The sequence below is a fragment of the Mycobacterium aquaticum genome (genome assembly GCF_002086485.1).
Taxonomy (GTDB): domain Bacteria; phylum Actinomycetota; class Actinomycetes; order Mycobacteriales; family Mycobacteriaceae; genus Mycobacterium; species Mycobacterium aquaticum.
Genome location: NZ_MVHF01000015.1, coordinates 1 through 56,706, shown reverse-complemented (window position 1 = coordinate 56,706; position 56,706 = coordinate 1). Strand labels below are relative to the sequence as shown.

At 67.1% G+C, this 56,706-nt stretch carries 54 protein-coding genes and 1 pseudogene (1 of these 55 only partly in view); 32 read left to right on the top strand and 23 right to left on the bottom strand.

Annotated elements, in window-relative coordinates:
* Positions 1–305 carry the 5' end (the start) of a type 1 glutamine amidotransferase gene (locus BST13_RS16405; RefSeq protein WP_083165087.1) on the bottom strand. 412 nt of this gene lie to the left of the window's left edge, so 305 of the gene's 717 nt are visible here — the first part of the coding sequence; the start codon lies at positions 303–305; its stop codon lies off the left edge, out of view.
* Complete coding sequence (locus tag BST13_RS16400; protein ID WP_083165086.1) at positions 302–1,522, bottom strand: Mur ligase family protein; 1,221 nt, start codon at positions 1,520–1,522, stop codon at positions 302–304. The genes BST13_RS16405 and BST13_RS16400 overlap by 4 nt, the downstream gene beginning before the upstream one ends.
* A gap of 74 nt (positions 1,523–1,596) precedes the next feature.
* Between BST13_RS16400 and BST13_RS16395 the strand changes: the two genes are divergently transcribed.
* A complete protein-coding gene (locus BST13_RS16395; protein WP_083165085.1) occupies positions 1,597–2,610 on the top strand; it encodes a DEDDh family exonuclease in 1,014 nt (337 codons plus the stop codon).
* Here BST13_RS16395 and BST13_RS16390 read toward each other — a convergent pair.
* Together BST13_RS16390 and leuA are read right to left on the bottom strand one after the other, a co-directional pair.
* Positions 2,607–2,993, bottom strand: a complete 387-nt coding sequence (locus tag BST13_RS16390) for an SHOCT domain-containing protein (protein WP_083165084.1) — start codon at positions 2,991–2,993, stop codon at positions 2,607–2,609. The genes BST13_RS16395 and BST13_RS16390 overlap by 4 nt on opposite strands.
* A 52-nt stretch (positions 2,994–3,045) precedes the next feature.
* Entirely contained in the window at positions 3,046–4,854 is a 1,809-nt protein-coding gene (leuA, locus tag BST13_RS16385) for a 2-isopropylmalate synthase (protein WP_083165083.1), read from the bottom strand.
* A gap of 325 nt (positions 4,855–5,179) precedes the next feature.
* Here leuA and BST13_RS16380 point away from each other — a divergent pair, with 325 nt between their 5' ends.
* Complete coding sequence (locus tag BST13_RS16380) at positions 5,180–5,407, top strand: hypothetical protein (RefSeq protein ID WP_083165082.1); 228 nt, start codon at positions 5,180–5,182, stop codon at positions 5,405–5,407.
* Positions 5,408–5,454: 47 nt separating this feature from the next.
* On the opposite strand, the gene BST13_RS16375 is transcribed toward BST13_RS16380, so the two are convergent.
* The 5 genes from BST13_RS16375 to BST13_RS16355 all read right to left on the bottom strand — a co-directional run bounded on the left by BST13_RS16375 (position 5,455) and on the right by BST13_RS16355 (position 9,502).
* The gene (locus BST13_RS16375; protein WP_083165159.1) at positions 5,455–5,796 is read right to left on the bottom strand and encodes a thiocyanate hydrolase; all 342 of its coding nucleotides are present in this window, start codon (positions 5,794–5,796) and stop codon (positions 5,455–5,457) included.
* A 4-nt stretch (positions 5,797–5,800) separates the two neighbouring features.
* Complete coding sequence (gene scnC / locus BST13_RS16370; RefSeq protein ID WP_083165081.1) at positions 5,801–6,511, bottom strand: thiocyanate hydrolase subunit gamma; 711 nt, start codon at positions 6,509–6,511, stop codon at positions 5,801–5,803.
* Positions 6,511–7,347: a nitrile hydratase subunit beta gene (locus tag BST13_RS16365; protein ID WP_083165080.1), complete on the bottom strand. Its 837-nt coding sequence runs from the start codon at positions 7,345–7,347 to the stop codon at positions 6,511–6,513. The genes scnC and BST13_RS16365 overlap by 1 nt, the downstream gene beginning before the upstream one ends.
* Before the next feature lie 123 nt (positions 7,348–7,470).
* Positions 7,471–8,118: a helix-turn-helix domain-containing protein gene (locus BST13_RS16360; RefSeq protein WP_083165079.1), complete on the bottom strand. Its 648-nt coding sequence runs from the start codon at positions 8,116–8,118 to the stop codon at positions 7,471–7,473.
* A gap of 130 nt (positions 8,119–8,248) precedes the next feature.
* Positions 8,249–9,502: an ammonium transporter gene (locus BST13_RS16355; RefSeq protein ID WP_083165078.1), complete on the bottom strand. Its 1,254-nt coding sequence runs from the start codon at positions 9,500–9,502 to the stop codon at positions 8,249–8,251.
* 135 nt (positions 9,503–9,637) lie between these two features.
* On the opposite strand from BST13_RS16355, the gene BST13_RS16350 reads away from it, so the two are divergent.
* The 13 genes from BST13_RS16350 to egtE all read left to right on the top strand — a co-directional run bounded on the left by BST13_RS16350 (position 9,638) and on the right by egtE (position 21,843).
* Complete coding sequence (locus BST13_RS16350) at positions 9,638–10,621, top strand: linear amide C-N hydrolase (protein ID WP_083165077.1); 984 nt, start codon at positions 9,638–9,640, stop codon at positions 10,619–10,621.
* 76 nt (positions 10,622–10,697) lie between these two features.
* On the top strand, positions 10,698–11,963 hold the full coding sequence (locus tag BST13_RS16345) for an aspartate kinase (protein ID WP_083165076.1): 1,266 nt from the start codon (positions 10,698–10,700) through the stop codon (positions 11,961–11,963).
* Positions 11,964–11,968: 5 nt separating this feature from the next.
* Positions 11,969–13,003, top strand: coding sequence for an aspartate-semialdehyde dehydrogenase (locus BST13_RS16340; protein WP_083165075.1), 1,035 nt, complete (start codon positions 11,969–11,971; stop codon positions 13,001–13,003).
* Between the two features lie 7 nt (positions 13,004–13,010).
* Entirely contained in the window at positions 13,011–14,153 is a 1,143-nt protein-coding gene (locus tag BST13_RS16335; RefSeq protein ID WP_083165074.1) for a DUF4185 domain-containing protein, read from the top strand.
* 66 nt (positions 14,154–14,219) lie between these two features.
* Complete coding sequence (locus BST13_RS16330) at positions 14,220–14,627, top strand: hypothetical protein (protein WP_083165073.1); 408 nt, start codon at positions 14,220–14,222, stop codon at positions 14,625–14,627.
* A 55-nt stretch (positions 14,628–14,682) separates the two neighbouring features.
* Entirely contained in the window at positions 14,683–15,117 is a 435-nt protein-coding gene (locus tag BST13_RS16325; protein ID WP_281254755.1) for a Fur family transcriptional regulator, read from the top strand.
* 102 nt (positions 15,118–15,219) lie between these two features.
* The gene (locus tag BST13_RS16320) at positions 15,220–15,738 is read left to right on the top strand and encodes an LppU/SCO3897 family protein (protein ID WP_083165071.1); all 519 of its coding nucleotides are present in this window, start codon (positions 15,220–15,222) and stop codon (positions 15,736–15,738) included.
* A 17-nt stretch (positions 15,739–15,755) separates the two neighbouring features.
* Positions 15,756–16,397, top strand: coding sequence for a sensor domain-containing protein (locus BST13_RS16315; protein ID WP_083165070.1), 642 nt, complete (start codon positions 15,756–15,758; stop codon positions 16,395–16,397).
* A 131-nt stretch (positions 16,398–16,528) separates the two neighbouring features.
* Complete coding sequence (gene egtA, locus BST13_RS16310; protein WP_083165069.1) at positions 16,529–17,803, top strand: ergothioneine biosynthesis glutamate--cysteine ligase EgtA; 1,275 nt, start codon at positions 16,529–16,531, stop codon at positions 17,801–17,803.
* Positions 17,800–19,077 carry an ergothioneine biosynthesis protein EgtB gene (gene egtB, locus BST13_RS16305; protein WP_083165068.1) on the top strand — a complete coding sequence of 426 codons (1,278 nt, stop codon included), beginning with the start codon at positions 17,800–17,802 and terminating at the stop codon, positions 19,075–19,077. Before egtA ends, egtB begins: the two co-directional genes overlap by 4 nt.
* Complete coding sequence (gene egtC / locus BST13_RS16300) at positions 19,077–19,769, top strand: ergothioneine biosynthesis protein EgtC (RefSeq protein ID WP_083165067.1); 693 nt, start codon at positions 19,077–19,079, stop codon at positions 19,767–19,769. Before egtB ends, egtC begins: the two co-directional genes overlap by 1 nt.
* Positions 19,766–20,731, top strand: coding sequence for an L-histidine N(alpha)-methyltransferase (egtD, locus tag BST13_RS16295; RefSeq protein WP_083165066.1), 966 nt, complete (start codon positions 19,766–19,768; stop codon positions 20,729–20,731). Before egtC ends, egtD begins: the two co-directional genes overlap by 4 nt.
* A complete protein-coding gene (gene egtE / locus BST13_RS16290; protein ID WP_083165065.1) occupies positions 20,728–21,843 on the top strand; it encodes an ergothioneine biosynthesis PLP-dependent enzyme EgtE in 1,116 nt (371 codons plus the stop codon). Before egtD ends, egtE begins: the two co-directional genes overlap by 4 nt.
* Before the next feature lie 565 nt (positions 21,844–22,408).
* Here egtE and BST13_RS16285 read toward each other — a convergent pair.
* Both BST13_RS16285 and BST13_RS16280 read right to left on the bottom strand, forming a co-directional pair.
* Positions 22,409–24,025, bottom strand: a complete 1,617-nt coding sequence (locus BST13_RS16285; protein WP_083165064.1) for a GMC oxidoreductase — start codon at positions 24,023–24,025, stop codon at positions 22,409–22,411.
* A pseudogene (locus BST13_RS16280) lies at positions 24,022–25,222 on the bottom strand (alkane 1-monooxygenase). The gene BST13_RS16285 and the pseudogene BST13_RS16280 overlap by 4 nt, the downstream one beginning before the upstream one ends.
* Before the next feature lie 427 nt (positions 25,223–25,649).
* Here BST13_RS16280 and mdo point away from each other — a divergent pair.
* The 6 genes from mdo (at position 25,650) to BST13_RS16250 (ending at position 32,702) form a co-directional block, all read left to right on the top strand.
* Positions 25,650–26,921 (top strand): NDMA-dependent methanol dehydrogenase, encoded by a 1,272-nt coding sequence (gene mdo, locus BST13_RS16275; RefSeq protein ID WP_062831316.1) that lies wholly within the window; start codon positions 25,650–25,652, stop codon positions 26,919–26,921.
* A complete protein-coding gene (locus BST13_RS16270; protein WP_245839659.1) occupies positions 26,908–27,885 on the top strand; it encodes an AAA family ATPase in 978 nt (325 codons plus the stop codon). Before mdo ends, BST13_RS16270 begins: the two co-directional genes overlap by 14 nt.
* A 56-nt stretch (positions 27,886–27,941) precedes the next feature.
* Complete coding sequence (gene madC, locus BST13_RS16265; RefSeq protein ID WP_083165158.1) at positions 27,942–29,396, top strand: MadC family VWA domain-containing protein; 1,455 nt, start codon at positions 27,942–27,944, stop codon at positions 29,394–29,396.
* A 141-nt stretch (positions 29,397–29,537) separates the two neighbouring features.
* Positions 29,538–30,722: an iron-containing alcohol dehydrogenase gene (locus BST13_RS16260; RefSeq protein ID WP_083165062.1), complete on the top strand. Its 1,185-nt coding sequence runs from the start codon at positions 29,538–29,540 to the stop codon at positions 30,720–30,722.
* Complete coding sequence (locus tag BST13_RS16255) at positions 30,719–32,056, top strand: MadS family sensor histidine kinase (protein ID WP_083165061.1); 1,338 nt, start codon at positions 30,719–30,721, stop codon at positions 32,054–32,056. Before BST13_RS16260 ends, BST13_RS16255 begins: the two co-directional genes overlap by 4 nt.
* A complete protein-coding gene (locus BST13_RS16250) occupies positions 32,046–32,702 on the top strand; it encodes a MadR family response regulator transcription factor (RefSeq protein WP_064943212.1) in 657 nt (218 codons plus the stop codon). Before BST13_RS16255 ends, BST13_RS16250 begins: the two co-directional genes overlap by 11 nt.
* Positions 32,703–32,866: 164 nt before the next feature.
* Here BST13_RS16250 and mftM read toward each other — a convergent pair whose 3' ends face one another.
* From mftM to BST13_RS16235, 3 genes are all read right to left on the bottom strand, one after another.
* Positions 32,867–33,748, bottom strand: coding sequence for a mycofactocin oligosaccharide methyltransferase MftM (gene mftM, locus BST13_RS16245; protein WP_083165060.1), 882 nt, complete (start codon positions 33,746–33,748; stop codon positions 32,867–32,869).
* Positions 33,749–33,980: 232 nt separating this feature from the next.
* Entirely contained in the window at positions 33,981–34,658 is a 678-nt protein-coding gene (locus tag BST13_RS16240) for a class I SAM-dependent methyltransferase (RefSeq protein ID WP_083165059.1), read from the bottom strand.
* Between the two features lie 19 nt (positions 34,659–34,677).
* On the bottom strand, positions 34,678–36,147 hold the full coding sequence (locus tag BST13_RS16235) for a glutamate-cysteine ligase family protein (protein ID WP_083165058.1): 1,470 nt from the start codon (positions 36,145–36,147) through the stop codon (positions 34,678–34,680).
* A gap of 61 nt (positions 36,148–36,208) precedes the next feature.
* Between BST13_RS16235 and BST13_RS16230 the strand changes: the two genes are divergently transcribed.
* The gene (locus BST13_RS16230; RefSeq protein ID WP_083165057.1) at positions 36,209–37,348 is read left to right on the top strand and encodes an acyltransferase family protein; all 1,140 of its coding nucleotides are present in this window, start codon (positions 36,209–36,211) and stop codon (positions 37,346–37,348) included.
* Here BST13_RS16230 and BST13_RS16225 read toward each other — a convergent pair.
* Positions 37,345–38,067: a class I SAM-dependent methyltransferase gene (locus BST13_RS16225; RefSeq protein WP_095533572.1), complete on the bottom strand. Its 723-nt coding sequence runs from the start codon at positions 38,065–38,067 to the stop codon at positions 37,345–37,347. The two genes, BST13_RS16230 and BST13_RS16225, sit on opposite strands and share 4 nt — an antisense overlap.
* Positions 38,068–38,240: 173 nt before the next feature.
* On the opposite strand from BST13_RS16225, the gene glpK reads away from it, so the two are divergent.
* Complete coding sequence (gene glpK, locus BST13_RS16220; protein WP_245839670.1) at positions 38,241–39,722, top strand: glycerol kinase GlpK; 1,482 nt, start codon at positions 38,241–38,243, stop codon at positions 39,720–39,722.
* A 1-nt stretch (position 39,723) separates the two neighbouring features.
* Here the strand turns inward: glpK and BST13_RS16215 are convergent, their stop codons facing one another.
* The 4 genes from BST13_RS16215 to BST13_RS16200 form a co-directional block, all read right to left on the bottom strand.
* Positions 39,724–40,404: a hypothetical protein gene (locus BST13_RS16215; protein WP_083165054.1), complete on the bottom strand. Its 681-nt coding sequence runs from the start codon at positions 40,402–40,404 to the stop codon at positions 39,724–39,726.
* Between the two features lie 4 nt (positions 40,405–40,408).
* Positions 40,409–41,287, bottom strand: coding sequence for an oxidoreductase (locus BST13_RS16210; RefSeq protein ID WP_083165053.1), 879 nt, complete (start codon positions 41,285–41,287; stop codon positions 40,409–40,411).
* A 33-nt stretch (positions 41,288–41,320) separates the two neighbouring features.
* A complete protein-coding gene (locus BST13_RS16205; protein ID WP_083165052.1) occupies positions 41,321–42,052 on the bottom strand; it encodes a PadR family transcriptional regulator in 732 nt (243 codons plus the stop codon).
* 89 nt (positions 42,053–42,141) lie between these two features.
* On the bottom strand, positions 42,142–42,657 hold the full coding sequence (locus tag BST13_RS16200; protein ID WP_083165051.1) for a PadR family transcriptional regulator: 516 nt from the start codon (positions 42,655–42,657) through the stop codon (positions 42,142–42,144).
* Positions 42,658–42,715: 58 nt separating this feature from the next.
* Between BST13_RS16200 and BST13_RS16195 the strand changes: the two genes are divergently transcribed.
* Genes BST13_RS16195 through BST13_RS16185 form a run of 3 tightly spaced genes read left to right on the top strand, consistent with a single transcriptional unit; the run spans position 42,716 to position 45,631 of the window.
* Positions 42,716–44,026 carry a carotenoid oxygenase family protein gene (locus BST13_RS16195; RefSeq protein ID WP_083165050.1) on the top strand — a complete coding sequence of 437 codons (1,311 nt, stop codon included), beginning with the start codon at positions 42,716–42,718 and terminating at the stop codon, positions 44,024–44,026.
* Positions 44,027–44,041: 15 nt separating this feature from the next.
* Complete coding sequence (locus BST13_RS16190) at positions 44,042–44,419, top strand: hypothetical protein (protein WP_083165049.1); 378 nt, start codon at positions 44,042–44,044, stop codon at positions 44,417–44,419.
* A gap of 9 nt (positions 44,420–44,428) precedes the next feature.
* Entirely contained in the window at positions 44,429–45,631 is a 1,203-nt protein-coding gene (locus tag BST13_RS16185; RefSeq protein ID WP_083165048.1) for a cation:proton antiporter, read from the top strand.
* A 2-nt stretch (positions 45,632–45,633) separates the two neighbouring features.
* Here BST13_RS16185 and modA read toward each other — a convergent pair whose 3' ends face one another.
* Both modA and BST13_RS16175 read right to left on the bottom strand, forming a co-directional pair.
* Positions 45,634–46,401 carry a molybdate ABC transporter substrate-binding protein gene (gene modA / locus BST13_RS16180; RefSeq protein WP_083165047.1) on the bottom strand — a complete coding sequence of 256 codons (768 nt, stop codon included), beginning with the start codon at positions 46,399–46,401 and terminating at the stop codon, positions 45,634–45,636.
* Positions 46,401–46,805, bottom strand: coding sequence for a TOBE domain-containing protein (locus BST13_RS16175; protein ID WP_083165046.1), 405 nt, complete (start codon positions 46,803–46,805; stop codon positions 46,401–46,403). Before BST13_RS16175 ends, modA begins: the two co-directional genes overlap by 1 nt.
* A 1,066-nt stretch (positions 46,806–47,871) precedes the next feature.
* Between BST13_RS16175 and glnT the strand changes: the two genes are divergently transcribed.
* From glnT to BST13_RS16150, 5 genes are all read left to right on the top strand, one after another.
* Entirely contained in the window at positions 47,872–49,188 is a 1,317-nt protein-coding gene (gene glnT / locus BST13_RS16170; RefSeq protein WP_083165045.1) for a type III glutamate--ammonia ligase, read from the top strand.
* 15 nt (positions 49,189–49,203) lie between these two features.
* Entirely contained in the window at positions 49,204–50,100 is an 897-nt protein-coding gene (locus tag BST13_RS16165) for a class II glutamine amidotransferase domain-containing protein (protein WP_083165044.1), read from the top strand.
* Positions 50,088–50,771: a GltB/FmdC/FwdC-like GXGXG domain-containing protein gene (locus BST13_RS16160; RefSeq protein ID WP_083165043.1), complete on the top strand. Its 684-nt coding sequence runs from the start codon at positions 50,088–50,090 to the stop codon at positions 50,769–50,771. The genes BST13_RS16165 and BST13_RS16160 overlap by 13 nt, the downstream gene beginning before the upstream one ends.
* Positions 50,771–52,108 (top strand): FMN-binding glutamate synthase family protein, encoded by a 1,338-nt coding sequence (locus BST13_RS16155; RefSeq protein WP_029373460.1) that lies wholly within the window; start codon positions 50,771–50,773, stop codon positions 52,106–52,108. The genes BST13_RS16160 and BST13_RS16155 overlap by 1 nt, the downstream gene beginning before the upstream one ends.
* 337 nt (positions 52,109–52,445) lie before the next feature.
* Positions 52,446–53,093, top strand: a complete 648-nt coding sequence (locus BST13_RS16150; protein WP_083165042.1) for a helix-turn-helix domain-containing protein — start codon at positions 52,446–52,448, stop codon at positions 53,091–53,093.
* Here the strand turns inward: BST13_RS16150 and BST13_RS16145 are convergent.
* A complete protein-coding gene (locus BST13_RS16145; protein WP_142282796.1) occupies positions 53,082–53,699 on the bottom strand; it encodes a carbohydrate kinase family protein in 618 nt (205 codons plus the stop codon). The two genes, BST13_RS16150 and BST13_RS16145, sit on opposite strands and share 12 nt — an antisense overlap.
* A 611-nt stretch (positions 53,700–54,310) precedes the next feature.
* Here BST13_RS16145 and BST13_RS16135 point away from each other — a divergent pair.
* Entirely contained in the window at positions 54,311–55,510 is a 1,200-nt protein-coding gene (locus tag BST13_RS16135; RefSeq protein ID WP_083165039.1) for an NAD(P)/FAD-dependent oxidoreductase, read from the top strand.
* Positions 55,511–55,862: 352 nt separating this feature from the next.
* On the opposite strand, the gene BST13_RS16130 is transcribed toward BST13_RS16135, so the two are convergent.
* On the bottom strand, positions 55,863–56,706 hold an 844-nt coding region (locus BST13_RS16130), incomplete at its 5' end, for an NADP(+)-dependent, decarboxylating phosphogluconate dehydrogenase (RefSeq protein WP_483869186.1).

Sequence of the window (56,706 nt, the reverse complement as noted above, 5' to 3'; positions counted from 1 at the left end):
TGGCCCAGGACCTGGATCGCCGCGCAGATCGCGAGCACAGGAGCGCCCCGCGAAACCGCCTGCTGCAGACCGGGATACCGGATCAGGTGCTTGGTGGCGAGGCGTTGGGCGTAGTCCTCGGCGCCGCCGAGGGTGTAGATGTCGCACGAATCGGGCACCGGGTCGGCCAGGGTGATCTCGACGATCTCTGCGTCGATGCCACGCAGCCGAAGCCGCTGCCGCAGCACCACCGCATTGCCGCTGTCGCCGTAGGTGCCCATCACGTCGGGGAGCACCAGGCCGATGCTGATCTTCGAGGTGGTCATGAGATCCGCCGATTCAGTTGCAAGAACGCGGTGTAGTTCGCGATCACCTCGACATGTCCCGGCGGGCATGAGTCGATCGCGGCGACCGTGTCGTGCACAAGCGTATGTTCGACATCCGCGTAGCCCAGCCGCACCGCAAGGTCGGTGCCGCGTTCACCGGCGGCCACCACCTGCGTGTCGCCGAAGTGCTCGAACCGGACATCCCACAACCACGACAGGTCTTCACCGTCGGGCACCTGCCCGTTGACCGCGATCACCACACCCGCGCCGTGCTTGTCCACCATCGACAACGCCTCCTGCCATCCGGCCGGGTTCTTCGCGAGCAGGATCCGTGCGGTGTGCGAGCCCACCTGTACGGTGCGGTACCGGCCGGCCACTTCGTCGACGCCGGACACCGCGGCCACGGCGGCGGCTGGATCGGCGCCGAGCGCGACCGCCGCCGCGACGGCCTGGGTGGCGTTGCCGCGATTGACGGCACCGGGCAGCGCCAGTGTCATGGGCAGGACCAGCCCGTCGGGCCCGTATATGTGGGTGTCGTCGAACCACCACTGCGGGCTCGGACGCTTGAAGTCGCTGCCGGTGGAGTACCAGCTGACGCCGTCGCGCACGATGATCTCGCCGGAGCGCGGGCAGCTGACCGAGTCGCCCGCCCAGCTGCCGCCTGCCGCGACCCATACGACGTTGGGGTTGTCGTAGGCGGCCGAGGTCATCAGGACGTCGTCACAGTTGGCCACGATCACCGCACCGGGGTGCCGGGCCAGGCCGCCGCGCAGCGTGCGTTCGATGTGGTTGATCTCCCCGACGCGGTCCAGTTGGTCGCGAGACAGGTTGAGCAGCACGATCACCGACGGGTCCACGGCGTCCGAGACGTGCGGGACGTGCATCTCGTCGACTTCCAGCGCCGCCAACTGCGCGGACCTCGCCCCGGCCAGCGCGGCCACCAGCCCGGCGTCCATGTTGGCGCCCTCTGAGTTACTGGCCACCGGGCCCACGGTGGCCAGTGCGGCCGCGGTCATCCGGGTGGTGGTCGATTTGCCGTTGGTGCCGGTGACCACCACAGTGCGACGGCCCTGTCCCAGCTGGCGCAGGATCGAAGAGTCCAGCGTCATTGCGACCAGGCCGCCGATCATTGCGCCTGCGCCTCGGCCGGTCACCCGCGACGCCCAGCGTGCGGATGCTCCGGCCGCGAGGGCGGCACGTCCGCGCAGGGTCAGCATTCCGGCGATTTTAGGTGCACGACACGCTGGCCCGCCGAGCGAGGTTGTCGGACTTGCGTGCCATCCTGGCGACTATGAGCACCGCACCGCCGTTGACGGCCCGCCCGTCGTGGGGCCGACCGGCAGCCGAGCCGGGCGCGGGCTGGGCCGTCGTCGATGTCGAGACCTCGGGTTTCCGGCCCGGGCAGGCCCGCATCGTGAGCGTGGCCGCGCTGGCGGTCGGCGACGACGGCAGTGTCGAACGCAGCGTGGCAAGCCTGCTCAATCCGGGCGTCGATCCGGGTCCCACCCACGTGCACGGGCTCACCGCGGAGATGTTGGAGGGCCAGCCCACCTTCGCTGACGTCGTCGATCAGCTCATCGACGTGCTGCGCGGTCGCACGCTGGTGGCCCACAACGTCGGATTCGACTACGGCTTCCTGACCGCCGAGGCCGAGTTGGTCGGAGCCGAGCTGCCCATCGACTCGGTGATGTGCACGGTCGAGCTGGCTCGCCGGCTGGAACTGGGCACCGAGAACCTGCGGCTGGAGACGCTGGCAGCGCACTGGGGCGTCAGCCAGATGCGGCCGCACGATGCGCTCGACGATGCTCAGGTGCTGGCGCAGATCCTCAAGCCCACCCTGGCCAGGGCCCGCGACCGCAAGGTGTGGCTGCCGCTGCGCGAGGTCGGCCGCCGGCGCTGGCCCAACGGCCAGGTCACTCATGACGAGCTGCGGCCGTTGAAGGTGCTGGCATCCCGGCTGCCGTGCCCGTATGCCAACCCGGGAACCTATGTGCCCGGCCGTCCGCTGGTGCAGGGTATGCGGGTCGCGTTGTCGGCGGAGATGACGCGCACGCATGAGGAGGTCATCGAGCGCATCCTCGATGCAGGCCTGGCCTACACCGATGCGGTCGACCAGCAGACCTCGTTGGTGATCTGCAACGAGACCGCCCCGGATCAGGGCAAGGGCTACCAGGCGCGCGAGCTGGGGGTGCCACTGGTCGCCGACGGGGAGTTCATGACCCTCATCGGCCACGTCGTCGGTGGGACCGACGTCGAGGAATTCGTCGACAGCCCGCCCGACGGCGACCAGTTCACGTTGTTCTAGCTCAGCGCCTTGGCCTTGAGGGCCTCGTACTCGGCCTGGGTGATGGTTCCCGCGTCGAGCAGTGCCTTCGCGTCCGCGATCTCCTGAGCCGGGGTGCGGCCAGCTGCCTCCCGGATGTAGGCGTCGGTCTCCTGCTTGGCCGCAGCGGCGGCCGTGGCCGCGCGCTGGGCCATGCCCTTGCCGCGGGCGATCAGGTAGATGAACGCCGTGAGCCAGGGGAACACGATCAGGAAGATCACCCAGACCGCCTTGATCCAGCCGGAGGTCTCATGATCGCGCCAGAACAGGTCCCCCAGGATCTGGAACAGCACCAGCAAATATGCAATCCACGCAAAGATGATCAGGAAGTGCCAGAGAAAGTCCCACGATGATCCCCAGTCCATGGGTGGCTCCTTTGGAATTGTCGGCTGCGTAGCTGATCTACGCTTCCGTCAGTTAACCACGCGCGGCACGGTTTACGGCGGACACGACGGCCCGAAGTGATGCAGTCGTTATCGACGTCGCGATACCGACGCCCCACACGGTCTTCCCGCCGATCGACACCTCCACGTAGGCCGCGGCCTGCGCTTCCTCACCGGAGGACATGGCGTGCTCGGAGTAGTCCAGCACGTTGATGTCGTAGCCCACGGCTCCGAGGGCGTCGACGAACGCCGCCAGCGGACCGTTGCCCGCACCGACGATCTCGCGTTCCACGCCGTCGATCTTCACGATCGCGGTGATGGTGTCGGTGCCGCCGTCGACCTCGGAGGCGACGACCTTCTGCCGCATCCGCTCGAGCGGCGTGATCGGCGCCAGGTACTCGTCGGAGAAGACGTCCCACATCTCCTTGGGCGACACTTCGCCGCCCTCGCCGTCGGTGATCTTCTGGACGGCCTGCGAGAACTCGATCTGCAGCCGACGCGGCAGCACCAGCCCGTGATCGGCCTTCATGATGTAGGCGACGCCGCCCTTGCCGGACTGCGAGTTGACGCGGATGACGGCCTCGTAGGTGCGGCCGACGTCCTTCGGGTCGATCGGCAGGTAGGGCACCTGCCACAGGATGTCGTCGACGTCCTGATCGGCGTCGTCCGCGTCCACCTTCATCTGGTCCAGGCCCTTGTTGATGGCGTCCTGGTGGCTGCCCGAGAACGCGGTGTACACCAGGTCGCCGCCGTAGGGGTGGCGCTCGTGTACGGGCAGCTGGTTGCAGTACTCGACGGTGCGGCGGATCTCGTCGATGTTGGAGAAGTCGATCTGCGGGTCCACGCCGCGGGAGAACATGTTCATGCCCAGCGTCACCAGGCACACGTTGCCGGTGCGCTCACCGTTGCCGAACAGGCAGCCCTCGATGCGGTCGGCGCCGGCCTGATAGCCCAATTCCGCTGCGGCGACGGCGGTTCCGCGGTCGTTGTGCGGGTGCAGGCTCAGGATGATCGAGTCCCGCGGGGCCAGATGGCGGTTCATCCACTCGATCGAATCGGCGTAGACGTTCGGCGTGGCCATCTCGACCGTGGCGGGCAGGTTGACGATCAGCGGCCACTCCGGCGTCGGCTGGACCACTTCGGCGACCGCGTTGCAGACGTCGACGGCGTACTGCAGTTCGGTGCCGGTGTAGGACTCCGGCGAGTACTCGAAGCGCCACAGCGTGCCGGGGTACTTCTTGGCCTCCTCGACGCACATGCGGGCGCCGTCGGTGGCGATCTTCTTGACGGCCTCACGGTCGGCGCGGAACACCACGCGCCGCTGCAGGATCGAGGTGGAGTTGTAGAAGTGCACGATGACGCGCGGCGCGCCGGCGCACGCCTCGAAGGTGCGCTCGATCAGCTCGGGCCGGCACTGCGTCAGCACCTGGATGGTGACGTCGTCGGGAACGGCGCCCTGCTCGATGATCTCGCGGACGAAGTCGTAGTCGGTCTGGCTCGCCGACGGGAAACCGACCTCGATCTCCTTGTAGCCCATGCGGACCAGCAGGTCGAACATCCGGCGCTTGCGCTCGGGGCTCATCGGGTCGATCAGGGCCTGGTTGCCGTCACGCAGGTCGACCGCGCACCACATGGGTGCGTGCTCGATCACCTTGTCCGGCCAGGTGCGGTCGGGCAGCGTGACGGGTTCGACTTCAGCGGCGAATGTCCGGTACCGGCTGACCGGCATCGACGATGCACGCTGGGTGTTCCAGGAGGGTTGGCCGTCGCGGCGCGGACCGGCCGGGGTCTTGATGGCGCGTACCGAACTGTAGGCGTCGACAGAGGTTTCTTGCGTGGTCATGATGGTTGCTCCGGGTCGATGGGGATTCAGACCGGCGCATCGCGAAAACCCGCGACGGGAGGCCAGTCTGGATCAGACCCCGTCGCGGCGTCCGAGAAGGAGCACCCGCTGCACAGTCAACATCACCGCTGACTGTACTCCGCGACCCTGTCCGACCCAAAACCTGAGCGTGTGCAGCCATCCTCCGATCGGGGGACGGCACATTCAGCCGGCCCATCCTCCAGTTGCTCGACAGACCCGGACAGCTTTGCGCGGCATTCTTGTCTCAACGGCGAAACAAGCCGAAGAAACAATCGAAATAGCCACTCACGCAAAGGAATTCGAAATGATCACCACCAAGAGCATCGTCCGGTTCGCCGCATTGCCGGTCCTGTCCGCCGGGGCCATCGGCGCCGCCGCCCTCGGCCTGGCAGGCACCGCGTCCGCTCAAGGCCCCACCGGCCCGGGTCACGTGTACAGCCCCGACACCTACGCCACCCCGGCCCCGGACGTGATGCCCGGCTGGCACAACCACCACGGCGCCTGGCGCATCACCGACCTGCAGAATCAGTAGTGCGGCAGAGGTCATCCCGAAACGGGATGGCCTCACCCGCGTGTGGATCAGGCCTCGAGCCTGGCGCGCACCGCGTCGAGCCGCTGCCGCAGCTCGGTCTCGTCGATAACGCCGCGCACCAACAGTGAGTGCGCCAGCGACACCAATTGGTTCTCGGGGTAGGGCAAGTCCGCATAGAGCGTCGCCGAGAGTTCGTCTTCCTCGTCGCGGCGCTCCTTGAAGCTGAGTCTCCCTGTGCCACAAGCAGAATGGTCAAGGGCGTCGCACAGGCCGTCGAGGCTGGTCTTCCACGGCGGCACGGGGTTCTCGACGCCGTACTTGGCGGCCATCCGGGGCCATACCTGGTTGCGTTCGACGATGTTCTTCAGCGTCGAGATGTCGTCAGTCATCACGTCACTCCGCCGGGTGGACCGCAGGGCGGGTGTCGACGATCACATTGGTGGTGACGCCCGGCTTGGGCAGCGCGACGCCGATGAGGCAGTCCCGCGTGATGATCTCGGCGAGCTGATCCTCGTCCCAGCCCTCGGTGCCCTCGGGGCGCATGGGCATCACCATGAAGCGATGCTTCTGGTTGGAATCCTCGACGCGGACCTCCACGTCGTCGGGAAGGTAGAGGCCGAATTCGGCGAGTACCTGGCGCGGCCAACGCACCAAACGCCTGCGGTAGTTGGGGGTGCGGTACCACTCGGGTGAATTACCCAGGATGGGCCGCGGGTAGCACGAGCACAGCGCACAGACGATGACGTTGTGCAGGGTCGGGGTGTCCTCGAGGATCTTGAACGCGGTGAAATCGCTCGGCGTGCCGAAGCCGGTCGGCTCCAGCCAGTCGACGCCGACGGCTTTGCTCGCTGCCAGCGCGTCGGTCAGCGCGAGCTGCTTGAACTCCGGATCCAGCCAGGCCCGCGCGACCAGGCGGGCGGCCGGCGTCGGGCCGATCTGCTCGGCGAACTCGGTGAACCGGCGGTGCTCCTCGGCGGTGAAGATGCCCTTCTCGATACACAGTTCACGCAGGGCGATCTCGAGCACTTCGAAGTCGGTGATCTCGTCCACCATGGGCTTGACCGTGCGCGCGTGGTCGTGATCGTGGTCGTGGTGATCCGTCATCAGGCCCTCTCCAGCCAACGTTCGGGGATCTCTGTCTGCAAGGTGTCGCTCGCCGTGCCGGTGTAGCCGTGCCACAGCTCGGACTGGTTGAAGCGCACGATGTAGAACCACTCGGGTGTGGCGTCGGCGCGGTCCCACGTCTCGTCCTCGGCCGCCGGGCTCTCGTAGGTGACCTCGGCGATCTCGCCCCGGGCGCCGCGGACGTATTCGGGAGTGCGCGTGTAGAGCAGGATCGGCAGCTCGCGGACCTTCACCGCGTCGCCCACCCGGAACTTGGGCTCGCCCGCCTGCCCGGCATAGACCTGCGGGTCGCCCTTGCCGACCGCACGGATGTGGTGTTCGTTGCGCCTGACGTCCGCGCCGTCACCCTCGGACTTCGGTTGCGCCTCGAGCTTGTGGCCCGCGAGGCCGCCCTCGTAGCGGTCCTTGACCTCGACCATGCGTTGGGTCAGCTCACCGAGGCTGATGTGGTGTTTCTCCACCAACACCCGCGCGACCGCCCACAGCCACCGCCCGTAATAGGGGAAGCCCTGATAGACCGCGCGCCCGACGTCGACGTTGCCGATGCGGCGGCGTTCCTCCGACAGCCAGATCCCGCGCCACGCGAGCACCTCGCAGATGACGTAGGTCATGTGCTCCCAGTACTCGTAATCCTTGTTCTCGTACTTCATCGGAGCGTCCGGCTCACCGCCGACGTCATGGACGGTCTTCATGTACGCCAGGAAGCGCTCGTGATCGAGCAGATCGGGTGGCGGCGCGTCCGGCATCTCCGGATAGGCGGACTTGAGTCGTCCGACCAATTCCAGGTGGGCGGCGCGTTCGGCGGCTGTGCTCATGGGAGTTCCCCTCGGCGGGCACTGTCGAGCAGACGCCTTCGAACTTTAGTGACGCTGCCACTCGCGCATGGTGGAATCCGCGACTTACGCGCGCGAAAATTCAGCTCGCAGCGGTGTTCTCGGTCAGACCTGCGAATCGGGGAAGGCGATGACCGACAAGAACCGGATCGGTAGCTCCACCAGATCGGTCGGGCCGTGGGCGCCCTCGCCGTCGATCTGCAGCGAGTCGCCAGGGTGTAACCGGTACACCGAGCGGCTGTGGCTGTAATCCATCACGCCTTCGAGCATGAAGATGAACTCGGTGCCGGGATGCTGGAACAACGGATATGTCTGACTCTTCTCCGACAGCGTCACATGCAGGCATTCCAGCCGCTTGTGTTCCCCGCGCAACGAGCTGAGCAGCTGGTACTCGTGGCCCTCGCGCGTGCCCTCGCGCACGATGCGCGCTCCGGTGCCCGCCTTGACGAACGCGGCCGGACGTTCCACGTCCGCACCGCGAAACAGGCTGGTCACCGGCACGTCCAAGCCCTTGGCCAACAACGCAAGAGTGGACAGGCTGCACGAGGTCTGCGCGTTCTCGATCTTGGACAGCATGGCCTTGGAGATCCCGACCTGGGCCGCCATGTCGGCGACCGTCAGGCCGTGCTGCTGGCGCAGCTGGCGCACATTGCGCCCGATCGCCGCCTCGAACTCGAGTTCATCGGCCGTGGCAAGCGGATCGCGGTCCCGGGCGGTGCCCGACTTGTTGCGGAGTAGGGGGACTTCACTCATGCGCAATCCGCCTTCGGCTTCTGGCTGGCGCTCACAGTTACCTGTTTAACGTATTTCCCTCCGCATCCTGCCGCATTTCCCCACGCCGACGTGGCGGCGTGGGGCTGCGGAGCCTTCCGTGGGTCGTGAGTCAGACGAGTTCGAGCTCGTAGGCGGCGTCGCGATGGACCTTGGTGTCGATGCCGAGTTCCTCGTCTTCCGGCGAGATGCGGATGCCGATCGTCTTCTTGATCGCCAGCGCGATGAGGTAGGCGATGACGAACGAATAGACCATCACGGCCAGTGCCGCGACGGCCTGGCGCCACAGCTGGTCGAAGCCGCCGCCGTAGAACAGGCCGTTGACCTTGTTGGGCATCGTGTCACTGGCCAGCAAGCCGATGAGCAGCGTGCCGATGACGCCGCCGACGAGGTGCACACCGACCACGTCGAGAGAGTCGTCGTAGCCGAACTTGTCCTTCAGGCCGACGGCCAGCGGGCAGATCGCCCCCGCGACCAGGCCGAGCACGATCGCACCGACGGGCGTGACGGCACCGCAGGCCGGGGTGATGGCCACCAGGCCGGTGATGGCGCCCGCCGCGGCGCCGACGCCCGTGACGTGTCCGTCCTTGAGTTTCTCGACCGCGAGCCAGGCCAGCGTGGCCGCGCAGGTCGCGACGAACGTGGTGACCATGACGATGGCGGCCGAATTGCCCGCGGCCAGCGCCGAGCCGCCGTTGAACGCGTACCAGCCGGCCCACAGCAGCCCCGCTCCCAGCAGGGTCAACGGCACGTTGTGCGGCTTACGCAACCGGCCCCAGTTGACGCCCTTACCGAGCACGATGGCCACGGCCAGCGCGGCGGCGCCTGCGTTGATGTGCACCGCGGTGCCGCCCGCGAAGTCGATGGCGTGCAGCTTGTTGGCGATCCAGCCGCCCACCGAGTCTTTGGTCACGGTGCCGTCGACCGCGAACACCCAGTGTGCGACGGGGAAGTAGACCAACACGGCCCAGATGGTCGCGAAGACCATCCATGCGGCGAACTTCATCCGGTCGGCGGCCGCTCCCGAGATCAGCGCCACGGTGATGGCCGCGAACAATGCCTGGAACAGCGAGAAGAGGCTGACCGGCAGGCCGTTGATGGTGGTCATCGGTTCCAGCAGGTTCTTCATGCCGAGGAACTCGGTGAAGCTCCCGACGAACCCGCCGTACGAGGTGCCGAACGTCATGGAAAACCCGAAGAGGATCCAGAGCACACCGACGACAGCGACCGCACCGAACGTCATCATCATCATGTTGGTCGAGCTCTTCACCGAGACCATGCCGCCGTAGAACAGCGCCAGGCCGGGGATCATCATCGTCAGCCCGATGATGCAACAGAGCATGAACGCCGTGGTTCCTGTGTCCATCAAATATCTCCTGAGGGTGGCGGCCCGTCGGGCCGATCCCCGCCAATAGACGACGCTTGTGTTACGGGAACGGGATTCGCGTGTTGCGGGCGGATTACGCCTGAGCAGGGTCCGAGCTGGCTAGCCTTTGGGCGCATGTGCACCCGCGTCGTCTACCTCGGGACCGGTGATCGCGTCGTCACCGGCCGTTCGATGGACTGGAAACTGGAGATCGGCACCAATCTGTGGGTGTTGCCCCGCGGGGTGGCACGCACCGGGCAGGCCGGACCGGACTCGGTGAAATGGACTGCGAAGTACGGCAGCGTGGTGGCCACCGGCTACGACATCTGCACCACCGACGGGGTCAACGAGGCGGGCCTTGCGGTGAACCTGCTGTGGCTCGCCGAATCGCAGTACCCGGCCGCCGACACCGCAGGCCCTGCGGTGGCCCTGTCGCTGTGGGGCCAGTACGTCCTGGACAACTTCGGTTCCGTCGCCGAGGCCGTCGCGGCATTGACCGCGACTCCGTTACGCGTCGCGACCGCCGATGTACCCGGTGAAGAGCGGATGGCCACGTTGCACCTGGCCATGTCCGACGGTACGGGTGACAGCGCGATCGTCGAGTACGTCGACGGGCGACAGACCATCCACCATGGCCGCCAGTACCAGGTGATGACCAACTCGCCGATCTTCTCCAAGCAACTCGCCATCACCGAGTACTGGGAGGAGATCGGCGGCACCGTCATGCTGCCCGGCACCAACCGCGCGGCGGACCGATTTGTGCGGGCGTCCTTCTACATCAATGCCATACCCAAGTCCGACGATCCCGTGCTGTCGGTGGCCGCGGTGTTCAGCGTCGTGCGCAACGCGTCGACCCCGTACGGCATCGCGACCTCCGACGAACCGAACATCTCCTCGACCCGCTGGCGCACCGTCGTCGACCACAAGGCGCTGCGCTATTTCTTCGAGTCGGCACTGTCCCCGAACACGTTCTGGGTGGAGCTGGCGAACCTGGATTTCAGCGAGGGTGCGCCAACCCTGCGGCTCGATCTCGGTGAGGGGGAGAAGACCGTGTACGCCGGCGATGCGAGTTCGCAGTTCCGGCCGGCGCAACCGTTCACCTTCATGACGGTCCCCTGACCGGGCGACAAAAAACCAGCTGCACGTCTCCCTTATCCTTGATGCGACTCATTCCCGCGTTCTCGAAGGACAGACAGTGGCGCTCGTCGTACAGAAATACGGCGGATCCTCGGTATCGGATGCCGAGCGAATCCGTCGCGTCGCCGAGCGCATCGTGGAGACCAGGAAGGCCGGCAACGACGTCGTCGTGGTCGTCTCCGCGATGGGCGACACCACCGACGATTTGCTGGACCTGGCCCGCCAGGTCTCGCCCGCGCCGCCGCCACGCGAGATGGACATGCTGCTCACCGCGGGTGAGCGCATCTCCAACGCGTTGGTCGCGATGGCCATCGAGTCCCTGGGTGCGCAGGCCCGTTCGTTCACCGGCTCGCAGGCCGGCGTGATCACCACCGGCACCCACGGCAACGCCAAGATCATCGACGTCACCCCCGGCCGGCTGCGCGACGCGCTCGACGAGGGCCAGATCGTGCTGGTCGCCGGGTTCCAGGGCGTCAGCCAGGACAGCAAGGACGTCACCACCCTCGGCCGTGGCGGCTCGGACACCACCGCCGTCGCGCTGGCCGCCGCACTGCATGCCGACGTCTGCGAGATCTACACCGACGTCGACGGCATCTTCACCGCAGACCCGCGCATCGTGCCCAACGCCCGGCACCTCGACACCGTCTCCTTCGAGGAGATGCTCGAGATGGCGGCCTGCGGCGCGAAGGTGCTCATGCTGCGTTGCGTCGAATACGCGCGTCGTTACAACGTGCCCATCCATGTCCGCTCGTCGTACTCCGACAAGCCGGGCACCATCGTCAAAGGATCGATCGAGGACATCCCCATGGAAGACGCCATCCTGACCGGAGTAGCCCACGACCGCAGCGAGGCGAAGGTCACGGTGGTCGGGCTGCCCGACGTACCGGGCTACGCCGCCAAGGTCTTCCGCGCCGTCTCCGACGCCGACGTGAACATCGACATGGTGCTGCAGAACATCTCGAAGATCGAGGACGGCAAGACCGACATCACCTTCACCTGCGCCCGGGACAACGGCCCCGGCGCAGTGGAGAAGCTGACCGCGCTCAAGGACGAGATCGGGTTCAGCCAGGTGCTCTACGACGATCACATCGGCAAGGTGTCGCTGGTCGGCGCGGGTATGCGCAGCCACCCCGGCGTCACCGCCACGTTCTGTGAGGCGCTGGCCGAGGTCGGCGTCAACATCGACCTGATCTCCACCTCGGAGATCCGAATCTCGGTGCTGGTCAAGGACACCGAGCTCGACAAGGCCGTCGCCGCACTGCACGAGGCGTTCGGCCTCGGCGCCGACGACGAGGCTGTGGTCTACGGCGGGACAGGGCGGTAAACGAGATGGTCAACATCGGTGTGGTCGGCGCGACCGGTCAGGTCGGCCAGGTCATGCGCACCTTGCTCGAGGAGCGCAACTTCCCCGCCAGCTCGGTGCGGTTCTTCGCCTCGGCCCGCTCGGAGGGCAAGAAGCTGCCGTTCCGCGGCCAGGAGATCGAGGTCGAGAACAGCGAGACCGCCGACCCGTCCGGGCTGGACATTGCGCTCTTTTCGGCGGGCGCGACCATGTCGCGTGTGCAGGCTCCGCGGTTCGCCGCGGCCGGCGCCGTCGTCGTCGACAACTCCTCGGCCTGGCGCAAGGACCCCGAGGTCCCGCTGGTGGTCTCCGAGGTCAATTTCTTGCGTGACGCGGGTACCCGTCCGAAGGGCATCATCGCCAACCCGAACTGCACCACCATGGCTGCGATGCCAGTGCTCAAGGTGCTGCACGAAGAAGCCGGCCTGACCCGGCTCATCGTGTCCAGCTACCAGGCGGTGTCGGGCAGTGGCCTGGCCGGTGTCGAGGAACTCGCCACCCAGACCCGCGCGGTCGTCGACGGCGCAGAGGCGCTGGTGCACAATGGATCGGCGCTCGAATACCCCGCACCGGTCAAATACGTTGCGCCCATTGCCTTCAACGTGGTCCCGCTGGCGGGTTCGCTGGTCGACGACGGCTCGGGGGAGACCGACGAGGACCAGAAGCTGCGCTTCGAGAGCCGCAAGATCCTGGGTATCCCCGAGCTGCTGGTGTCGGGCACCTGCGTGCGGGTGCCGGTGTTCACCGGGCACTCGCTGTCGATCAATGCCGAGTTCGCCCAACCGCTTTCGCCTCTGCGCGCCAAGGAACTGCTGGCCGACGCGCCAGGGGTGAAGCTGGTCGACGTACCCACGCCGCTGGCCGCGGCCGGTGTCGACGAGTCGCTGGTCGGTCGGATCCGCCAGGATCCCGGTGTGCCCGACGGGCGTGGTCTCGCCCTGTTCGTCTCGGGTGACAACCTGCGAAAAGGCGCGGCGCTGAACACGATTCAGATCGCCGAGTTGCTGGCCGCCGAGCTCTGAGCGCGGCGTGTCCGCCGCCCTGAGGTTCGTTGCCGCGGCGACGGCGGTTGCCGTGTCGTTGTGGCAGGTGCCCTCGGCGCATGCCGACCCGCCGTCGCCCGCTCCCGGTCCGGTGCTGGCGCCGCTGGGTCCGGGACAGGTGCTGCGGATCGCGCCGGCCGCCGGAACGGGCACTCCCACAGGGGATTACGGGATCGGCGCGACCGACCTGTGCGAGTTCATGGAGTTCCCGGCCCGTCTCCTGCAAGTGTGCGGTGACAGCTTCGCCGGGCAGGCGGTGGGCTTCGGCAACTGGCACGCACCGATCGCACTGCACGTCGACCCGGATTCGGTCGACGATCCTGCGGGCGTCCGCTACGACGGTGTGACCGGAGCCGTGGTGGGCACCCCGTTGCTGGCCGACAAGACGCCGCCGGGCAGTTCCCAGTTGCCCGCGGGCGTAGTCTCGATCAACCGGGACAACTACCTGATGGTGAGCACCACGGCCAACCTGCGCCCGCAGAACTCCAGGTTGGTGAAAGCCGATGCCTCACGGGGCAATTGGCAGACCGTCCCGGGTTCCGTGCGGCCGGCGAGTTATCAGGGCGGCGGGCAGTCACAGATCAGCGGCTATTACGACCCTGTCCCGACGGCCGAATCGCAGAGCGGCTGGGTCTACATCGTCGCCAACAACTTCGACCGCAGCGGGCAGGTGTTCCTCTACCGAAGCACGCCGCAGAGGTTCACCGACCGCGCCGGCTGGCAGGGCTGGTCGGCCAAAGCGGGTTGGGGCAAGCCGCCGACGCCGTTGTGGTCGGACAAGGTCGGTGAGATGAGCATCAAGCAGATCGACGGCAAGCCCGTCCTGTCGTATTTCAACGCCAGCACCGGCAACATGGAGATCCGGGTCGCCTACGACCCCACCGGTCTCGGGACGGCACCGGTGACCACCGTGGTGGTGGGCCGCGGCGTGGACTGGCCGGATCCGGCCGAGACGCTGCCGCCGCCCGAGGACAACCAACTGGCGCAGCCGTACGGCGGCTACATCTCCCCGGGATCGACGCTCGACGAGGTGCGGGTGTTCGTCAGCCAGTGGAACACCACGCCCGGCGGTGGCGCGACGCCGTACCGGGTGATTCAGTACGCTGTAAACCCGATAAAGCCCTGGTGAGCATGCACAGGGAATACATAGCCAATTCATGATCGGCACTTGGTTGACACTCGCAAGCTGGCTTACATGACTGATACATCTTCCGAACCCACCGGTCCGGTCGCCACGGCCGAGCCGCCTGTCACCGCACCCCCGGCGGCGCCTGCCGTCGTCGAGGAGCGCAGGCCGAATCGACTGTTCCAAGCGCTGGCCTGGGTCGGCATCGCTGCGGGCACGGTCTTCATCGTCGCCGTCGTCTTCGGCACCGGGTTCTTCCTCGGCGCCCACTCGGGCGGCGGACATCATCACCACGGCGGCGGTGGCTGGGAACGCCCCGGGATGATGTTCCACCACCACGGCGGGTGGGGTCAGGGCGGCCCTGGACAGCAGGGCGGTCCGGGTGCACCGGGTCAGGGTGGACCTGGCTTCGGCCCGGGTGGTCCCGCAGGCCCAGGTGGGCAACCGGGCGCCCCGACGACCACACCCTCCCGCTGACCATCGCAGCTCTTTTTGACCGACTCCAGACAAGGCGCATACTGGAGCGGTGACTCTGGTGCATGACGACGACCCCAGGGCTCGCTTGCGGGCCGTGGGGCTTCGGGTCACCGCTCCGCGGGTCGCGGTCCTCGAGGCGCTGGCCGCCCAGCCGCACGCCACAGCAGACGACCTCGCCACCCGGGTCCGCCAATCGCTCGGATCGGTCTCGACCCAGGCCGTCTACGACGTGCTGCGGGCCTGCGTCACCGCGGGCCTGGTTCGCCGGATCGAACCGGCAGGCTCGTCGGCCCGCTACGAGACCAGGGCCGGCGACAACCACCACCACCTCGTGTGCCGAGTCTGCGGCCGGGTGGCCGACGTCGAATGTGTCGTCGGGCCCGCGCCCTGCCTCGAGCCAGCGGATGTCGACGGTTTCACCATCGACGAAGCCGAGGTGGTGTTCTGGGGCGTCTGCCCCGAATGCCAGGCCGACCGCAACACCGCATAGACCACATCTGCAGCCCACCGGACGTCCCGGCTACCACATCAGGTGGCCGGGACGTCTGATTTTGTGGGCGTGTCGCCGTGAATCGTGAGATTCTGCCTAACCATGACGCGCAATCGGGTGCTGGTTGCCGTGCTGATCGCCGTCCTGGCGGGTGCCGTCGGCTGTGGCAGCGCGCAACCCGAACGCAACGCGGCCATGCTCTTCGCCGTCGGCGACTGCGTCAGTTTCCCGGCGGGCACCCCGTCGGCTCCCGACGTCACCCGCGCCGCCAAGGTGGCCTGCAGCGCTGATCCCAGCTACACCGTCGGGGCGGTCGCCGACGCCACCGGGGCCTGCCCCAGCGACGAATACCAGCATCTGCCCGCGAAACTGGCCGATCCGTCCACAGCCCGGCTGTGCCTCGTGCCCAATCTGGTGACCTACCACTGCTACGAACTGGGCGTGCCCGCGGGCGTCATGGGTCTGGCCGACTGCACCTCACGCGGCAACGGCGTACTCGTGCAGGTCACACAGCGGCTCGACGACGTGCAGGACGCCTCCAGCTGCCCGAAGGCGAGTGGCGAATACGCCTGGCGCTACCCGTCACCGGCCCGCACCTACTGCACTCGCACGTTGTACTGAATGGCATGATCAGTTGAATGCGCGCTCTGACTGTGGGTTTCGGGGTGGCCGGTCTCGCGTTGGCCTTGGCGGCGCCGGCAGGCGCCCGTCCGTCGGATCCGGGGGTGGTGTCGTATGCCGTCCTGCCGAAGGGTTCGGTCGGCAACATCGTCGGCGCACCGATGACATGGGCATCTAACTCGACGGTTCCGTACCAGGCTTTCGGGGTCGATGATCCGGTGTGCAACAACTGGGCCGACATCGGATTGCCCGAGGTGTACAACGATCCGGATCTGGCGTCGTTCAACAGCGCCACGACGCAGACCTCGGCCAACGACGACAGCCACTACGTCAAACAGGCGGTCGGGGTGTTCGCGACCGCAGACGCGGCAGACCGGGCGTTCCATCGGGTGGTGGACCGCACGCAGGGTTGTTCCGGGCTGACCAGCGCGATGCACCTGGACAACTTCGTCACGCAGGTGTGGACTTTTACCGGCGGACCGGCCAGTGCGACCGACGCGGACTGGGTGAAACAGGAAGCGGGCACCGACCGGAGATGTTTCACGACCACCCGTAAACGGGAAAACGTGCTGCTGCAGGCGAAGGTGTGTCAGTCCGGCAACGGTGGCCCGGCCGTCAACGTGCTGGCCGGCGCCATGCAGAACTCGCTCGGGCAATAACCGCAGAACGGAGTTGGATTAACCGTCACATTGACGTAATCCGCGCAGAGGCCGACTTTGTCGGTGCCGTCTGGAAGATGGAAAGAACCAGACGGTCCGACACCGGTAGAGGACCGGGAGGGGTTGTTGCCATGGCAGTACCCATCAGGGCTGATCCCGGCCCCCAACCGCTCATCGAATTCAGCAGCGCCGAGCAGGCCGCTGCTCACATCGATGCGCACTGCCTGCACGACGGTGCAGTCGGCAAGGTTGGGCTCGAGATCGAGGCCCACTGTTACGACCTGAGCGATCCGATGCGCCGTCCCGACTGGGACGAGTTGACCGCCGCCATCGCGACGGTGCCCGACCTGCCCGGAGGCAGCCGGATCACCGTCGAACCCGGCGGCGCGGTCGAATTGTCGGGGCCACCGGGCGACGGTCCGCTTGCCGCCATCACCGGGCTGATCGCCGATCGGGCGACACTGCGCGCGGCCTTCGCACGCCGCGGGCTCGGGCTGGTGCTGCTCGGCACCGACCCGGTGCGCCGGCCCCAGCGGGTCAATCCCGGTGCGCGTTATCAGGCCATGGAGCGCTTCTTCGCCGCGAGCGGTACCGGCGCGGCGGGCGCGGCGATGATGACCTCGACCGCGTCCGTGCAGGTCAACCTCGACGCCGGTCCTCGTGCCGGCTGGGCTGACCGGGTGCGGCTGGCGCATGCGCTCGGGCCGACGATGATCGCCGTTACCGCGAATTCGCCGCTGCTGGGCGGGGAATTCACCGGCTGGCGGTCCACCCGGCAGTGGGTGTGGGGTGAGCTCGACTCGGCGCGCTGCGGGCCCATCCTCGGTGCTGACGGCACCGATCCGGCCGACGAATGGGCGCGGTATGCGTTGCGGGCACCGGTCATGCTGGTGAACACCTCCGACGATGCGGTGCCCGTGGTCAACTGGGTGCCGTTCGCGGACTGGGCCGATGGCCGCGCCGTGCTGGGCGGGCGGCGCCCCACCTCCGCCGATCTGGACTATCACCTGACGACGCTGTTTCCGCCGGTGCGGCCGCGGCGGTGGCTGGAGATCAGATACCTGGACAGCCTCCCCGATGGTCTGTGGCCGGCCGCGGTGTTCATGCTCACCACGCTGCTCGACGATCCGGAGGCCGCCGCGATCGCCGCGGAGGCGACCGCCCCGGTGGCCACGGCATGGGATCGAGCGGCCCGGCTGGGGATGGCCGACCGCAGGCTTCATGCGGCTGCAGTCACGTGCGTGCGGGCCGCGGCAGAACGCGCTCCGGCCGAACTCGCGGAATCGATGAGGCACCTGATGCGTTCGGTCGAACAGGGACGCTCGCCGGCCGACGATTTCGCCGACCGTGCCGTGCGCTACGGGATCGCCTCGGCGGTGAGCCAACTGGCGAAAGGTGAGTCTTGATCACACCCGAGACACTGGCACAGGAGCTGACGCGAGCCCGAGAGCGCACGCTGCGGTTGGTCGACTTCGACGATGCAGAACTGCACCGCCAGTACGACCCGCTGATGAGCCCGCTCGTCTGGGACCTGGCGCACATCGGGCAGCAGGAGGAGCTGTGGCTGCTGCGCGACGGCAACCCGGATCGGCCCGGGATGCTGGCGCCCGCGGTGGAACAGCTCTACGACGCGTTCGAGCATTCCCGTGCCAGCCGCGTCGAGCTGCCGCTGCTACCGCCCACCGATGCCCGCGCGTACTGCGCCACGGTGCGCGCCAAGGCATTCGACGCGCTCGATGCGTTGCCCGACGACGCGTCGGCCTTCAATTTCGGTCTGGTGATCAGCCACGAGAATCAGCACGACGAAACCATGCTGCAAGCACTCAACCTGCGCGTGGGCCCGCCGCTGCTGGAGGCCGGCAGCGTATTGCCTGCCGGCCGGCCCGGGGTGGCGGGTACCTCGGTGCTGATCCCGGGCGGGCCGTTCACGCTCGGGGTCGACGAGCTCACCGAGCCGCACTCACTGGACAACGAGCGTCCCGCGCACGTGGTGGACGTACCGCCGTTCCGGATCGGCCGGGTCCCGGTCACCAATGCCGAGTGGCGCGAGTTCATCGACGACGGCGGCTACCAGCAGCCACGTTGGTGGTCCGAGCGGGGCTGGGCGCATCGCAGCCAGGCCGGTCTCGTCGCGCCTCAGTTCTGGAACGCCGACGGCACCCGCACCCGGTTCGGCCATATCGAGGCGATCCCCGGCGACGAACCCGTGCAGCACGTGACGTTCTTCGAGGCCCAGGCGTACGCGGCGTGGGCCGGTGCCAGGCTGCCCACCGAGATCGAGTGGGAGAAGGCCTGTGCGTGGGATCCGGCGACCGGTTCGCGACGCCGATTCCCTTGGGGTGCTTCAGAACCCACCTCGTCGCTGGTCAATCTGGGCGGTGACGCGCTGCGCCCGGCGCCGGTCGGGGCGTATCCCGCAGGAGCCTCGGCCTACGGCGTCGAGCAGCTTCTCGGTGATGTGTGGGAGTGGACCAGTTCCCCGCTGCGGCCGTGGCCCGGCTTCACACCGATGATCTACGAGCGGTACACCCAGCCGTTCTTCGACGGCGACTATCGGGTGTTGCGCGGCGGATCGTGGGCGGTGGCCGCGGGCATTCTGCGGCCCAGCTTCCGCAACTGGGACCACCCGATCCGCAGGCAGATCTTCTCCGGCGTCCGGCTTGCCTGGGACGCCGCCTGATGTGTCGGCACCTGGGTTGGCTCGGCGCGCCCCGGTCGCTGGCCGCGCTCATGCTCGATCCGCCGCAGGGGCTGCTCGTGCAGTCCTACGCACCCAGGCGGCAGAAGCACGGCTTGTTCAACGCCGACGGTTGGGGTGCAGGCTTTTTCGACGACGGGGTGGCTCGGCGCTGGCGCAGTGACAAACCACTGTGGGGTGAGGCGTCGTTCGCGTCGGTGGCGCCGGCACTGCGCAGCGGATGCGTCGTCGCGGCGGTCCGCTCAGCTACCGTCGGTATGCCCATCGAACCGTCTGCCTGCGCCCCGTTCAGCGACGGGCAGTGGCTGCTGTCGCACAACGGCGTGGTGGACCGGGCGATGCTGCCGGTGCCGGCGGACGCCGAATCCACGGTCGACAGCGCAGTACTCGCGGCGCTGATCTTCACCCGCGGGTTGGACGTGCTGGGGGAGACGGTCGCCGAGGTGGGCGAGCGTGACCCCAACGCCCGGCTGAACATCTTGGCCGCCAACGGTTCTCGGATGCTTGCCACCACGTGGGGCGACACCCTGTCGATGCTGATGCTGCCTGACGGGGTGGTGCTGGCCAGTGAACCGTACGACGACGATCCGCAATGGCACGACGTCCCGGACCGCCACCTGGTCTGTGTACAGGACTCTCACGTCGAGCTGACACCTCTGAAAGGACCGGCATGACGCTCTCGCTGTCGAACTACCTGGCCGCCGACTCCGCCGCGGACGCCTTGCGTCGCGATGTCCGCGCCGGGCTCACCCAGACGCCGAAAACCCTGCCGCCCAAGTGGTTCTACGATGCCGTTGGCAGTGATCTGTTCGACCAGATCACCCGGCTGCCCGAGTACTATCCGACCCGCACCGAGGCGCAGATCCTGCGCGAGCGCTCCGCCGAGATTGCCTCGGCGGCCGGTGCGGACACCCTGGTGGAGCTGGGCAGCGGCACCTCGGAGAAGACCCGGATGCTGCTCGACGCGATGCGCGACACCGGTTTGCTCGCCAGGTTCGTCCCGTTCGATGTCGACGCCGGGGTGCTGCGATCCGCAGGCGAGGCCATCGGCCGTGAGTATCCGGGCGTCGAGATCGACGCAGTGTGTGGGGATTTCGAGGAACACCTCGGCAAGATTCCGCAGGTGGGCCGGCGGCTGGTGGTCTTCCTGGGGTCGACCATCGGCAATCTGACGCCTGGCCCGCGCGCCGAGTTCCTGGCCACGCTGGCTGATACCCTGCAACCGGGGGACAGCGTGCTGCTGGGCACCGATCTGGTGAAGGACACCGCACGGCTGATCCGTGCCTATGACGACAGTGCCGGGGTCACCGCCGAATTCAACCGCAACGTGCTGGCCGTGGTGAACCGCGAATTGGGCGCCGACTTCGACCTCGCGGCCTTCGAACATGTGGCCCGGTGGAACGCGGGCGAGGAGCGCATCGAGATGTGGCTGCGGGCCCGCAGTGCGCAGCGGGTTCGGGTGGCGGCGCTGGACCTCGACGTGGCGTTCGCCGCGGGCGAGGAGATGCTGACCGAGGTGTCGTGCAAGTTCCGGCAGCAGGGTGTCACGGCCGAGCTCGGGAAAGCCGGTCTGCGACAAACTCATTGGTGGACCGACCCGGCCGGTGACTTCGGCCTGTCCCTCGCGGGCAAATGAGCCTCGCGCAGCAGTGGCGCGACGCTCGCCCGAAGGTGGCCGGGCTGCATCTCGACAGCGGCGCCTGTTCGCGGCAGAGCTTCGCGGCGATCGACGCCGCAGCCACGCATGCCCGTCATGAGGCCGAGGTCGGTGGATACGTCGCGCTCGATGCCGCGGCCCCGGCGCTCGACGCGGGCCGGGCGGCGGTTGCGGCGTTGACGGGGCTTCCTGCGGCCAATGTCATCTACACGTCGGGGTCGGGTAACGCTCTGGATCTGCTGCTGAGCAGCTGGCCTGGGAAGCGCACGGTGGCCTGCCTGGTGGGGGAGTACGGTCCGAACCTTGCGGTGATGGCGGCCAACGGTTTTCAGGTGCGGGCATTGCCCGTCGACGGCGTCGGCCGGTTGGATGTCGACGCGGCGGCCCGTCAACTAGCTGCCGACCCACCCGCGATTGCCCACCTGACCGCGCTGGCCAGCCACCGCGGGGTGGCCCAGCCGTTGGCCGAATTCGCCGCGGTGTGCCGGACGGCGGGCATCCCGTTGGTGGTGGACGCCGCGCAGGCGCTCGGCCACCTCGACTGCAATGTCGGTGTCACAGCACTGTATTCGTCCTCGCGCAAGTGGTTGTCCGGTCCGCGCGGGGTTGGGGTGCTCGCGCTGTCCGACGAGCTGGCCCAGCTACTGCAGCCTCGGGTGCCGCCGCCGTCCTGGGGCTTGGGGCTCCCGGCCGTGCAGACACTCGACGGAGTTGAGTCGAATGCCGCTGCGCGGATGGGGTTTTCGGTCGCGATCGGCGAGCATCTGGCAGCAGGCCCGCAGCAGATGCGCGCCCGGCTGGCCGAGGTGGGTGGCCTGTCGCGGCAGGTCCTCGCCGACACACCCGGATGGCGTGTCGTGGAATCGGTCGATGAGCCCACGGCAATCACCACGCTCGAGCCTGTCGACGGTGCCGACCCGGCAACGGTGCGGGCGCGGCTGATCGCCGAACACGGCATCGTCACCACGGCATGCGAATTGGTGCGGGCGCCCTTCGAGATGACCAAACCGGTGCTGCGGATCTCCCCGCATGTCGATGCCGGTGTCGACGAGCTCGAACAGTTCGCGCAGGCGTTGCGGGCAGTGGTGTAGTCCGGCGGTCGCTGCTCGGGCGCTTTGGCGTGCAGTCACGTCTTTCACACCAGTCCCCGCGCGCACGTCTTTCACGCCAGTCCTTGCGCGCACGTCTTTCACACCAGTCTCTGCCCGCACGTCTTTCACACCAGTCCCTGCGCGAGAACCATGCGACGTGTTGCCCGCCTGTTTGCGACAAAGTCGCGGAAACTGCCTCAGTAGCAACCTGTTTCACTGCAGTACCACGCGGCGAACCTCACCAGGCTCGGCAGCAACGGCAGCCACATCAGCATCGAAAATCGGCGTGCCCGGCTATTGGCGACAGTGTCGCTCGCAGCGCGGGCACACAACCATTGGGGCAGAACCGATCTCATGTTGCCAGATTGGCCCACGGGGTCGGCCGGTCTGAGGCAGCTGATGCCTGCGAGGCCTATGCGGCGATTTGCGCGACTTTGTCGCAAACAGCCGGGCGCTGCCACCATGCTCGCCGGACGGGGACTGGTGTGACTGATGTGAACGCTGCCTGGAGTGGACAAGCCCACCCGCTGCCTGGAGTGGACAAGCCCACCCCCGTGCACGGTGGCTAGTCGCGGCCCTGCAGCACTGCCTCGATGTTGCGTTCTGCCAATGCCGTGATCGACATGAACGGGTTGCATCCGAGGTAGCCGGGTATCAGTGACGCATCGTTGACATAGAGTCCGTCGTAACCTTTGACGCGTCCGAACGCATCCGTGACGTCGCCGCGCACGCAACCACCCAACGGATGGACAGTGTTGGGGGCGAAGACTTCCCCGGAGAAGATGTCATCGCGGTACTCCACCCCGTTGGCCCGCGTCAGCTTGTCGAAGACCGACCGGCTCCGCTCGGTGAGGTGATCGGTGTAGGCGGCAGGCCAGTCGATGGCGATCGAATCCGACGCCCGATCATAGGTGATGGCGGCGCGATCGCCGGTCTTGACCATGACGTAGTAGCCCAGCATGAATGTCTCCACCGGCAGCGGAAGCGAAAACATGGTGGCGTACACAGGGTTTTCGGGATCGTCCCGACCGTCGAGGTTGATCAGCCCGAGTAGTGACTGCTGGGTCCCCGCGGGATCATTGTTCTTGAGCCAGTGCGCCACCATCACGTCACCGTTGTTGCCGCATCCGGATCCCACGGCGTCGTTCAGGTCGGGCAGCGCCCCGGTTTCCCGGGCGCGCAACAGAATTTGATTGGTGCCCAACACGCCGGCGCTCAAAAACAGGCGTTCGCAACCGATCTCAGAACGACCCGTCTCGTTGCCCCACCGGTCGATCGATCTGGTGGACACCACGTACTCGCGGCCCTCTCGGCGTACGGCGGTCACTTCCGTCAGCGGACGTAACGTGACCTGGCCGGTGGCCAGGGCGGATGCGATATAGGTCTGATCGACGCTGCCCGTGCGCCCGTGGTTGTTGCCGAACTGCTGCTCGAACGCCAACGCCGACCGTTCCACTTTTCCGGCCTCTTCGTCCAACATGTAGTCGAACGAGTAGGCGCTGCCGTTGTAGTCGACGGGATATCCTGCGGCAGCGGCATATTCGCGGCCTACCCGGGCGAATTGAAACCATGGTGTCCGCTCGAACCAGTCCATGTCGCGGTAGCTGATCCGCAGCGTGCGCTTGGCGCGCTCGATGTATGTACCGAGGAACTCGTCGACCGCGATGTCGGGGAAGCACTCGTCGATCTGCCGTGCCGTGGGCACCGCAGCCACGGCGGCGTTGATCAGCGAGCCGCCGCCGACGCCGATCCCGCGAAACACCTGGTGGGCGCCGTGGGACGTCTTGTCGCAGATGCCGGCTTGAACGGGCTGCGGCGACGGCGAATTGCGCGCGACGGCATCGATCGAGAACCCCTGGAACGAAGTGACCAGGCTCGGGGGAACCGAACTGAACCAGCCGGCCCGAGTGTCGGCGGGCAACATCTTGGTGAACCTTGTGCCGTCGGCGTCAGGGGTGTCCCACAGCCGGCCTTTCTCCAGCAAGAGGGTCTCGATGCCGGCCTCTGCCAGGCGAAGTGCCGAGACCCCGCCGCCATAGCCGCTTCCGATCACGATCGCGGGGTAGTGTGCGCGGGCCTCGGATTCCTCGGCACTTGGGTGCACCCACCAGCCAGCGCTGAAGGCACCCAGTGCGGCGGCAGTGCCGGTCCCCAGGAACCGCCTGCGCGACATGACGGTCATGCGGCGCGCGCCTGGTGTCTGCGGATGAGGTGCTCGCGCTGCCGCGGGTCGAGCGCAGCCGCCTCGATGCGACCCGAATAGTGCTCGATCACCCGGGGATCCATGACTTTGCGCCACAGCGGCGGGACCAGCGCCAGCACCAACATGGTGCCGTACCCGCTGGGCAGCTGAGGCGCCTCGTCGATACTGCGCAGGGTTTGGTAGCGCCGTTGGGGATTGGCGTGATGGTCGGAGTGGCGCTGGAGATGGTAGAGGAACACGTTCGCCACCAGGGTGTTGCTGTTCCAACTGTGCCGGGCGGAGACCCGTTCGTACCGGCCGGAGGGCAGCCGTTCGCGGCGTAGCCCGTAGTGCTCGAGATAGTTGACCGCTTCGAGCAGGCAGATGCCGACGATCGCCTCCGAGGAGCATCGGAAGGACCACCGGCCCGAACCACAGGGCAAGGCCGCAGAACAGCGCGAGACTCATCAGCCACGCGTTGAGCACATTGTTTCTCGATGTCCACGGTGTCTTTCCGCGGCGGGTGAATCGGCGTGCCTCCAGCGCCCACGCGGATCGGAGCCCACCGGTCACCGAGCGCGGGATGAAGCGGTAGATGCTTTGGCCCAGTAGTGAACTGGCGGGATCGTCCGGTGTCGCCACGCGTACGTGGTGGCCGCGATTGTGTTCGACGAAGAAGTGCCCGTAGCACGTTTGGGCGAGGGCGATCTTGCTCAGCCGCCGTTCGAGGCGGGCGTTCCTGTGGCCCAACTCGTGTGCGGCATTGATCCCGATACCGCCCACGATCCCGACGGTCACCAGTAGGCCGGCACGGTCGACCGATGACAGCACAACCCAGCCGCCACCGCTCCACAGCCAGCACGCGAAGATCAGCGACAGATACTGGTTGGGCAGGTAGAGACAGGTCGCCCAGCGATACCACGGATCGTTGTCGAGGTCGATGTAGACGTCTTCAGGGGCGGCGCTGCGGTCGGTTCCGACGACGTGGTCGAGCAGTGGGATCACGACGAACGCGAGAAGCGTTCCGAGCCACCAGAATCCGCCGAACCCCGTTGCTTTCACGGCCAGCCAGGAAAGCACCACCAGACCCGGAACCGTGGCGGCGAGGAGCCACAAATAGCGTTTGGGGTCATTCCAGCTGCGCTGTATATCAGCGTTGCCCGTGGGGTAACTGCTCGTTACGAAGCCGGCTGTCATGACCGCCCTGATCTTGAATTGGCAAGTATTCGGCAGACTGTAGCAACGCTAGGCAGAGTTCGATAGACCTTGTGCGCGGGGCCACATATCATTTGCTGATACCGCTGGTATCGATGAAAAGTGGCAGTAACCGCCAAATAAGAGATGTTGTACTAATCGCTGCAAAACTGAGCGCTGTGCTGAATTCGTACGTGTTGCGCGATTGTGGCAAATGTGCATATGTGCACTTATGGAACGCGCTGAGTCCTGAAACAAGGGTTGGCCACCGTGCGGACGCCGTGGCGGCCCGGCCTGCTGTGCAGGGGAGTGTGCCGCACTGCCCGATCGGAGAGTTCTGGCGTTCCGGTCGGCCGGTAGTACCTCCGAATCGTTGTGACGCGCGCCACCAAGGTTCACGGTGGTGTCACACGACAGAAGGAGTCTTCCGATGGCCATTGAGCTGAACCAGATTTGGGACTTTCCGATCAAGGAGTTCCACCCGTTCCCGCGGGCCCTGCTCGGGGTGGGCGCGCACGACATCATCGGCGTCGAAGCCAAGAACCTCGGCTTCAAGCGCACCCTGCTGATGACGACGGGCCTGCGCGGCTCGGGCATCATCGAGGAGCTCACCGGCAAGATCGAGTACCAGGGCGTCGAGGTGGTGCTCTACGACAAGGTCGAGTCCAACCCCAAGGACTACAACGTCATGGAAGCCGCGGCGCTGTACCAGCAGGAGAAGTGCGACAGCATCATCTCCATCGGCGGCGGCTCCAGCCATGACGCGGCCAAGGGCGCACGCGTCGTCATCGCGCACGACGGCCGCAACATCAACGAGTTCGAGGGTTTCGCCAAATCCACCAACAAGCAGAATCCGCCGCACATCGCCGTATCCACCACGGCGGGAACAGGTTCGGAGACCTCCTGGGCCTACGTCATCACCGACACGTCCGACATGGAGCACCCGCACAAGTGGGTGGGTTTCGACGAGGCGACCATCGTCACGCTGGCCATCGACGACCCGCTGCTGTACTACACCTGCCCGCAGCACTTCACCGCATACTGTGGCTTCGACGTGCTCGCGCACGGCAGTGAGCCCTACGTCTCGCGCCTGGACTTCGCGCCGTCGCTCGGAAATGCCTTGTACTCAGTCGAACTCGTAGCCAAGAACCTGCGCGAGGCCGTGTTCGAGCCCCGCAACCTCAAGGCTCGCGAAGGCATGATGAACGCGCAGTACATCGCCGGGCAGGCGTTCAACTCCGGTGGGCTCGGCATCGTGCACTCGATCAGCCACGCGGTCAGTGCGTTCTTCGACAGCCACCACGGGCTCAACAACGCGATCGCGTTGCCGCGGGTGTGGGAATACAACCTGCCCGCCCGCTACGAGCGCTACGCGCAGCTGGCCACCGCCATGGGCGTCGACACCCGCAACATGACCACGGTGCAGGCCGCCGACGCCGCGGTCGAGGCCGCGATCCGGCTGTCGCAGGACGTGGGCATCCCGGACAACTTCTCGCAGGTCCGTACCGACTCGTACGAGAAGAACCGGATGAACACCGGCAAGTACGCCGGCCGCGGCGATGTCATCAAGGGCGACGACAAGTCCGTGCTGGCGATCTCCGAACACATCCAGGGCGACTGGTGCACGCCGGGCAACCCGCGCGAGGTGACGGTGGAATCGATGATCCCGGTGGTCGGTCATGCGATTAATGGCACTTACTGAGTCCGAGGTCGACGGATTCGCCGGCCCCGCAGCGCTTTCCGAAGCGCTGCGGGAGCAGGACTACATCGCCGATGACGACCTGGCCACGGTGGTGCACCTGGCGACCGCGCTGGACCGGCCCCTGTTGTTGGAGGGGCCGGCCGGCGTCGGGAAGACTGAACTGGCCAAGGCTCTGGCCGCAGCCGGCGGCCGACGGCTGATCCGGCTGCAGTGCTACGAGGGTCTCGACGACAACCGCGTACTCTACGAATGGGATTACGCCAAACAGCTTTTGCACGTGCAGATGATGCGCGACCAGACGAGCGACGTCGACGAGATCGCCACCGACATCTACTCCGAGGACTTCCTGTCGGTGCGGCCGCTGCTGGAATCGGTGCTCTCCGAACAACCCGTGGTGCTCTTGATCGACGAGGTCGACCGCACCGAAGAAGCGATGGAGGCGCTACTGCTGGAGGTGCTGGCCGAACGCCAGGTCACCATCCCGGAGATCGGCACCTTCGCGGCCCGCACCGTGCCGTGGGTGGTATTGACGTCCAACGACACTCGTGAGCTGTCGGCTGCGCTCAAGCGTCGCTGCCTGCACTACCACCTGGATTTCCCCACCCCGCAACGGGAACGGGAAATCGTCGAGGTGCGGGCGCCACGCGTCGAGCCCGCGGTGGTGGCCGACGTGGTCGAACTCGCGCGCACGTTGCGTGAGCTGCCACTGCGCAAGGCGCCGTCGATCTCCGAGGTGATCGACGCCGCACGCGCCGCGGCGATCCTCGGCGACACGACATCGGATACGGCGCAATCGATTCTGCTCTCGACGCTGGTGAAGTTCACCAGCGACCGCGACATCGCGCTGCGCCACCTCGGTGACGCACCGGCCCCGGTGCACGCCGAACCGCAACGGGCCACCGTGGCGTCGCGTCCGGCCAACACGACCACCTCGGTTTTCCGGGGGAGGGGCGGTCGGGCGTGACACGGGAGGGGCGGCAGGGCGTGACGGCGTCACATCTGCTCGACATCGTCGCCGCGATGTTCGGCGCCCTGCTGCGCCGCGCAGGGGTGGCGACGTCACCGGCCGAGGTCATCGAGGTACGCCGGGTGCTGGGTCTGCTCGGAGCCCGGGATCTCGCCGCATTGCGTGCGGCGCTGCGGGCGACGTGCGCCAAATACGGCCGGGAACAACGAGGATTCGACCGCGCCTTCGACGCGTTGTTCGGCGCAACGGAATTCGCCCGTCAGGACCCGGGCCCGAGCCGTGCCCACACCGGCTCGGGCCTGCCCGACCGACTCGACGTCGGCGAGGACCAGGAGATCGGGCGTTACGCCGAATACAACGAACGCGCCGCGGAGGTCGGCGACCACTTCGACACCCCGGAGGCCGACAAGGGCTTCAACCCGCACAAGGACGACGACGACTACAGCGTGACGGCGGCCGACAATCAGCTGACGGTGTCGGCCGAGAGCGACACCGGCAGGCGCGGGGTCCGCTACACCGTGGAGGTGGACCGCGCCACCGCCAGCATGGCCGGTGACCTCGCGGACTCGGTGGCGCCCGTGGTGGCCGGTGCGCTGAGTTGGGATGACCCCGAGTCGATCCTGGCCTGGCTGGACGCCTACGACCCGAGCCGCACCTACGGCGACGACGCGGGCGAGCAGCCGCTGACCGCCGAGCAGCTGGGCCAGCTGAGTGCGGCGGTCGAGGGCTTCGTCGCTGCCCTGGCGGACCGCTGCGGGCTGACCGCTGAAGCCGAAACCCCGGATACCGCAACGGATGCCGGGCTGGCCACCGATGTCGACCTGGCGTGCCACGAGGTGTTGCGCCGGATGCGTGGTGCGCCGCGGCCGCGTCCCCGCGAGCGCGGCCATGGCCGGCTCGACATGCGCCGCACCACGCGGGCTGCTCTGCGCACCGACGGTGTGCCGTTCCATCTGGTGACGCGTACCCCGCTGCCCGACCGGATTCGACTGCTCGTGATCGCCGACGTGTCGCTGTCGGTGCGGCCGGTCACGGCGTTCACCTTGCGGCTGGCCCAGGCCATGCACCGGCGCGCGCATCGGTGCCGGGTGATGGCGTTCGTCGACCGCCCGGTCGATGTCACGGACATCCTGTTGCGCACCGGGGGCGACGACGCACTGGCAGCGGTGCTTGCCGAAGCGCAACTGGATCTCGATGCCAGCAGCGACTACGGGCAGGTGTTCGACGGCATGCTGCGCGGGCAGGCCGATTCGCTCGATCGCCGCACCGCCGTGCTGATCGTCGGCGACGGGCGCAGCGGAGGACTGGCCGCCGGTGTCGAGCAGCTGCGTGCCCTGCGCCGCCGTGTACATCGATTGGCCTGGGTCACGCCGGAGCCGCGCCGCTACTGGCACCAGGCGACGTGCGCGATGCCGCAGTACGCGCAGGTCTGCGACCGCGTGGTGGTGGCCAGCGACGCCGCCGCCCTGAACGCGCACGCCGGGGAGCTCGCGCACGCCCTGTCCTGACTGCCTACCTGCCCGATCGGCCAGGTAGGCAGCTGCCCACCTGCACATTGGCGGCGGTCGAGATGGGCCGTAGGGTGGCAGTGTTACGTGGATCACATGACTTGGGAGTGCGACGTGATAGCGCAGGCGGAGATCACGCCCATGGCGGTGCCGACGGCCACGCCCGACGCGATGCCCACCCGGCTGCTGAAGTTCCATGCGCCCGAGATCGTGTTCGGCATCGATTCGATGGCCGAGGCCGCCCATGCCGCTGTGCGACTCGGCGGGCTGCGGCCGCTGCTGGTCACCGACCCGGGGCTGATCGAGGCCGGTTGGGTGCGTGAACTCGTCGGGCATCTACGCGCCCAGTGCGTCGAGGCGCAGGTGTGGAGCGCGCTGACGCCCAATCCCAAGGACCACGAGATCACCGCAGGCCACGAGTTCTACCGCGAACACGGGTGCGACGTGCTCATCGCTCTCGGTGGCGGCTCGGTGATCGACGCCGCCAAGGGCATCGCGATCCTCTCCGCCAACGGCGGCGACATCCTCGACTACGCCGGCGTGGACAAGGCCACCATGCCGATCCCGCCGCTCGTGGTGTTGCCCTCGACCTCGGGCACCGGCGCGGACGTTTCCCAGTTCTGCATCGTCACCGACACCACCCGCAACACCAAGATCACCATCCTGGGCCGGGCCCTGGTCCCCGACATCACCGTCATCGATCCGCGGCTGCTCACCACTATGCCGGAATGGCTCAATGCCGCAACGGGTTTGGATGCGCTCACACATGGCATCGAGGCGTTCGTCTCGCTGGGCCACAATCAGCTGACCGACCATCACGCGCTGCGGTCGGTCGTCATGGTGACCGAGAATCTGGTGTCCACCATCGAACGTCCGCACGAGATGCCCGCGCGGGTGCTGATGGCGCAGGCGGCACTCGAGGCCGGGTTGGCCTTCACCAACGCCATACTCGGTGCCGCCCATGCCATGAGCCATCAGGTGGGTGGGCTGCTGGACCTGCCGCACGGCGTCATCAACGGGGTGCTGCTGCCGCATGTCGTGCGGTTCAACGCCGAGGCCGACCCGGCGCCGTTCGCCACCATCGCCGCCTGCCTCGGTATCGCCGACAAGCGGGCCCCGGCACGGGAATCCGCACTGGCCCTTGCTGATCGGTTGCAGGAGCTGGCCCGGCAGGTGGGCGTGCCGCGCGGCCTGGGCGAACTGGGCGTGCGGGACGAGGACGTGCCGGTGCTGGCGCACAACGCGATGGCCGATGCTTGCATCACCACCAACCCGCGTCCCGCCGACGAAGCGGCGCTGCGGGCGCTGTTCCGGGCGGCGCTGTGAGAGCGCCCGATCTGGAACGTCTCACCGGGATACGCTCGGGTAAGTCCACGTTCTATTCCGAGTTCCGGGTGGCCGCGCAACGCACCGAGCGGGTGATCGCTGCGCTCGACACGATCTCACATGCTTTGGTGCAGACCGTGAATGGTCCCGAGAAGCTGGTCCGCGCGGTGGCCGAAGCCGCCCGCACGCACCTCGGTGCCGAATGGGTGCTGCTGGCGCTGGCCGACGGCGCGCTGCCCGGGGCGCGGCCGCGGCACCTGATCCTCGATGCCGACGGCAACGCCTATTCGTTCGAAGGGCTCTCCGGCGCAAAGCATCCGGTGCCGCACCTGCCCGACGCGGTGCTCAACCGGCTCAACGACATCCTGCGTGGCCAGTTGGCCCAGTTCCGGTTGCCGGTCATCGAACCTCACCACGCGCACGTGCCGCTCGAGCTGGACGGCGGTGTGATCGGCGCGTTCGCGGCCTGGACGCCGAAGGGCCGCATGCTCGACGGCACCGACGAGACCGTCATGCGGATCCTGTCCAGCCAGACCGCCGTCGCCCTGCACAATTGCGAACTGTTCCAGCGCTCGCAGGCGCTGCTGGCCCAGTCCGAAGCCCGCAACGCCGAACTGCTGGCGACCCAGCGGGAACTCGGTGCGGCGCAACGACATCAGGTGCTCGACTCCGAACGCCACCGCATCGCGCGCGAACTGCACGACAGCGTCGCGCAGACCGTGCTCTCGGCAGGCATGCAGATCGAGGTGTGCCGCAGCGAAATTCAGGCGATGTCAGGGGCGGCCGATCTCGTCGAGCGATTGGACACCGCCAAGACCCTCACCCGCTCGGCCACCGAACAGTTGCGGTCGGCGATCTACGCACTCAACCAGCCCGGCGACGCGGGTCGGTCGACGCTGCCGGAGATGCTCGAGCAGTTGGCGACCGTGCACATGCCCGAAGACCTGCGGGTGACGCTCAAGGTCGAGGGCGCCGCCACTGAATTGCCCAGTGCCGCAGAGCATGCGCTGCTGCGGGTCGCGGGCGAAGCCTTGTTCAACACCGCCATGCACGGGCAGGCGACGCGGGCCATCGTGCGGCTGCGGTACCGGCCCGCCACCGTCACGCTGTCGATCTCCGACGACGGCACCGGTGACCCGGACAAGATGCGGCTGATGTTGCGGCTGGCCGACGGCACCGACGTCGACGGCCGCCATCGCGGGCTGGCCAACATGCAGGCCCGGTGCCGCGAGCGGGGTGGCTCGTTCGTCGTGCAACGGTCCCGCCTCGGCGGCGTACGGGTGGTTGCCACCATCCCAAGGGACGGATCGGAAGGAGACCGCGATGACGGTTGACACCAAGATCAGAGCGATCCGGCTGGCGCTCGTCGACGATCACGCGATCCTGCGGCAGGGTCTGCGCTCGGTGCTGGAGCGCGAGCACGACCTCGTGGTGGTCGGGGAGGCCGCCTCTGAGCCGGAAGCCGAGGCGATGGTTGCTGCCATGCGGCCCGACGTGGTGCTGCTGGACCTCAAGCTCTCCGCCGGGTCCGATTTCGAGGGTTTGTCGTTGTGCGCCAAGCTGTCCGCAGCGCACCCCGAGGTCGGGCTGCTGGTGCTGACGACGTTCCTCGACGACGACCTGGTGGTTCGTGCGGTGCATGCCGGGGCTCGCGGCTATGTGGTCAAGGACGTCGACACCACCGAGCTGGTGCGTGCGATCCGGGCCATCTCCGCGGGCGAGAGCGCCTTCGACTCGCGCAGTGCCGCCGCCGTCGTCCGCACGCTCAGTGGCAGAAGCGAACCACGCGAACAGCTCACCGATCGAGAGCTCGAAGTGCTGCGACTGCTGGCAGCGGGCCTGTCCAACGTCAAGATCGGTGAGCGCCTGTATATTTCGGCCACCACGGCCAAGTTCCACGTCAGCAACATCATGCGCAAGCTGCAGGTCAGCCGTCGCGCCGAAGCCGTGTACGCCGCCAGCAAGCGTGGGTTGATCTGATTCCCTGGCACCGTGACTTCCTCTGCACCGCGAGCGTGCGTGTCTGCTGGTCAACACGCCGCGGTGTGCCGTCAAATTGTGCACCCTCGCGGCGCGCGAGCGTGACGAAAATGCTGACGTTTCACGGTGCGTCGGGCAGCAGACACGCACGCTCGCGGTGCAGGTCAACCCAGATCCAACACGAGCCAGCCACCGTGATGCTCGGACACCGTGACGCGCACGCCCGGGTGGAGCTCGCGGGCTCGCTCACCCAACCGCGCCAACTCGGCGATGTCGAACCGCCGGATGTGCCCGTAGCAGGCCTGCGGTTGCTCTTCGAACGGCACTGCGAGCACCACGCGGTCGCGGGCCAGGCGCAGCGCCTCGGCGAGCACCGCATCGCCCGTCGCGGCGGGCAGGTGTTCGAGCAGGTGTAACGCGGTGACGGTGTCGGCGGCGTTGTCGGGCATCGGTACCCGCGCGGCGTCGCAGGCCAGCGTCCGCACCGGGCGGTGCAGCCGCGCGCTGACCCGGGCCAGCAGATCCATCGTGGGAGCGCTGAGATCGCTTGCCGTCACATCGAATCCGAGCCGACTCAGCCGGAGCGGGAAAAACCCGAAGCACGATCCGAGGTCCAGCAGCCGTCGACCGGTAACCAGCTCGGCCGCGCGGCGGTGAACGGGTGCGAATGCCGCGGCGCCCGATTCGAGCGCGGTGAGGGAATTGCGGTAGAAGCGCACCCAGGCCGGGAGCCCGCCGTCGACCGTGGACCGTACGACGCCGGTGAAGACCAGCTCGAAATCCGCTTGGCCGCGCAGTATCCCGCCGAGTTGCTCGGTCAGGAGTACGGCGAGCTCATCGGAGAGCTCGCCAGGGGTGAAATCGTGTTCGACGGTCAAGGAGTCGCCGTGGCGCTGCGCGCAGAACCGGGCAGTGCACAGCGTGCCCGGATGCGCCACGTGGGGCCCGCGCCGGCGTCGCACCTGAACTCCGGGGGCACTCCACGTTCCGCGCGGGGCGGGCGCGAGCGGGTCGACCTCTACGCGATCGAATACGGCAACTGTCATGCCACACAACGCTATTGGTGGCAGACCGGCTCGCGCCCGCACCAACCGGGCGGGATTGTGGGCCGACCGGGCGGGCGAACACTACCCGGTCGGCCAGGGGAGAAAGAGTGAAAGTCCGGTCAGCCGCGACGTGCCGACACTACGTCACGGTCGCCGGGGCGCGAGTGTGACGAAACTGCCGACACCTCACGGCGTGTTGAGCGGCCTACACGCACGCTCGCGGAGCTGAGCCTCAGCCCTTGTGGGCGGTCAGCAGAAAGGCCGGGAACTTGACGCGGCCCTTCTCGTCTTTGTCGTGCGGCAGAGGCTCGACCGGGGTGCCCGGGATGGCCGTCGCGTTCGCGTGGATGAACGCCGGGCGGATGTCGTCGATCACCCAGTACTGGGACACCGCGGCGCGCACCTCGTCCTCGTCGACCTCGTTGGGCTTGGTCTCGAGCCCCTCGGGGAACGCGCCCTTGGCGAACACCAGCACGTAGTACGCGGCGCCGGGGGCCGAGGCCCGGTGGATCGAACTGAGATAACCGTCGCGTCCCTCCACCGGCAGCGAGTGGAACAGCGTCGAGTCGACCACGGTGTTGAACCGGCCGTCGTAGCCCCGGAACGACGTGATGTCACCCTGCACGAAGCTGGCGGTGCTCAAGTTGCGTTCCTGGGCGGTGCGATTGGCCGCGGCGATCGCCGTCGGGCTCAAATCCATGCCCACCACGGTGTAGCCGTCGGCGGCCAGGGCCAGCGACAGTTCCGCGTGGCCGCAGCCGGCGTCGAGCACGTCACTGCGGAATTTCCCGGCCCGGTGCAGCGCCGCCAACTCCGGCTGCGGTTCGCCGATATTCCACGGTGGCGGGCCCTCGAATTCGCCTACACCCCGATAGGCGCCGTCCCAATCCAAAACCTGATCAGATGCCATGCAATCCAACGTACGCGAGTCATTCCCAGCTGTGGACGGGCTCATTACTGTGCATCCACTGGACGTATAGCCGTAACATTTCGGCCAACGCCTGGGGCCGCGACACGCCGCCTTCTTCGATTTTCTGCACCGTCGCGACCTGCCATGCCGCACCGGTCTGCCCGGTTTTCGCCCGTCCCTCGATGACCCCCAGATACCGGTCGCACACCTCGCCGGCGACACCCCAGCGGCGCAGCCCTTCGTGCGCCATCGGCAGCAGCTGGCGTAGCACCAGTTCGTCGGGCGTCACCTCGCCGAGCCCGGGCCAGTAGAGCCGGGCCTCCATGCCGTGCTGCGCGGCCGACTCGAAATTATGTTGTGCTGCGGCGAAACTCAGCTTGGTCCAGATCGGCCGGTCCTCCTCGGACAGGGTGCGCAGCAGACCGTAGTAGAACGCCGAGTTGGCCATCATGTCCACCACGGTCGGGCCCGCGGGCAGCACCCGGTTCTCCACCCGCAGGTGCGGCAGGCCGTCGACGACGTCGTAGACCGGGCGGTTCCACCGGTAGATCGTGCCGTTGTGCAGCCGCAGCTCGGGCAGTCGCGGAGCGCGGCCCGCGGCGAGCACGGCCACCGGATCCTCGTCGGACAGCTCGGGCAGCAGCGAGGGGAAATAGCGCACGTTCTCCTCGAACAGGTCGAAGATCGAGGTGATCCAGCGCTCGCCGAACCACACCCGCGGCCGCACGCCCTGGGTCTTGAGTTCGTCGGGCCGGGTGTCGGTGGCCTGGGTGAAGAGTTCGATGCGAGTCTCGGCCCACAGCTGGTGGCCGAAGAAATACGGCGAATTGGCGCCGACGGCCAGCTGCGGGCCGGCCAGCACCTGGGCGGCGTTCCAGTTGCGAGCGAAATCGGCGGGGGAGACCTGCAAGTGCAGCTGCATGCTGGTGCACGCCGATTCCGGGGCGATGGACGCGGCCTGCAGCGAAAGGCGCTCCGGGCCTGCGATGTCGATCGTCATGTCTTCACCGCGAGCGGTGAAGATCGAGTCGTTGAGGGCCTGGTACCGCGTCGACTCGCTCATCCAGCCCGCCGAAAGATGTTCGGGCATAAGCGTCGGCAGGATGCCGACCATCACGATGTGAGCGCCGTTCTGGTTGGCCTTGATCTCCGCGGCGTTGAGGCTGTCCCGCACCTCGGATTCGAGGTCGAGTGCCGCGCGGCCGGGCAACGGGCGGGGTGGCACATTGAATTCGATGTTGTAGGCGCCCAATTCGGTTTGGTACGCGGGATCGGCGATGGAGGTCAGGACATCCTGGTTCATCATCGCCGGCTGGTAGGCGTTGTCCACCAGGTTGCATTCGATCTCCATGCCGGTCAGCGGCCGCTCGAACTCGAAGCGCGACTGCGTGAGCATGGTTTCGAACACGTCGAGGCAGAGCTGCACCTTGCGGCGGTACTCCTGCCGGTGCGCCCGGGTGTACTCGGTTTTGCTGACCTCTTCGCCCACACGCCGATGCAACAACGTCGGGGATGGCGTGCGCAGGAAAATTGCGTAATAGGCTCGGCAATTGTGTGCCCGACGAGCTGACGAGGATCAGGGCGGGCTCGAACAGGTCGGCAGCGTCGACCGCATCGCCGCGCTGACCGGGGTGCGGGCCGTCGCTGCGCTGGCGGTGATGGGAACCCATGCGTCCTACGGCACCGGGCTGCTGACCCACGGCTACGTCGGGCTGCTCGGTGCGCGGCTGGAGGTCGGGGTGCCGATCTTCTTCGTGCTGTCGGGCCTGTTGTTGTTCCGCCCGTGGCTGCGGGCGGCGGTGGACGGTGGCAGGCCGCCGTCGGTGCTGCGTTATGCGCGCAGCCGGTTCCGCCGGATCGTGCCCGCGTACGTGGTGACGGTGCTGCTGGTGTTCGGGATCTACCAGCTGCGTCCGGTGCGCCCCAATCCGGGGCACACCTGGACGGGCCTGCTGCGCAACCTGACCTTGACCCAGATCTACAGCGACAACTACTTCACCGCCTACCTACATCAGGGCCTGTCACAGATGTGGAGCCTGGCCGTGGAGGTGGCGTTCTACGCGACACTGCCGCTGCTGGCCTACCTCCTGCTCGCACTGCTGTGCCGACGCCGGTTCCGGCCGGTGCTGCTGCTCGCGGGCCTGGTGGTGGCGGCCGTGGTGAGCCCGGCCTGGCTGGTGATCCTGCACAACACCCACTGGCTGCCGGTCGGCGCGGGAACGTGGCTGCCGCACTACCTGGCCTGGTTCGCCGGCGGCATGATGCTCGCGGTACTGGCGGCGATGGGAGTGCGGTGCTACGCGCTGGCGGTGTTGCCGTTGGCGGTGGCCTGCTACCTGGTGGTGTCGACGCCGATCGCCGGGCGGACCACCGCCGTCACGCTGACCCTGTTCGAAGACATCTCCAAGACGGTGATGTACGCCGTGATCGCCACGCTGGTGGTGGCGCCGCTCGCGTTGGGCGATTCCGGCGGGTACGCCCGGTTGATGGGCAGCCGGCCACTGGTGTGGTTGGGGGAGATCTCGTACGAGATCTTCTTGCTGCACGTGGTGGTCATGGATCTGGTGATGGCGCTCGTACTGCGGTGGCCCGTCTACACCGGCTCGGCCGTCGTGCTGTTCGCTGTCACGCTGGCCGCCACGGTGCCGCCGGCCTGGCTGCTGCAGCGGCTCACCCGGCCGCGACGCTAGCCGCGGCGCGCGATCACGATCTGGGGCAGCGTGAGCCCGCTGCGCAGTTCGATCTCGATGTTCCGGTCGGCGTGCAGGGCCAGGCTGCGCAGCGCCGAGGGACTGTAGGAGCGCAGCGAGCTGATGACGCCGTCGTGGATGAACGGGATGAACGGCGCGGCAGGCAGCATCGTCGCAAGCCTCAGCAGATGCAGCGGGGCGGGCGGGCGCGGCAGGTCGATGATCAGCAGGGTGTCCGCGACGCGGGTGCCCTCGGCGAACACCCGGGACGCCTGCGTGGGAGGCAGATGATGAAACGACAGCGCGAAGACCGCCAGGTCGAAGCTGCCGTCGGCGGCGTCGATCGCCGTCGCGTCGAGTTCGCGGACCTGCGCGCGGGGATGAATGCCGAGCTCACCCGCGGACAGTGCGTCCACCGACACCCGGTCGACGTCGGAGACGGTGACGCGAGCCGACGGATGGTCGTGCAGCAGCTGACGTGACAGTCCACCGTGGCCCGCGCCGAGCTCCAGAATCCTCGGGTCGGGCACGTCGGCGACCAGGTCCAGGGCGATCGCGGCGAACTTCTCGTGGTTACGGAAGATCCGGCCGGTCCAGTCCAGGGCGTCGAGCACCTGCTGCCTGCGCGCCCCGACACCGTCGTCGCGGTCGATGTACTCCAACCGCTCGGTTTGCAGTAGCCGGTCCAGGCAGGATGCGTCGTAGCCGCCGCGCGGCATGCGCTCGATACCGGTTTTGGCCGACGTGCCGCGAGTACGAAGAGAATCAGCTCCGGGTGCCACGTAAGCCATGATGGACGTTTCGGAGAGTAGGAGCGACAGCGACTCGGGAAAGGACCACAGTGGCCGATTTCGTCGCAGCCATCGACCAGGGCACCACAAGCACCCGCTGCATGATCTTCGACCACGCGGGCGCCGAGGTGGGCCGCCATCAGCTGGAGCACGAGCAGATCCTGCCGCGCGCCGGATGGGTCGAACACAATCCGGTGGAGATCTGGGAGCGCACCGCGGCGGTCATCATGACCGCGCTGAACAAGACCCGGCTCTCCGCGACGGACCTCGCCGGGCTGGGCATCACCAACCAGCGTGAGACCACGCTCGTATGGAACCGCCACACCGGCAGGCCGTACCACAACGCCATCGTGTGGCAGGACACCCGCACCGACCGCATCGCCGCCGCCCTGGACCGCGACGGCCGCGGCGACGTGATCCGGCACAAGGCCGGGCTGCCGCCCGCAACGTACTTCTCGGGCGGCAAGATCCAGTGGATCCTGGAGAACGTCGACGGGGTGCGGGCCGCCGCCGAGAACGGTGACGCGATCTTCGGCAACCCCGACAGTTGGCTGGTGTGGAACCTGACCGGCGGCCATCGGGGTGGCGTGCACGTCACCGACGTCACCAATGCCAGCCGCACCATGCTGATGAACCTGGAGACCCTCGACTGGGACGATGAACTGTTGTCGTTCTTCGGGATTCCGCGGCAGATGCTGCCCGAGATCAAGCCGTCGTCGTCGCCCACCCCATATGGGCTGACCCGCGCCGACGGACCGCTGGCCGGTGAAGTGCCGGTGACGGGCATCCTCGGCGACCAGCAGGCCGCGATGGTCGGGCAGGTGTGTCTTGATGCCGGCGAGGCCAAGAACACCTATGGCACAGGCAATTTCCTGCTGCTCAACACCGGCGAGAAGATGGTCCGGTCCGAAAACGGCCTGCTGACCACGGTGTGCTACCAGTTCGCGGCCGCGGATGGCACTCCGGCGAAACCCGTTTACGCCCTGGAAGGTTCGATCGCGGTGACCGGATCGGCCGTGCAGTGGTTACGCGATCAGCTCGGCATCATCAGCGGCGCTGCGCAGAGCGAGTCGCTGGCGCGGCAGGTCGCCGACAACGGCGGCGTCTACTTCGTGCCCGCGTTCTCGGGACTGTTTGCGCCGTACTGGCGCTCGGACGCCCGCGGCGCCATCGTCGGGCTGTCGCGGTTCAACACCAACGCGCACGTGGCCCGCGCGACGCTGGAGGCCATCTGCTACCAGAGCCGCGACGTGGTCGACGCGATGGAAGCCGATTCCGGTGTGCACCTTGAGGTTCTGAAGGTCGACGGCGGAATCACCGCCAACCGGCTGTGCATGCAGATCCAGGCCGATGTGCTCGGCGTGGACGTGGTCAAGCCGGTGGTCGCCGAGACCACCGCGCTCGGTGCGGCCTATGCGGCCGGGTTGGCCGTCGGGTTCTGGCGCAATGCCGACGATCTGCGCGCCAATTGGCAGGAAGGCGAACGCTGGAGCCCGCAGTGGGATGACGATCAGCGCTCCAGCGGGTACGCCGGGTGGCAGAAAGCCGTTGCGCGCACGCTGGATTGGGTCGACATCGACTGAGTCACCGGGGCGGCGGGCACGTCATCAGCAGACCCTTGAGTTCGTCGTAGTACTGCACGCCAAGCATGGCGTGCCGACCCTTGTCGTTGGTCCGCTCGGCATCGGCGATCTGGCCCGCCAAGTCACCCAGCCGTCGAGCATGCTCGGCGGCCTTGCCCGAGGTCACCTGCTTTGCCTGCTCGTCGATCACCTTGGCCCACTCGTTGAAGTCGCCGACCGTCGGGCCCTGGTTGGCGGCGAACGACGGAAGGATCAGGCCCGAGCTTGCTCGGCTGGACTGCACCAGCGGCTGGGCCTGGCGGCACCCCTTGCCGGATATGTAGGTGAATGTCACCGAAGCCGCGACGACGACGACGGCCAAGGCGGACGCCGCCACCGCGAGCCTCTGGGTGCGTGGTTCGGCATCGGGAACTCGCCTGCGCCACATCACGTGCCCGAGGATTACCGCTGCCATCGCCAGCACCGACAACAAGCTGGCCTCAAGCAGGCTCCCGGCCCCGGATGCCGAGTTGGTGGCCCCCAGGGTCGCCAGCGCGGCGAGCAACACCAGCAGCCACTGCCAGAATCCGCGCCGACGCTCGTAGGCGTCGACATCGCGGAACTGGATGCCGATGGTGGTGCCGGCAGCCGCAAGCACGGCCACGAGGGCAGGAACGACGTATGCGGTGATCTCTTCGGTCATGCCCCTACCCGCCCAGCCCGTCGAGCCGGCTCTTGATGTCGTCGGGCAGCGAGATGTCCGCCACCGCAAGGTTCTCCTCCAGGTGCGCCGGTGATGACGTCCCCGGAATCAGCAATACGTTGGGCGCGACCGACAGCGTCCACGCCAGCACGATCTGCGCAGGCGTGTGGCCGAGGTCGGCGGCGGTCTGCCGGACGGTGTCGTTGCCGAGCACGGGACTGTTCGGATCGAACGCCGAGCCGAGCGGGAAGAACGGAACGAAAGCGATACCGTGCTCGACGCAGAGCTCCAGCACGGGCGCAGCACTGCGGTCGACCAGGTTGTAGGCGTTCTGCACACAAGCGATTTCGGTGTGGCCCAACGCAATCCGAAGATGTTCCGCGGAGATGTTGCTGAGGCCTATGCCGTCGATCAGGCCTTCGTCGCGGGCCGCGATCATCGTGGTCAATTGCCGCTCGAACAGGTCATGGTCGACGGCGGTGGGAACGCCGATCCCGTCGCCGTCGTGGACGCGCAGGTTCACCGCGGCCAGCCGATCGGTGTCGAGGGTCCGCAGGTTTTCCTCGATGCCGCGGCGCAGTTCGTCGGGGTCTTGGGCGGGTAGCCACTGCCCCTGCTCGTCGCGGCGGGCGCCGACCTTGCTGACCAGGGCGAGGTCGGACGGGTACGGGTGCAGCGCGGCGCGGATCAACTCGTTGGCGACGGCGGGCCCGTAGAACTGTGCGGTGTCGATGTGGTTGACGCCCAACTCGACTGCCCGCCGCAGCACCGACAGAGCCTGCTCGCGGTCTCGCGGCGGGCCGAACACGCCGGGCCCGGGCAATTGCATGGCACCGAACCCGACGCGTGACACAGCGAACGAACCCAAGGGGAAGGTCTGCATGCCGGTCAGCCTACGCAGACCGTCCCCGCGGTCTTACTCCTCGCCGAGGATCTGGTAGATCTCGCGGCGGGCGCCGTTGACGATGTCGAGGATGCGCTGCTGCTGCTCATCGCTTGCGGTGTGCACCGACTGGGCGACGGCACCCATCAGCTGTCCGATCGCGGCGCGCAGGTTGACGGCATTGGGATCGGCATCTTCGGCGATGGCATCCCACGGTGCGGTCTCGATCTGATCGGCGGCCGCGCGGCCGTCCTCGGTCAGCTCGAAAGTCTTCTTGCTGCCTTCGCTTTCGGCGGCCGGGGCGATCAGGCCCTCGTCGACGAGCAGTTGCAGGGTGGGGTAGACCGAGCCGGGGCTGGGCCGCCACAGGTTGTTGCTGCGCTCGGCGATCTGTTGGGTCATCTCGTAGCCGTGCATCGGGCGTTCGGTGAGCAGCTTGAGGATCGCGGCGCGGACGTCACCGCGCCTGCCACGGCTGCCGCCGCGTCCACCTCGGCCGCGGCCACGGGGTCCGCCGCCGAAGCCGGGGCCGAAACCCGGACCGAACCCGGGGCCGAATCCGAAGCCGGGCCCGAACCCGGGACCACCGAAGCCACGACCGAACGGGCCGTGGTGGCCTGCGGACTCTTCGCGGACGTGATCGCGGAACTCGCGCCGGGCGCGGCGCCGCTCATCGTGCAGGGCGCGACGGTCGCCGGGGCCGAAGCCGAAACCGAAGCCGCCGGAGCCGAAGGGGGGATTGGGGGGTGTGAATGGGGTGTTCATGGTGAGGTTCTCTCTTTCGACAGGAAGCACGGGATGAACTTCCGATGCGTTAACGATATATCGGAATCTATCGCGATGCAACGGTCGGTCTATCCGCGTTCGTCGAGACGGGCGACGACCCACCGCGCCCACTCCGCCTGCATGGCGTTGAAGCGCAGTCCGTAGACCAGCGCCGCATGCCCGTAGGGGTCGTCCTCGATGCACGGGATCGACGCCTCGAGCTCTCTGAGCCGCTCGATCTCCGCGGTGGAATGGTCGGCGAGCGCCAGGAGGTGCTCGCGCGCCTGGTCGGGCGGCAGTTCGCCGAGCAGGAAGACCCGGAGCAGTTCGGCGCTGCGCTCGGGCGGGTCGTCGGCCGGATTGCAGATCCATCGCATGAGTTCGTCGCGTCCGGACGGGGTGACCCGGTACTCCTTGCGGCCGCGTGGACCGATGTCGGACACCTCGATCAAGCCTGCCGCGGCCAGCTTGTTGAGCTCGCCGTAGAGCTGACTCTGGGTGGCGGGCCATACGTTGGCCATCGACTTCTCGAACCGTCTGAGCAGGTCGTAGCCACTGCCGGGGTGCTGCGCCAGGAGGCCGAGCGCAGCCATTCGCAAACTCATGCCGACAGCCTATCGTCCACTATTGACATGTCATAAGTGGAATGTCACCGTAGATGGCATGACCTCAGCCCTGCCCATCGGCGAAACCGACTTCTTCCGGCGCGGCAACTACGCGCCCGTCGCGGACGAACTCACCGAATACGACCTGCCCGTCGAAGGCGCCATCCCGCCCGAGCTGGACGGTTGGTACCTGCGCAACGGGCCCAATCCGCGCCAGGCGACCGCCCACTGGTTCACCGGCGACGGGATGATCCACGGCGTCCGCATCGAAGACGGCGCCGCCAAGTGGTACCGCAACCGCTGGGTGCGCACCGACAGCTTCATCGAGGACTTTCCGCTCTACAACGCCGACGGCAGCCGCAACCTGAAGGCCGCGGTCGCCAACACTCATGTGGTGAACCACGCCGGCCGGACTCTGGCCCTGGTGGAGAGCTCGCTGCCGTACGAGATCACCAATGAGCTGGAAACGTTGGGCGCCTACGACTTCGGCGGCAAGCTCGTCGATTCGATGACGGCGCACCCGAAGATCTGCCCCACCACAGGCGAACTGCATTTCTTCGGCTACGGCAGCATCTTCGAGCCCTACGTCACCTATCACCGGGCCGACGCCGCGGGCGAACTGACCGTCAACCAGCCCGTGGATGTCAAGGCGCACACCATGATGCACGATTTCGCGATGACGTCCGGGCACGTCGTCTTCATGGACCTGCCGGTGGTGTTCGACCTCGACGTCGCCATCAAGGGCGAGGGCGACATGCCCTACCGGTGGAGCGATGACTACGGAGCCCGCTTCGGCGTCATGCGCCGCGACGATCCGACCGCACCGATCCGCTGGTTCGACATCGCCCCGTGCTACGTTTTCCATGTGGCCAACGCCTACGAAGCGCAGAATTCGATTGTGCTGCAAGCGGTCCGGTATCCGGAACTCTGGCGGGACAACGGCGGGTTCGACGCCGACGGCGTGTTGTGGGAATGGCGTATCGACCTGACCTCGGGCACCGTCGCCGAGCGGCAACTCGACGATACCGGCGTGGAGTTCCCGCGCATCGACGACCGGCTCGCGGGTCTGAACGCGCGTTACTCCGTGGCGGTCGGCTCCAACGGCTGGATCCGCTATGACCTGGCGGCGGGTACCTCGGTGCGCCACGACCTGGGTTCCGGCGGGCCCGGCGAGGCGGTGTTCGTTCCCGGCGCAGGCGCGGCCGACGAGAGCAACGGGTGGTACCTCGGCTACGTCTACGATCCCGAGCGCGACGGCAGCGATCTGGTAATCCTCGATGCCTGTGACTTTGCTGGGAAGCCGGTCGCGAAAATCGCGCTGCCACAGCGTGTTCCCTACGGATTCCACGGCAACTGGATCAGCGGATAAGTAACGTATCGGGCCATGGCGGTGAAATGGCTCGACAAGCCCGAAGATCATGATTTCGACGCGGCCGCGGACTACCTGTCGCTGCTGGCCGAGTCCGACGCGGTCGACAAGACGGTGGCGGCGCTGAAGAAGGCGCCGCCCGTCACCCGCAAGGCGAAGGACATCCTGCGCGCGGCCGGGTTGGCGCTGCTGCCGGAGACCAACGCCCATGTCCGCGCTGACCTGTTCAAGATCAGTGGCGGCAAGAAGTTGTCGCCCATCCTGCTGGTGCGCGGTGACGGTCGCAAAGGCGCGGCGCTGCAGGTGGCCGACGGCTATCACCGGGTGTGCGCGAGCTACCTCACCGACGAGAACACCGGGATTCCATGCCGCCTGGTGTCCTGGCAACCGTGACGCGCTGAGATGGCGGGCATCGGCTTCGGCACGCTCGCACTCATCGTGGTGATCGGGCTCACCGGCCCGGCGCTGGCGTCGGTGCCGCGGCTGCGGATCCCGGTGGTCATCGGCGAGCTGATGGCCGGGATCATCTTCGGCAGAACCGGATTCGGCATCATCGACCACACCGATCCGACGTTCTCCTTGCTGGCCAACATCGGCTTCGCGCTCGTGATGTTCGTCGTCGGCACCCACGTCCCGGTGCGAGATACCTCTCTGCACAGCGCGATTCCCAAGGCGCTGGCGCGGGCGGTACTCGTGGGCGCGGTGGCCGCGGTCCTCGGTGTGGTGCTGGCCCGGTCGTTCGGTACCGGCCACGCGCTGATGTACGCCGTGCTGATGGCCTCGTCGTCGGCGGCGTTGGCCCTGCCGGTGATCGACGGGCTGCGGTTGCAAGGCCCACAGGTGCTGTCGGTCACCGCGCAGATCGCCATCGCCGACGCGGCGTCGATTGTGTTGCTGCCCTTGGTGATCGACATTCAACGGGCCCCGCGCGCCGCGCTGGGGGCGCTGGCCATCGCCGGCTGCGCCGTGGTGTTGTACGTGCTGCTGCGCGCGGGAGACCGGGCCGGCTACCGCAAACGTCTGCATCACTACTCCGAGGACCACCAGTTCGCCCTGGAACTGCGGATCAGCCTGATCCTGCTGTTCACCCTGGCTGCCGTGGCCATCGCCACGCACGTCTCGATCATGCTGGCCGGGTTTGCGTTGGGCCTGGTGATGTCTGCCATCGGCGAGCCGCGCCGGCTGGCCCGGCAGCTCTTCGGCATCACCGACGGGTTCTTCGGACCGCTGTTCTTCGTCTGGCTGGGTGCCTCACTGCAGGTACGCGAACTCGGTCAGAATCCCGCGCTCATCGTGCTCGGTGCCAGCCTGGGCTTGGGTGCGGTGCTGGCCCACGCCGCCGGCCGGGTGACGGGCCAACCGTTGCCGCTCGCAGTGTTCTCTGCTGCTCAACTCGGGGTTCCGGTGGCCGCCGCGACACTGGGCACCGAACAGCATCTGCTCAAGCCGGGGGAGGGGTCGGCGATGATGCTCGGCGCGCTCATTACCATCGCCACGACGTCGGTCGCCGGAGCGCTGGCGGCCAGGTCAGCGGCAGCCAAGCAGCCACCTCCGTCCGCGCCGCCACCCAACGCGCCCCCGGCAGCGGCGCCGCCGACCTCCTGAACTCAGGGTTTGGCGAACCCCGCTTTGGCAAGCGCCTTCTGCCCGGCCTCGCCCGTCACCAGGTCGACGAAGCGTTGGGCCGCCGCGCTGTGTTTCGACTGCTTGAGCACCGCGATTGGATAGGTGTTGACGGCCTGCGCGGCTTCGGGGAACGACACAGCGGTCACCTTGTCGCCCGCGCCGGCCGCGTCGGTGACATAGACGACTCCTGCGTCGGCCTGGCCGGTGGTGACCTTGTTGAGCACGTCTGTCACAGACGACTCTTCACTGACGGGGGCCAGTGTGACGCCCGTGGACTGCTCGACCTTCTGCGTCGCCCCGCCGCACGGCACCGGCGGGGCGCACACCACCACGCTGACACCGGGTTTGGTCAGGTCACGAAATGACGTGATGCCCTTGGGGTTTCCCGGCGCCACCGCGATGGTCAGCGTGTTGGTGGCGAAGTTGACGGGGTTGCCTGCGAGCAGACCGGCCTTGGCGGCCTTGTCCATGTTGCGGGTGTCGGCCGAGGCGAACACGTCCGCAGTCGCGCCCTGGGTGAGCTGCGTGACCAGGTCAGACGACCCCGCGAAGGAGAACTCCACAGACGACCCCGGGTTGTCGGTCTTGTACTGGCCGGCGATCTCGGTGAATGCCGATTTCAGCGACGCCGCGGCGAACACCGTGATGGCCTCGCCCGACGACGAGCTCGGCGCCGAGGTGGAGGTGGACTGGCAGGCTGTGGTCACTGCCAGTGCCATCACACCGGCGATGGTCAGCGTACGGAGCATCAGATTCCTTTCGGGGTCTCGACGATCACGGTGGTCGCCTTGACCACCGCGACGGCCACGCTGCCGGGCTCGAGCCCGAGCTCATGCACCGACTGACTGCTCATGAGCGATACCACCGTCAGCGGCCCGCACTGGATCTCCACCTGTGCCATCACTCCGTCGACGATGACGTCGGTGACCAGCCCGGCGAACCGGTTGCGTGCCGAGCTGCCGATGCCCAACGGATCCTTCGGTGCCGCACTGGCATTGGCGCGCGCAAACGCCGCAAGCGCGGCGCCGTCGAGCACCTTGCGGCCCGACGCGTCGAGTTCGGCGGTCAATGCGCCGTCATCGATCCAGCGGCGCACGGTGTCGTCGCTGACCCCGAGCAGTTCGGCTGCCTCACGGACCCGGATTTTCGGCACGGCGTCAGCGTAACGACGACAGCCAGGCCCAACAACCGCATCTACGGGTAAATGTTGCTGATTTCTCCGCAGGCGCGGTAGATGACGGCCGCTTGGGGGAACCCGAAGGCTCTGCAGCGCCGCCCCCGGCGGCGTGGACCGGCCCGCTGCCGGCCGTGCCGAACTCGACGCGGTCGGCACCGCGGAGTTTCTTCCGAACCCCGTCGACTGGTTAACCAAGATCGACGGCGGTGGCCGAAAGAGCCGTCCAGGAAATGCGGGCGCAGAAGTGTGAACGGCGGCTCCGCCCGCGCTGCGTGCCGCCCTCCGGCCGCGTCCCGGCCTGCCGGGTCCGTTTGAGTCGAGATGCACTGTGGTGCATGATCAATGAACCAGTACGGCGGCCCGCACTGTGGCGCGCGGCACATCTGTGCGCAGCTGTGTCGCAAAGCACACCGCCCCGGGCTCGATCGGTACCGAAACGCGGCGCAGGGGTGCGCTGCAACCCGTCGATCGCAACCTCGTGGCTGTCGAATCAAGTTGTCGCAGAACTGAAGTGGTGCCAGCGACGGCGCGGATCGGCATGCGTCATCGACCCGACCCCACCCCCGTCGAGCTGTTGTCGACTCATTTGCCATGCCATAACTGTTGGCGCACAACAAAATCCACGTTGATCAGAACTCTCGGTGCGGTCTCGGCCCGTGGCCGCCATGGGTTGCCAGTTGTTTGCTGGCGATGCTCGATGAGGCCCGTCGGGAGGGGTCTGGCGGCGTGATCCGAACCGGTTGTCGGGCGGTCTCGTCGAGCCCCGCCGATCGTTGTGTCACCCGCGACCGGCCGGTCCGACGATTGCGGCTAAACCCAAGGTCAGGCCCGTCTATGCCGGGCCTGCGGACACTGCGCTTCCCGTAGGCTGGGAGGCGCTCGCGTATATCAAACGGTGGCCGGTCGCCCGCCGAATCCCCCGCACTCGGAGCTTCGACGGGCGGCGGAGAAATTGCCTTGCCCAACTCTCTTGCTCAAACGTTTCGGCGGGTGTTTACTAGCGGTATACGAAGATTCCTACCACGAGACAAGGTGCATAAATATGTCCCCTGACCTCGAACTTGCTACCCTGGCTGAACAGTCAGGAACGAAGTTCATTCTCGCAATGTTTGTTGACTTGCGAGGGAAGCCCTGTGCCAAGCTGGTACCGGTCGAAGCCATCGACGAACTTACCAAGGAAGGCGTCGGCTTCGCCGGTTACGCCGCTGGGGCCATGGGGCAGGAGCCTAAAGACCCCGATCTGATCGCCGTTCCCGATCCGGTGTCGTTCACCCCGATCCCCTTCGTCAAGGAAGGGCTGGCGCTGGTCCATTGCGACGTTTACGTCGAAGGCAAGCTGTGGCCGTACGCCCCCCGCAACATCCTCAAGGCCATGATCAAGCGCGCCGCCGAGGCCGGCTTCGAGCCGTGGATGGGCGCTGAGGTCGAGTACTACCTCCTCAACCGCGACGCCGACGGCACGCTGCACACCGCGGACCGGAACGACCTGGCCGCGAACCCCTGTTACGACGTGCGTGGCCTGACCCGCATGTACGACCACCTCTCGGGCATCTCCAAGGCGATGAACCAGCTCGGCTGGTCCAACTACGCCAACGACCACGAAGACGGCAACGGCCAGTTCGAACAGAACTTCCAGTACGCCGAAGCTCTCGTCACCGCCGACCGCGTCGTGACGCTGCGCTACCTGCTGGCGATGAGCGCCGAAGAACGCGGCATGATCGCCACCTTCATGCCGAAGCCGTTCTCGGACCGCACCGGCAGCGGCCTGCACTTCCACATCTCGCTGACCAGCGGCGGCACCCCGGTGTTCCCGACCGACGAGGATCCCCGTGGCCTCGGTCTGTCAGAGACCGCCTACCACTTCATCGGCGGCATCCTGGAGCACGCGAGTGCCCTGCAGGCTGTTATCGCGCCGACCGTGAACTCTTACAAGCGCACTCGTGCGGTCGCGGTGACATCGGGTTCGTCCTGGGCACCGAACAGCCCGACCTTCGGTGGCAACGACCGCACCCACTACATCCGCATCCCCGACAACCAGCGCATCGAGCTGCGCGGTGGTTGCGGATCGGCCAACCCGTACCTCGCGGCCGCGGCGGCGATCGGTGCTGGCCTTTACGGTGTCGCCAACAAGGTGGATCCGGGCGAGCTGGGGGCGCAGGCTACCCACCGTCCCGCACTGCCCGCGACGCTGATTCACGCCGTGGAGACGCTGGAGTCCGACCCGGTGATGATGGAGGTTCTCAACGCAGCCGGTGACGGTGTGGCGGAGTACTTCACAAACCTCAAGCGCGATGAGTTCTTCGCGTACCACAGCCAGGTTAGTTCCTGGGAAATCGATCAGTACCTGACGGCATTTTAAGAAGGGAGACCAACAATGTGCGGAATTGTGGGGCTGCATCTGCGCAACCCCGAACTGTATCCGAGGCTGGGCGAACTGCTCACCGGGATGTTGTGCGAAATGTCCGACCGCGGAATGGATTCGGCGGGTGTGGCCGTCTACGGCGACCCCAACTGGACGCCGGCCGGACAGGGCGCCGTGTCGCTGCTGGAGGTTGACGCCCCGGCTGACGAGGTTGCGGCTGCCGTCAGTGAAAAGGCGGGCGTCGCCGTCAACGTGCGCATCCTCGATGCGACCTACCTGTTGACCGCTGCGATCGACTCCGACGCGCTGCTCGCCGCTGCTCGCGAGGCTCTCCCCAACGCGCTGGTCGTCGGCTTCGGCTCCGACCTCGCCGTGCTCAAGGGCGTGGGCGCTCCGCGGACCCTCGCGGAGGCATGGGGCTTGCCGAAGGCTCAGGGTTGGCAGGGTGTGGGGCATACCCGCATGGCCACCGAGTCCGCCGTCACCCCGGCCGGGTGCCACCCCTACGCGGTGGGCACCGGTCAGTGCCTGGTGCACAACGGCTCGTTCTCGAACCACGCCACCGTGCGCCGGGATCTGCGCCGCGAAGGTGTGACCTTCGACAGCGAGAACGACACCGAGGTGGGCGCCCGTTTCGTGGCGCATCAGCTGGCGCAGGGCCGCGACGTCGAGACCGCACTGAAGGAACTGTGCGCGACGTTTGACGGGTTCTACACCCTGCTGGTGTCGAACCATGACTCGTTCGCCGTTGTCCGCGACGCGATCTCGTGCAAGCCTGCCGTGATCGCCGAGACCCCTGACTGGGTCGCGATGGCGAGTGAGTACCGCGCCCTGGCACATCTGCCGGGTGTCGAGAACGCAAAGATCTGGGAACCGGAGCCCGAGGTGGTGTACGCATGGAGCCGTTGACATTCGACCTGGAGAAGACGCCGCTGCGGGAGGTCAACACCGCCCTGCACGCAGCGGATCTGTCCGGTGAGTTCCTCATCAAGAACCCGGCCGGGGCGCACAACGTCGCGGTTGGTGTCAACGCACCGGTCAAGATCACGGTCGACGGACACCTGGGCTACTACGGCGCAGGCATGAACCAGCAGGCCGAGATCACCATCAACGGAAACGCCGGCACCGGCGTCGCCGAGAACATGATGAGCGGCACCGTGTGGGTCAAGGGCAACGCCTCTCAGTCCGCGGGTGCGACCGCCCACGGCGGCCTGCTCGTGATCGAGGGCAACGCCTCGGCGCGGTGCGGTATCTCGATGAAGGGCGTCGACATCGTGGTGGGCGGCAACGTCGGCCACATGAGTGCCTTCATGGCGCAGGCCGGACGCCTGGTCATCCGCGGCGACGCGGGTGAAGCGCTTGGCGACTCGATCTACGAGACGCGAATCTACCTGCGCGGCAACGCCGCATCACTGGGCGCTGACTGTATCGCCAAGGAGATGCGGGCCGAGCACCACGAGGAGCTGGCCAAGTTGCTGAAGGCGGCAGGGTTCGAGGATGACGACACTGCCTCCTACACGCGGTACGGGTCTGCCCGCAACCTCTACCACTTCCACGTCGATCACGCCGGAGCATACTGATGAGCCAAACAGACGACGACCGGGCCAGGCTCGGCCTGCGTGAGTCCGCCACCTTTGACCGGACCACGATCGCCGCTATCCAACGGGCCGCTGACACGGGTATCTACGACATCCGTGGCTGGGGCGCCAAGCGCAAGCTGCCGCACTTCGACGACCTGCTGTTCCTCGGCGCGTCGGTTTCTCGGTACCCGCTCGAGGGCTACCGCGAGAAGTGCGCCACCAATGTCGTGCTGGGTGACCGGTTCGCGAAATACCCGCTGAAGCTTGACATTCCGATCACCATCGCAGGCATGAGCTTCGGTGCGCTGTCCGGACGTGCCAAGGAGGCCCTGGGCCGCGGCGCCAGCGCGGTGGGCACCTCCACCACGACCGGTGACGGCGGCATGACGCCGGAGGAGCGGGGCCAGTCGAAGAACCTGGTCTACCAGTACCTCCCGTCGCGCTACGGCATGAACCCCGACGATCTGCGTAAGGCAGACGCCATCGAGGTCGTGCTCGGGCAGGGTGCCAAGCCGGGTGGCGGCGGCATGCTCCTCGGTCAGAAGATCTCCGAGCGCGTTGCCGGCATGCGTACCCTCCCGCAGGGTATCGACCAGCGTTCGGCGTCGCGGCACCCCGACTGGACCGGCCCGGATGACCTGGCCATCAAGATCGCGGAGATCCGTGAGATCACCGACTGGGAAAAGCCGATCTACGTCAAGGTGGGTGCCACCCGCACGTACTACGACGTGAAGCTGGCTGTCGCTGCCGGTGCCGATGTGGTCGTCGTCGACGGCATGCAGGGTGGTACCGCGGCAACCCAGGATGTGTTCATCGAGCACGTCGGTATCCCGACGCTGGCCGCGATTCCGCTGGCGGTGCAGGCACTGCAGGAGCTGGGCATGCACCGCAAGGTGCAGCTGATCGTCTCCGGCGGTATTCGTAACGGCGCCGACGTCGCCAAGGCATTGGCGCTGGGCGCCGATGCGGTGGCCATCGGAACCGCTGCATTGATTGCCCTGGGCGACAACGATCCTCGGTACGCCGAGGAGTACGAGAAGCTGGGCAGTGCCGCCGGCTTCTACGACGACTTCCAGGACGGAAAGGATCCGACGGGCATCAGCACGCAGGATCCCGAGCTGGCCGCCCGCTTCGACCCGATCGAGGGTGGTCGTCGGTTGGCGAACTACCTGCGGGTGCTGACGCTGGAACTCCAGGTCATCGCACGCGCATGCGGTAAGGCTCACGTGCAGCACCTGGAGCCCGAGGACATGGTGTCCTTGACGGTCGAGGCCGCGGCGATGTCTCGCATCCCGCTCGCCGGAACCTCGTGGGTCCCGGGAACGTCGGCCTACTGAGTCGAGCAAGGGTTGGTGATTTCACCGTCCGGTAACCCCGGGCGGTGAAATCACCGCCTTCGGCGCCCGCATGGCGCGGCGTCACGCACTGATCTATGAACAAGGTTGTGGTGGAACGCAATTCGAGCGGATCCGGGATGGTGGGGCGAGTTCTCCGGGCCGGTGCGTTTCCGCAGGGGGAGTATTCGGGGGCGGCGCCTGGCGTCGTCGGACGGAAGTCCCCCGAATTCTGCTGCATGATCCCTTATCGCTCCTAACGTGTGCCGTCGGCAATGAGGGGGAAACGCGTGCGTACCAGCATTACCGCCGCGATAGTCCCAGAAACTACAGTGAACTGGTGACCGAAGCCCCGCTCTTGCGTAACGTCTCGGGCATCGCGAGGGATCGCGGCCCGGACGAGTCGATCGAGGAGCTCGAACTCGAGACGGCCATTGCTCGGAATGTCCGGCAGCTGCGCCAGCAACAGGGGCTGACCCTCGGCGAAATGGCTGCCACGGTGGGCATCTCGAAAGCGATGCTGTCCAAGATCGAAAACGCCCAGACCTCGTGCAGTCTGTCGACCCTTTCGCTGCTCGCCAAAGGCCTCGATGTGCCTGTGACGTCGCTGTTCCGCGGCTCGGACACGGCACGGCCCGCTGCATTCGTCGAAGCTGGTACCGGAGCACGCATCGCGCGTGACGGTACGCGCGAAGGCCACGAGTACCAGCTGCTGGGCTCTCTGCGCGGCGAGCACAAGCGGCTTGAGTGCCTGCACGTGACGCTGACGGGAAAGAGCCGCACCTACCCGCTGTTTCAACACCCGGGTACCGAATTCATCTACATGCTCGAAGGCGTGATGGATTACAGCCACAGCCGCTCGGTGTACCGGTTGCACCCCGGCGACTCGCTGTTGATCGACGGCGAAGGCACGCACGGGCCCGTGGACCTGATTCAGATGCCCATCAGTTTCCTGTCGGTGATCACCTTCCCCGATTCACACGTCTAGGTAGCCCGCCTGGTGCTCGGTGGCCGAGGTGATTGCCTGTGCCACATGAAGATTCGCGTCGTGCAGGATTGCTCGAAGGTCGTCGAGGCCTACCGATCGCAGGCTCCGATCCGTGCCGCAGTCCAGCAGATCGCGGGCCCTCAGCGCCTGTAGCAGCCCGGCCACGAAGGCGTCCTCCCACTCGGCGGGGTCGGTCCCCACGGCTCGATGGGCACGTATCCGCACGGAGCCGCCTCTGGTGTATGCCGTGGCCGCTGTGTCGGCATCGGTGACGATCAGGATGGCCGGGCCCCGAGACATCAACCAGCGGATCGCATCTGCCGGTCGGTCACCGGGACGCAGCCAGGCCAGGTCGTCATCGCTGAGCGTCACAATGCCGCTGCGCGAGAGCATTTCGTCGATTCGGGCGATCAAGGTGGCCCGGGAGGCCGTCGTCGAATGCCGGGTGCAGACAGTGCTGCGGAGAGCGGCAGGCCGGCCGCTGCCAGGACTGCCCGTGGTGTCTGTACCGAACGTGGTCAGCCGGGCCGCTTTGGGGGCTGCAGAGGCGTTTCTGACCAGGGTGTGCCGGCTTGCTTCCGAGCTGGTTCCGGTCATGACGGTCATAATTCGTCTCCTCGTCGGAGAAGTCGGGGCATTACATCCCATCCAGGGTCGCGCCAACAATGACGACGGGGAACGCCAATCCGGGTGGTTTCATCTACCCGTTGGGGTAGGTCGCTTCCTCATCGAGCGCCAGGGCGGCATCGTCGGATGAAGCGGTCGGAAACCTCAGCACCACACGCGAATCCGACGAAATCCGCGTCAGCGGGGCTCGTGGCAAGCGGGAATGCGGCCTTGAACTTGCGTGGCGGCGAGGGCGCCGGACGGCGGAATCCGGGCAGGCCGCAAGAAAGCAAGCTCGAGAGAAGATTTCCCTCCATTAGATACTGTTTATTTCCGCGAAACAGTAGTAGCGTTAACTCCAATCCACTCACGGTGGATTTTGTTAACTCACAGTACTACCGCTGCGCGAAGGGAAGCGACATGGCGTTGATCACCGTGTCCTTCTGGAAAGTGTCGTCCGCCAAACTTGCCCCGTCGGTTGGCGGAGGGCAACGCGCGATCGTGTGCTCGATCGTGTTCGCCCGCCGACTATAACCCCTCACAACCGTTGAGTCCGTAACGCAGCCCTGACCGCACCCAACCCAACACACCACTGGCAGAAAGTCATCATCATGTCTGAAACTCCCACCACGGCCGACGTCGTAATCGTGGGCGGCGGTTTGGAAGGCTGTTCAGCAGCCTGGTCGCTGGCCCAGCGCGGCATCACCGACGTCACCATCCTGGAGCGCGACACCGTCGGCTCGGGCGGCACGGGGAAGTCCTCCGGCGTCGTGCGCTGCCACTACGGCGTCAGCTCGCTGGCCGCCATGGCGACCCGCAGCCTCGAACTCTTCGAGAACGCCGAAGAGATCCTCGGTGAGGACGTCGGCTTCCACCAGACCGGCTACGTGGTTGGCGTGGGAGAGCAGAACGTCCAGGCCATCAAGGACTCGATGGCCGCCCAGCGCGCCGTCGGTGTGCGCACCGAGGACATCGACAAGTCCGAGGTCGCCAAGCTGTGGCCGGTTGCCGACCTGGAGCCATTCGCCGCGTTCGCATGGGAAGAGCGTGGTGGATACGGTGACGCCTACCAGACCGCGCAGGGCTTCGCCGCTGCCGCTCGCCGCAAGGGCGTCCGCCTGCGCCAGAGCACCACGGTCAGCGAGATCATCGTCGAGAACGGCAAGGCCACGGGTGTGCGCCTGGCCGACGGCAGCGTCGTCTCGGCCAACACGGTCGTCCTGGCCGCAGGCCCCTGGTCGGTCGCGCTGCTGGCTCAGCACGGCATCGAACTGCCCATCACGGTGCACCGCGAGCAGATCGTGCTGATCGATCCGGGCCAGGACCTCGGCAAGGTTCCGGTGTTCTCCGACCTGGTGTCGCTGCAGTACGTGCGCCCCGAGGGCTCCGACGGCCAGATCCTGTTCGGCAACTCCGCGCTCGACGTTCTGGAGCCGGCTGACCCCGACAACTACCTCAACCGCGCCGACGACGAGTTCATCGACCTCACCGTCGACAAGATCACCACGCGGTTCCCCGGCCTGGAGAACCCGTCGATCGCGTCCACCTACGCCGGGTGCTACGACGTCACCCCGGACTTCAACCCCGCGATCTCGAAGACCGACGTCGACGGCCTGATCGTCGCCGCGGGCTTCTCGGGTCACGGATTCAAGATTGCCCCCGCCGTCGGCAAGCTCATCGCCGACCTGGTCGTGGACGGCACGAGCTCCGACGCCGACATCCCGGCCGAGGACTTCCGCCTGTCCCGGTTCGCCGAAGGCAAGCTGCTGAAGAGCCCGTTCCCGTACGTCGGCGCGGGGCAGATGCGCTGATCCCCGATCGTCACCCGAGCACTGTCCAGTTCGGGCAGTGCTGGGTGACGATGGCGCTGAAGCCGGCCCGGTCTCGGGCGTCAGAAGCGTTCACCAAATCGGCCTTGCTGCACGAAGGACATTGCAGCAAGGCCGATTTGGTCGGTGCGGACAGTCAACGAGTTCCCGCCCACTGCATCACAATTCGTATCGCCCGAGGGCGACATCGCGGCCACCGATCTGCGGTCGCCGGATAAAAGCCGACAGCGGAACCCCCAGCTGAGATGGTGTCGTGCAGGACAGTTCATCCGCTGGGAGTTCCGCTGTCTCAGGGCCCCCCACCTGGCGTGTCACATTGCCAGCGGCCCGGTCTCTAGGCCTGGATTTCGGTGCGGTCACCGCTCCAGAGGGTGTGGAAGCGCGCGGTGGGTTCGGCGTCGGTGCGGCCGTAGGTGTGGGCGCCGAAGAAGTCGCGCAGACCTTGGGTCAGCGCGGCGGGGAGGCGTTCGGTGCGCAGCGCGTCGTAGTACGACAGGGATGAAGAGAAGCCCGGGACCGGGATGCCCAGTTGGGTCGCGGTGACGACGACGCGGCGCCAGCCGTCGACGCCGGATTCCACGGCGTCGCGGAAGTAGGGGGCGGCGATGAGCGTGGCCAGTTCGGGCTCGGCGTCGTAGGCCTCTTTGATGCGGTTGAGGAACTTGGCGCGGATGATGCAGCCGCCGCGCCAGATGGTGGCCAGGTCGCCGGGGGTGATGTTCCAGCCGTATTCGGCGCTGCCGGCCTGGATCTGGTTGAAGCCCTGGGCGTAGGCGATGATCTTGGAGGCGTAGAGCGCTTGGCGGACATCTTCGATGAATTGCTGGGTGTCGCTGGGCTTTTCGCCGAGGGTGCCGGAGGTCAGGCCGGCGGCGGCGTTGCGTTGGGCGACGGAGCCCGACAGGGCGCGGGCGAAGACGGCTTCGGCGATGCCGGTGACGGGCACGCCCAGGTCGAGCGCGGACTTGACGGTCCAGCGGCCGGTGCCCTTCTGCTCGGCCTCGTCGACGATGAGGTCGACGAGCGGTTTGCCGGTCTTGGCGTCGACCTGGCGCAGCACCTCGGCGGTGATCTCGACCAGGTAGCTGTCCAGCTCGCCGGTGTTCCACTCGGCGAACACGTCGGCGATCTGCGGGGCGGTCAGGCCCAGGGCGTCGCGCAGCAGCTGGTAGGCCTCG

Bases quoted from the DNA above. Each gene is read 5' to 3' on its own strand.
- BST13_RS16400 (WP_083165086.1), bottom strand. From the start codon at position 1,522: ATGCTGACCCTGCGCGGACGTGCCGCCCTCGCGGCCGGAGCATCCGCA.
- BST13_RS16395 (WP_083165085.1), top strand. From the start codon at position 1,597: ATGAGCACCGCACCGCCGTTGACGGCCCGCCCGTCGTGGGGCCGACCG.
- BST13_RS16390 (WP_083165084.1), bottom strand. From the start codon at position 2,993: ATGGACTGGGGATCATCGTGGGACTTTCTCTGGCACTTCCTGATCATC.
- leuA (WP_083165083.1), bottom strand. From the start codon at position 4,854: ATGACCACGCAAGAAACCTCTGTCGACGCCTACAGTTCGGTACGCGCC.
- BST13_RS16380 (WP_083165082.1), top strand. From the start codon at position 5,180: ATGATCACCACCAAGAGCATCGTCCGGTTCGCCGCATTGCCGGTCCTG.
- BST13_RS16375 (WP_083165159.1), bottom strand. From the start codon at position 5,796: ATGACTGACGACATCTCGACGCTGAAGAACATCGTCGAACGCAACCAG.
- scnC (WP_083165081.1), bottom strand. From the start codon at position 6,511: ATGACGGATCACCACGACCACGATCACGACCACGCGCGCACGGTCAAG.
- BST13_RS16365 (WP_083165080.1), bottom strand. From the start codon at position 7,347: ATGAGCACAGCCGCCGAACGCGCCGCCCACCTGGAATTGGTCGGACGA.
- BST13_RS16360 (WP_083165079.1), bottom strand. From the start codon at position 8,118: ATGAGTGAAGTCCCCCTACTCCGCAACAAGTCGGGCACCGCCCGGGAC.
- BST13_RS16355 (WP_083165078.1), bottom strand. From the start codon at position 9,502: ATGGACACAGGAACCACGGCGTTCATGCTCTGTTGCATCATCGGGCTG.
- BST13_RS16350 (WP_083165077.1), top strand. From the start codon at position 9,638: ATGTGCACCCGCGTCGTCTACCTCGGGACCGGTGATCGCGTCGTCACC.
- BST13_RS16340 (WP_083165075.1), top strand. From the start codon at position 11,969: ATGGTCAACATCGGTGTGGTCGGCGCGACCGGTCAGGTCGGCCAGGTC.
- BST13_RS16330 (WP_083165073.1), top strand. From the start codon at position 14,220: ATGACTGATACATCTTCCGAACCCACCGGTCCGGTCGCCACGGCCGAG.
- BST13_RS16320 (WP_083165071.1), top strand. From the start codon at position 15,220: ATGACGCGCAATCGGGTGCTGGTTGCCGTGCTGATCGCCGTCCTGGCG.
- BST13_RS16315 (WP_083165070.1), top strand. From the start codon at position 15,756: ATGCGCGCTCTGACTGTGGGTTTCGGGGTGGCCGGTCTCGCGTTGGCC.
- egtA (WP_083165069.1), top strand. From the start codon at position 16,529: ATGGCAGTACCCATCAGGGCTGATCCCGGCCCCCAACCGCTCATCGAA.
- egtC (WP_083165067.1), top strand. From the start codon at position 19,077: ATGTGTCGGCACCTGGGTTGGCTCGGCGCGCCCCGGTCGCTGGCCGCG.
- egtD (WP_083165066.1), top strand. From the start codon at position 19,766: ATGACGCTCTCGCTGTCGAACTACCTGGCCGCCGACTCCGCCGCGGAC.
- egtE (WP_083165065.1), top strand. From the start codon at position 20,728: ATGAGCCTCGCGCAGCAGTGGCGCGACGCTCGCCCGAAGGTGGCCGGG.
- BST13_RS16285 (WP_083165064.1), bottom strand. From the start codon at position 24,025: ATGACCGTCATGTCGCGCAGGCGGTTCCTGGGGACCGGCACTGCCGCC.
- mdo (WP_062831316.1), top strand. From the start codon at position 25,650: ATGGCCATTGAGCTGAACCAGATTTGGGACTTTCCGATCAAGGAGTTC.
- BST13_RS16270 (WP_245839659.1), top strand. From the start codon at position 26,908: ATGGCACTTACTGAGTCCGAGGTCGACGGATTCGCCGGCCCCGCAGCG.
- madC (WP_083165158.1), top strand. From the start codon at position 27,942: ATGTTCGGCGCCCTGCTGCGCCGCGCAGGGGTGGCGACGTCACCGGCC.
- BST13_RS16260 (WP_083165062.1), top strand. From the start codon at position 29,538: ATGGCGGTGCCGACGGCCACGCCCGACGCGATGCCCACCCGGCTGCTG.
- BST13_RS16250 (WP_064943212.1), top strand. From the start codon at position 32,046: ATGACGGTTGACACCAAGATCAGAGCGATCCGGCTGGCGCTCGTCGAC.
- mftM (WP_083165060.1), bottom strand. From the start codon at position 33,748: ATGACAGTTGCCGTATTCGATCGCGTAGAGGTCGACCCGCTCGCGCCC.
- BST13_RS16240 (WP_083165059.1), bottom strand. From the start codon at position 34,658: ATGGCATCTGATCAGGTTTTGGATTGGGACGGCGCCTATCGGGGTGTA.
- BST13_RS16225 (WP_095533572.1), bottom strand. From the start codon at position 38,067: ATGCCGCGCGGCGGCTACGACGCATCCTGCCTGGACCGGCTACTGCAA.
- glpK (WP_245839670.1), top strand. From the start codon at position 38,241: ATGATCTTCGACCACGCGGGCGCCGAGGTGGGCCGCCATCAGCTGGAG.
- BST13_RS16215 (WP_083165054.1), bottom strand. From the start codon at position 40,404: ATGACCGAAGAGATCACCGCATACGTCGTTCCTGCCCTCGTGGCCGTG.
- BST13_RS16210 (WP_083165053.1), bottom strand. From the start codon at position 41,287: ATGCAGACCTTCCCCTTGGGTTCGTTCGCTGTGTCACGCGTCGGGTTC.
- BST13_RS16205 (WP_083165052.1), bottom strand. From the start codon at position 42,052: ATGAACACCCCATTCACACCCCCCAATCCCCCCTTCGGCTCCGGCGGC.
- BST13_RS16200 (WP_083165051.1), bottom strand. From the start codon at position 42,657: ATGAGTTTGCGAATGGCTGCGCTCGGCCTCCTGGCGCAGCACCCCGGC.
- BST13_RS16195 (WP_083165050.1), top strand. From the start codon at position 42,716: ATGACCTCAGCCCTGCCCATCGGCGAAACCGACTTCTTCCGGCGCGGC.
- BST13_RS16190 (WP_083165049.1), top strand. From the start codon at position 44,042: ATGGCGGTGAAATGGCTCGACAAGCCCGAAGATCATGATTTCGACGCG.
- BST13_RS16185 (WP_083165048.1), top strand. From the start codon at position 44,429: ATGGCGGGCATCGGCTTCGGCACGCTCGCACTCATCGTGGTGATCGGG.
- modA (WP_083165047.1), bottom strand. From the start codon at position 46,401: ATGCTCCGTACGCTGACCATCGCCGGTGTGATGGCACTGGCAGTGACC.
- glnT (WP_083165045.1), top strand. From the start codon at position 47,872: ATGTCCCCTGACCTCGAACTTGCTACCCTGGCTGAACAGTCAGGAACG.
- BST13_RS16165 (WP_083165044.1), top strand. From the start codon at position 49,204: ATGTGCGGAATTGTGGGGCTGCATCTGCGCAACCCCGAACTGTATCCG.
- BST13_RS16160 (WP_083165043.1), top strand. From the start codon at position 50,088: ATGGAGCCGTTGACATTCGACCTGGAGAAGACGCCGCTGCGGGAGGTC.
- BST13_RS16155 (WP_029373460.1), top strand. From the start codon at position 50,771: ATGAGCCAAACAGACGACGACCGGGCCAGGCTCGGCCTGCGTGAGTCC.
- BST13_RS16145 (WP_142282796.1), bottom strand. From the start codon at position 53,699: ATGACCGTCATGACCGGAACCAGCTCGGAAGCAAGCCGGCACACCCTG.
- BST13_RS16135 (WP_083165039.1), top strand. From the start codon at position 54,311: ATGTCTGAAACTCCCACCACGGCCGACGTCGTAATCGTGGGCGGCGGT.